Annotated in this window: 53 protein-coding genes (2 of these 53 cut by a window edge); 23 read left to right on the top strand and 30 right to left on the bottom strand. The window is 66.4% G+C overall.

Annotated features, from left to right (window positions below; translation table 11 throughout):
* From VHO04_RS15220 to VHO04_RS15195, 6 genes are all read right to left on the bottom strand, one after another.
* Positions 1-866, bottom strand: the 5' portion of a protein-coding gene (locus VHO04_RS15220) for an aldehyde dehydrogenase family protein (protein WP_329629088.1). It extends 565 nt beyond the left edge of the window; the window shows 866 of its 1,431 coding nt (coding positions 1-866); its start codon is at positions 864-866; the stop codon falls past the left edge of the window.
* Positions 867-892: 26 nt separating this feature from the next.
* Complete coding sequence (locus tag VHO04_RS15215; protein ID WP_329629087.1) at positions 893-2,005, bottom strand: NAD(P)-dependent alcohol dehydrogenase; 1,113 nt, start codon at positions 2,003-2,005, stop codon at positions 893-895.
* Between the two features lie 12 nt (positions 2,006-2,017).
* Positions 2,018-2,902, bottom strand: a complete 885-nt coding sequence (locus VHO04_RS15210; protein ID WP_257548396.1) for a helix-turn-helix domain-containing protein — start codon at positions 2,900-2,902, stop codon at positions 2,018-2,020.
* Positions 2,899-4,116: a cytochrome P450 gene (locus tag VHO04_RS15205; protein ID WP_329629086.1), complete on the bottom strand. Its 1,218-nt coding sequence runs from the start codon at positions 4,114-4,116 to the stop codon at positions 2,899-2,901. The genes VHO04_RS15210 and VHO04_RS15205 overlap by 4 nt, the downstream gene beginning before the upstream one ends.
* 2 nt (positions 4,117-4,118) lie before the next feature.
* On the bottom strand, positions 4,119-6,344 hold the full coding sequence (locus VHO04_RS15200) for a TonB-dependent receptor (protein WP_329629085.1): 2,226 nt from the start codon (positions 6,342-6,344) through the stop codon (positions 4,119-4,121).
* 135 nt (positions 6,345-6,479) lie between these two features.
* Complete coding sequence (locus VHO04_RS15195; RefSeq protein WP_329629084.1) at positions 6,480-6,968, bottom strand: Lrp/AsnC family transcriptional regulator; 489 nt, start codon at positions 6,966-6,968, stop codon at positions 6,480-6,482.
* 98 nt (positions 6,969-7,066) lie between these two features.
* Here VHO04_RS15195 and VHO04_RS15190 point away from each other — a divergent pair, with 98 nt between their 5' ends.
* A complete protein-coding gene (locus VHO04_RS15190; RefSeq protein WP_329629083.1) occupies positions 7,067-8,032 on the top strand; it encodes a DMT family transporter in 966 nt (321 codons plus the stop codon).
* Between the two features lie 23 nt (positions 8,033-8,055).
* Positions 8,056-8,487, top strand: a complete 432-nt coding sequence (locus VHO04_RS15185; RefSeq protein WP_329629082.1) for a heme-binding protein — start codon at positions 8,056-8,058, stop codon at positions 8,485-8,487.
* A 29-nt stretch (positions 8,488-8,516) separates the two neighbouring features.
* On the opposite strand, the gene VHO04_RS15180 is transcribed toward VHO04_RS15185, so the two are convergent.
* The gene (locus VHO04_RS15180; protein ID WP_297662482.1) at positions 8,517-9,200 is read right to left on the bottom strand and encodes a tetratricopeptide repeat protein; all 684 of its coding nucleotides are present in this window, start codon (positions 9,198-9,200) and stop codon (positions 8,517-8,519) included.
* Positions 9,201-9,378: 178 nt separating this feature from the next.
* On the opposite strand from VHO04_RS15180, the gene VHO04_RS15175 reads away from it, so the two are divergent.
* Together VHO04_RS15175 and VHO04_RS15170 are read left to right on the top strand one after the other, a co-directional pair.
* Positions 9,379-10,326 (top strand): alpha/beta hydrolase, encoded by a 948-nt coding sequence (locus VHO04_RS15175; protein ID WP_329629081.1) that lies wholly within the window; start codon positions 9,379-9,381, stop codon positions 10,324-10,326.
* 210 nt (positions 10,327-10,536) lie between these two features.
* Positions 10,537-11,103, top strand: coding sequence for a TetR/AcrR family transcriptional regulator (locus tag VHO04_RS15170; RefSeq protein WP_329629080.1), 567 nt, complete (start codon positions 10,537-10,539; stop codon positions 11,101-11,103).
* A gap of 49 nt (positions 11,104-11,152) precedes the next feature.
* On the opposite strand, the gene VHO04_RS15165 is transcribed toward VHO04_RS15170, so the two are convergent.
* Together VHO04_RS15165 and VHO04_RS15160 are read right to left on the bottom strand one after the other, a co-directional pair.
* Complete coding sequence (locus VHO04_RS15165; RefSeq protein WP_329629079.1) at positions 11,153-12,073, bottom strand: sulfotransferase domain-containing protein; 921 nt, start codon at positions 12,071-12,073, stop codon at positions 11,153-11,155.
* A gap of 120 nt (positions 12,074-12,193) precedes the next feature.
* A complete protein-coding gene (locus VHO04_RS15160; RefSeq protein WP_329629078.1) occupies positions 12,194-16,399 on the bottom strand; it encodes a TonB-dependent receptor domain-containing protein in 4,206 nt (1,401 codons plus the stop codon).
* 403 nt (positions 16,400-16,802) lie between these two features.
* On the opposite strand from VHO04_RS15160, the gene VHO04_RS15155 reads away from it, so the two are divergent.
* From VHO04_RS15155 to VHO04_RS15145, 3 genes are read left to right on the top strand one after another with little or no spacing between them, the layout of a single operon-like run.
* Entirely contained in the window at positions 16,803-17,687 is an 885-nt protein-coding gene (locus VHO04_RS15155) for a metal-dependent hydrolase (RefSeq protein WP_329629077.1), read from the top strand.
* Entirely contained in the window at positions 17,687-18,541 is an 855-nt protein-coding gene (locus VHO04_RS15150) for an SDR family NAD(P)-dependent oxidoreductase (RefSeq protein ID WP_329629076.1), read from the top strand. Before VHO04_RS15155 ends, VHO04_RS15150 begins: the two co-directional genes overlap by 1 nt.
* Positions 18,538-20,046 (top strand): NAD(P)/FAD-dependent oxidoreductase, encoded by a 1,509-nt coding sequence (locus VHO04_RS15145; protein ID WP_329629075.1) that lies wholly within the window; start codon positions 18,538-18,540, stop codon positions 20,044-20,046. The genes VHO04_RS15150 and VHO04_RS15145 overlap by 4 nt, the downstream gene beginning before the upstream one ends.
* 7 nt (positions 20,047-20,053) lie before the next feature.
* Here VHO04_RS15145 and VHO04_RS15140 read toward each other — a convergent pair whose 3' ends face one another.
* Both VHO04_RS15140 and VHO04_RS15135 read right to left on the bottom strand, forming a co-directional pair.
* Positions 20,054-21,811 (bottom strand): chloride channel protein, encoded by a 1,758-nt coding sequence (locus VHO04_RS15140; RefSeq protein WP_329629074.1) that lies wholly within the window; start codon positions 21,809-21,811, stop codon positions 20,054-20,056.
* 54 nt (positions 21,812-21,865) lie between these two features.
* A complete protein-coding gene (locus VHO04_RS15135) occupies positions 21,866-22,918 on the bottom strand; it encodes a serine hydrolase domain-containing protein (protein WP_329629073.1) in 1,053 nt (350 codons plus the stop codon).
* 99 nt (positions 22,919-23,017) lie between these two features.
* Between VHO04_RS15135 and VHO04_RS15130 the strand changes: the two genes are divergently transcribed.
* Positions 23,018-24,322, top strand: a complete 1,305-nt coding sequence (locus VHO04_RS15130; RefSeq protein WP_329629072.1) for a hypothetical protein — start codon at positions 23,018-23,020, stop codon at positions 24,320-24,322.
* A gap of 44 nt (positions 24,323-24,366) precedes the next feature.
* Here the strand turns inward: VHO04_RS15130 and VHO04_RS15125 are convergent, their stop codons facing one another.
* From VHO04_RS15125 to alr, 3 genes are read right to left on the bottom strand one after another with little or no spacing between them, the layout of a single operon-like run.
* A complete protein-coding gene (locus VHO04_RS15125; RefSeq protein ID WP_329629071.1) occupies positions 24,367-24,714 on the bottom strand; it encodes a RidA family protein in 348 nt (115 codons plus the stop codon).
* A gap of 26 nt (positions 24,715-24,740) precedes the next feature.
* On the bottom strand, positions 24,741-26,000 hold the full coding sequence (locus VHO04_RS15120; RefSeq protein ID WP_329629070.1) for a D-amino acid dehydrogenase: 1,260 nt from the start codon (positions 25,998-26,000) through the stop codon (positions 24,741-24,743).
* A complete protein-coding gene (gene alr, locus VHO04_RS15115) occupies positions 25,997-27,124 on the bottom strand; it encodes an alanine racemase (RefSeq protein WP_329629069.1) in 1,128 nt (375 codons plus the stop codon). Before alr ends, VHO04_RS15120 begins: the two co-directional genes overlap by 4 nt.
* 122 nt (positions 27,125-27,246) lie before the next feature.
* On the opposite strand from alr, the gene VHO04_RS15110 reads away from it, so the two are divergent.
* Positions 27,247-27,693 (top strand): Lrp/AsnC family transcriptional regulator, encoded by a 447-nt coding sequence (locus tag VHO04_RS15110; protein WP_329629068.1) that lies wholly within the window; start codon positions 27,247-27,249, stop codon positions 27,691-27,693.
* A gap of 40 nt (positions 27,694-27,733) precedes the next feature.
* Here the strand turns inward: VHO04_RS15110 and VHO04_RS15105 are convergent, their stop codons facing one another.
* From VHO04_RS15105 to VHO04_RS15080, 6 genes are all read right to left on the bottom strand, one after another.
* Positions 27,734-28,417 carry a fumarylacetoacetate hydrolase family protein gene (locus VHO04_RS15105; RefSeq protein ID WP_329629067.1) on the bottom strand — a complete coding sequence of 228 codons (684 nt, stop codon included), beginning with the start codon at positions 28,415-28,417 and terminating at the stop codon, positions 27,734-27,736.
* Positions 28,418-28,548: 131 nt separating this feature from the next.
* Entirely contained in the window at positions 28,549-29,496 is a 948-nt protein-coding gene (locus VHO04_RS15100) for a copper resistance protein B (protein WP_329629066.1), read from the bottom strand.
* Complete coding sequence (locus VHO04_RS15095) at positions 29,493-31,289, bottom strand: copper resistance system multicopper oxidase (protein WP_329629065.1); 1,797 nt, start codon at positions 31,287-31,289, stop codon at positions 29,493-29,495. The genes VHO04_RS15100 and VHO04_RS15095 overlap by 4 nt, the downstream gene beginning before the upstream one ends.
* Positions 31,290-31,368: 79 nt before the next feature.
* Complete coding sequence (locus tag VHO04_RS15090; protein ID WP_329629064.1) at positions 31,369-31,953, bottom strand: RNA polymerase sigma factor; 585 nt, start codon at positions 31,951-31,953, stop codon at positions 31,369-31,371.
* Complete coding sequence (locus VHO04_RS15085) at positions 31,950-32,387, bottom strand: periplasmic heavy metal sensor (RefSeq protein ID WP_329629063.1); 438 nt, start codon at positions 32,385-32,387, stop codon at positions 31,950-31,952. The genes VHO04_RS15090 and VHO04_RS15085 overlap by 4 nt, the downstream gene beginning before the upstream one ends.
* Position 32,388: 1 nt before the next feature.
* Complete coding sequence (locus VHO04_RS15080) at positions 32,389-32,655, bottom strand: hypothetical protein (protein WP_329629062.1); 267 nt, start codon at positions 32,653-32,655, stop codon at positions 32,389-32,391.
* Between the two features lie 129 nt (positions 32,656-32,784).
* On the opposite strand from VHO04_RS15080, the gene VHO04_RS15075 reads away from it, so the two are divergent.
* Both VHO04_RS15075 and copD read left to right on the top strand, forming a co-directional pair.
* On the top strand, positions 32,785-33,168 hold the full coding sequence (locus VHO04_RS15075) for a copper resistance protein CopC (RefSeq protein WP_329629061.1): 384 nt from the start codon (positions 32,785-32,787) through the stop codon (positions 33,166-33,168).
* Positions 33,169-33,172: 4 nt separating this feature from the next.
* Entirely contained in the window at positions 33,173-34,132 is a 960-nt protein-coding gene (copD, locus tag VHO04_RS15070; protein ID WP_329629060.1) for a copper homeostasis membrane protein CopD, read from the top strand.
* 18 nt (positions 34,133-34,150) lie between these two features.
* Here copD and VHO04_RS15065 read toward each other — a convergent pair whose 3' ends face one another.
* Together VHO04_RS15065 and VHO04_RS15060 are read right to left on the bottom strand one after the other, a co-directional pair.
* Complete coding sequence (locus VHO04_RS15065) at positions 34,151-35,677, bottom strand: AMP-binding protein (protein ID WP_329629059.1); 1,527 nt, start codon at positions 35,675-35,677, stop codon at positions 34,151-34,153.
* Between the two features lie 26 nt (positions 35,678-35,703).
* Positions 35,704-37,248 carry an acyl-CoA synthetase gene (locus VHO04_RS15060; protein WP_329629058.1) on the bottom strand — a complete coding sequence of 515 codons (1,545 nt, stop codon included), beginning with the start codon at positions 37,246-37,248 and terminating at the stop codon, positions 35,704-35,706.
* Between the two features lie 174 nt (positions 37,249-37,422).
* On the opposite strand from VHO04_RS15060, the gene VHO04_RS15055 reads away from it, so the two are divergent.
* The 6 genes from VHO04_RS15055 to VHO04_RS15030 all read left to right on the top strand — a co-directional run bounded on the left by VHO04_RS15055 (position 37,423) and on the right by VHO04_RS15030 (position 43,053).
* Entirely contained in the window at positions 37,423-37,737 is a 315-nt protein-coding gene (locus VHO04_RS15055) for a hypothetical protein (protein WP_329629057.1), read from the top strand.
* A gap of 226 nt (positions 37,738-37,963) precedes the next feature.
* Positions 37,964-38,272 (top strand): hypothetical protein, encoded by a 309-nt coding sequence (locus VHO04_RS15050; protein ID WP_329629056.1) that lies wholly within the window; start codon positions 37,964-37,966, stop codon positions 38,270-38,272.
* A gap of 4 nt (positions 38,273-38,276) precedes the next feature.
* Positions 38,277-39,782 (top strand): class I adenylate-forming enzyme family protein, encoded by a 1,506-nt coding sequence (locus tag VHO04_RS15045; protein WP_329629055.1) that lies wholly within the window; start codon positions 38,277-38,279, stop codon positions 39,780-39,782.
* A 9-nt stretch (positions 39,783-39,791) separates the two neighbouring features.
* On the top strand, positions 39,792-40,763 hold the full coding sequence (locus VHO04_RS15040; protein WP_329629054.1) for an enoyl-CoA hydratase/isomerase family protein: 972 nt from the start codon (positions 39,792-39,794) through the stop codon (positions 40,761-40,763).
* Entirely contained in the window at positions 40,760-41,725 is a 966-nt protein-coding gene (locus tag VHO04_RS15035) for a CoA transferase (RefSeq protein WP_329629053.1), read from the top strand. The genes VHO04_RS15040 and VHO04_RS15035 overlap by 4 nt, the downstream gene beginning before the upstream one ends.
* Complete coding sequence (locus VHO04_RS15030; protein WP_329629052.1) at positions 41,722-43,053, top strand: amidohydrolase family protein; 1,332 nt, start codon at positions 41,722-41,724, stop codon at positions 43,051-43,053. The genes VHO04_RS15035 and VHO04_RS15030 overlap by 4 nt, the downstream gene beginning before the upstream one ends.
* Here VHO04_RS15030 and VHO04_RS15025 read toward each other — a convergent pair.
* Both VHO04_RS15025 and VHO04_RS15020 read right to left on the bottom strand, forming a co-directional pair.
* Positions 43,050-44,234: a thiolase family protein gene (locus tag VHO04_RS15025; protein ID WP_329629051.1), complete on the bottom strand. Its 1,185-nt coding sequence runs from the start codon at positions 44,232-44,234 to the stop codon at positions 43,050-43,052. The two genes, VHO04_RS15030 and VHO04_RS15025, sit on opposite strands and share 4 nt — an antisense overlap.
* Positions 44,231-44,638 carry a Zn-ribbon domain-containing OB-fold protein gene (locus VHO04_RS15020; RefSeq protein WP_329629050.1) on the bottom strand — a complete coding sequence of 136 codons (408 nt, stop codon included), beginning with the start codon at positions 44,636-44,638 and terminating at the stop codon, positions 44,231-44,233. The genes VHO04_RS15025 and VHO04_RS15020 overlap by 4 nt, the downstream gene beginning before the upstream one ends.
* A gap of 115 nt (positions 44,639-44,753) precedes the next feature.
* Here VHO04_RS15020 and VHO04_RS15015 point away from each other — a divergent pair, with 115 nt between their 5' ends.
* The 5 genes from VHO04_RS15015 to VHO04_RS14995 are packed head-to-tail and all read left to right on the top strand — an operon-like array spanning position 44,754 to position 51,202.
* The gene (locus VHO04_RS15015; protein WP_329629049.1) at positions 44,754-46,067 is read left to right on the top strand and encodes an amidohydrolase family protein; all 1,314 of its coding nucleotides are present in this window, start codon (positions 44,754-44,756) and stop codon (positions 46,065-46,067) included.
* Positions 46,068-46,070: 3 nt separating this feature from the next.
* Positions 46,071-47,342, top strand: coding sequence for a cytochrome P450 (locus VHO04_RS15010; RefSeq protein WP_329629048.1), 1,272 nt, complete (start codon positions 46,071-46,073; stop codon positions 47,340-47,342).
* Positions 47,343-47,352: 10 nt separating this feature from the next.
* Positions 47,353-48,828, top strand: a complete 1,476-nt coding sequence (locus tag VHO04_RS15005; protein ID WP_329629047.1) for an aldehyde dehydrogenase family protein — start codon at positions 47,353-47,355, stop codon at positions 48,826-48,828.
* 12 nt (positions 48,829-48,840) lie between these two features.
* On the top strand, positions 48,841-50,073 hold the full coding sequence (locus VHO04_RS15000) for a CoA transferase (protein ID WP_329629046.1): 1,233 nt from the start codon (positions 48,841-48,843) through the stop codon (positions 50,071-50,073).
* Between the two features lie 16 nt (positions 50,074-50,089).
* On the top strand, positions 50,090-51,202 hold the full coding sequence (locus tag VHO04_RS14995) for a Gfo/Idh/MocA family oxidoreductase (RefSeq protein ID WP_329629045.1): 1,113 nt from the start codon (positions 50,090-50,092) through the stop codon (positions 51,200-51,202).
* Here VHO04_RS14995 and VHO04_RS14990 read toward each other — a convergent pair.
* The 4 genes from VHO04_RS14990 to VHO04_RS14975 are packed head-to-tail and all read right to left on the bottom strand — an operon-like array spanning position 51,199 to position 54,937.
* Positions 51,199-52,368, bottom strand: a complete 1,170-nt coding sequence (locus VHO04_RS14990; RefSeq protein WP_329629044.1) for a thiolase C-terminal domain-containing protein — start codon at positions 52,366-52,368, stop codon at positions 51,199-51,201. The genes VHO04_RS14995 and VHO04_RS14990 overlap by 4 nt on opposite strands.
* The gene (locus VHO04_RS14985) at positions 52,365-52,760 is read right to left on the bottom strand and encodes a Zn-ribbon domain-containing OB-fold protein (RefSeq protein ID WP_329629043.1); all 396 of its coding nucleotides are present in this window, start codon (positions 52,758-52,760) and stop codon (positions 52,365-52,367) included. Before VHO04_RS14985 ends, VHO04_RS14990 begins: the two co-directional genes overlap by 4 nt.
* Positions 52,757-54,154: an MFS transporter gene (locus VHO04_RS14980; RefSeq protein WP_329629042.1), complete on the bottom strand. Its 1,398-nt coding sequence runs from the start codon at positions 54,152-54,154 to the stop codon at positions 52,757-52,759. Before VHO04_RS14980 ends, VHO04_RS14985 begins: the two co-directional genes overlap by 4 nt.
* Entirely contained in the window at positions 54,155-54,937 is a 783-nt protein-coding gene (locus VHO04_RS14975) for an SDR family oxidoreductase (protein WP_329629041.1), read from the bottom strand.
* 115 nt (positions 54,938-55,052) lie between these two features.
* Here VHO04_RS14975 and VHO04_RS14970 point away from each other — a divergent pair, with 115 nt between their 5' ends.
* The gene (locus tag VHO04_RS14970; RefSeq protein WP_329629040.1) at positions 55,053-55,715 is read left to right on the top strand and encodes a TetR family transcriptional regulator; all 663 of its coding nucleotides are present in this window, start codon (positions 55,053-55,055) and stop codon (positions 55,713-55,715) included.
* Here the strand turns inward: VHO04_RS14970 and VHO04_RS14965 are convergent.
* Both VHO04_RS14965 and VHO04_RS14960 read right to left on the bottom strand, forming a co-directional pair.
* Positions 55,712-56,539, bottom strand: coding sequence for a coniferyl-alcohol dehydrogenase (locus tag VHO04_RS14965; protein ID WP_329629039.1), 828 nt, complete (start codon positions 56,537-56,539; stop codon positions 55,712-55,714). The two genes, VHO04_RS14970 and VHO04_RS14965, sit on opposite strands and share 4 nt — an antisense overlap.
* 19 nt (positions 56,540-56,558) lie before the next feature.
* Positions 56,559-57,259: the 3' portion of a phosphotransferase family protein gene (locus VHO04_RS14960; RefSeq protein ID WP_329629038.1), read on the bottom strand. It continues 679 nt past the right edge of the window; the window shows 701 of its 1,380 coding nt (coding positions 680-1,380); the start codon falls outside the window, past its right edge; its stop codon occupies positions 56,559-56,561.

Here is a 57,259-nt window from a genome sequence, read left to right as displayed (position 1 = left end):
CCCTTGTGGACATACATGCGCTTGGTCGCGATGCAGATCTGGCCATTGTTGCGGAAGGCGGCCCAGAAGAGCTCCTCGGCAACCTTTTCGACATCGACGTCGGGCATGACGATCGCCGCGTCATTACCCCCGAGTTCGAGCGTCACGCGCTTGAGGGTAGGCGCCGCCGATTCCATCACCCGGCGCCCGGTCGCAGTCGAGCCGGTGAAGCTGATCTTGTCGAAGCCCTTATGGCTCGTCATCCAAGGGCCGAGCGCATCGCCGCCAGTGACGATGTTGAGCACGCCCGGCGGCAGCAGATCCTTGACCAGTTCGCCGAACTTGAGCGTCGCCAGCGGCGTGAACGGCGAAGGTTTGAGCACCATCGTATTGCCCGCCAGCAGCGCCGGGCCGACCTTGAACATCGCAAGGATCATCGGGAAATTCCACGGCGCGATGGCGCCGACGACGCCGAGCGGAACGTGGCGCGTCTCGCTATAGCGTTCGGCGCTGTCCTCGTTGACCGTGACCGGCAGATCGAGGCTCGCGGCGCCCATCAGCCAATAGCCCGCTCCCATGATCTCGCCCTCGGCCTCGGCGTGCGGCTTACCCTGCTCGGCGGTCAGCAGGCGCTTGAAAGCGTCGGTATTGGCGAGCACCGCCTGCCCCATCGCGTTCAGCGCGGCCTTGCGTTCGGCGATCGGTGTGGCGGCCCAGCCGGGAAAAGCGGCGCGCGCCGCGGCAATGGCGCGGTCAAGATCGTCCCGGCTCGCATCGGGAACGCTGGCGATCACCGCTTCGGTCGCGGGGTTGAGCACGTCGAAACGCGCGCTGCCGGCCTCCAGCTTGCCGCCGATCAGCATCGCATAGTCGCAGTCGAATTCCATCGTCTCTCTCCAGCCTTGTCGGTTTCTCAGGGTATCAGCACGACCTTGATGCATTCGCCGCGCGCCTGCGCGGCGACGGCTTCATTGATCCGGGCAAGCGGGAAAGTCTGGATCAGCGTATCGAAGGGGAAGCGTCCCGCAGCGTGATGCGCGATCAGCTCGGGGATGAAGCTCTGCGGGTCGCTGTCGCCCTCGATGATCCCGATGATGCGGTGCCCCGGAGTCATCAGCGCCGCGATATTGACGCTGATCGCGGCGTCGCGTTGCGCAGGCACGCCGACGAGCCCGATCGCGCCATGGCTGCCGAGCGCGGCGAGCCCCGCCTCGATGACCGGCACGACGCCGCTGGTGTCGAACGCGAAATCGAGCCCGGCCGGAACGATCGCGCGCAAAGCTTCGGCCAGATCGTCGGCCTCGGCCGGATCGACGACATGCGTCGCGCCGAGTCTCCTGGCGATATCGCGCCGCGCGGCGATCGGTTCGACGAGGATGATCGTCGAACATCCCCGGATCACCGCGCCCATCACCGCCGCCAGCCCGACCGGGCCGCCGCCGAAGATCGCGATGCTCGATCCCGCGGGGCAAGCGAGCGAGTTCATCACCCCGCCCGCGCCGGTCTGGAACCCGCAGCCAAGCGGCCCGAGCAGTTCGAGCGCGACCTTTGACGTATCGACCTTCACCACATTGCGTGCGCGCGTGACGGTGAGTGCCGAGAAAGAGGACTGACCGAAGAAATGTGACGTGATCCGCTCATCGCCCTTCGCATAGGCGGTCGACCCGTCGTCGAGCCGCATCCCGGCATAGTTCAGCGGCACGAAAGTCTGGCAATAGCTCGGCAGATGCTCGTCGCAGCGCGGGCAGGCGCCGCAGCTCGAAAAGCCGACGACGACCGCGTCGCCGACGGCGAGGCCTTCGACTCCCTCGCCCACCGCCTCGATCACCCCGGCGCCTTCGTGGCCGAGCACGCCGGGCAGCGCGAAGGGCGCGAACTGATCGCGAAAGATCAGGTCGGTGTGGCAGAGCCCGACCCCCGCGATCCGCACCCGCACCTCGCCCGCGCGCGGCGCCTCGACCGCAATCGTCTCGATCGTGAAATCGCCGCCGGGCTGTCGCACCACGGCGGCCGTCGCTTCGGTCATATCCTTCTCCGTTCAATGAAGCCCGCGCCGCTCCTGCTGGCGATAGTCGCTCGGTGCCATGCCGAACCAGGCGCGAAAGGCGCGGCTGAAATGGCTCTGGCTGGTGAAACCCGTCGCCTCGGACAGCGCCGCGAGGCTGAGGTCGGTCTGGACGAGCATCTGCTGCGCGCGGTCGAGCCGTGCCTTCATCACATATTGGTGCGGCGAGATTCCCGTCGCCTTCTTGAACAGGCGGCAGAAATGCGACGGCGTCACCCCCGCGACCGCCGCCATCGCCTCAAGGCTATGCTCTTCCGCCGGATTGGCGAGCACCGCATTCATGATCTTGTGGAGGCGGTAGGCCGAAAAATCCGACACCGGGATCTCGGTGGGATTGCCGTGCGCGGGCGGCCCCGAGAGAATATGCGCTTTCAACGCATTGACCATCGCCGAGACATAGGCGGTGCGCTCCTCGGCCTGCGGCGCGTAAAGCTCGGCGAGAATCTGGCGGGTCAGCGCAACCCCCAGCGGATCGGCGAAGGCGAAGCGCATCCGGCTGAACTGATCGGCGTGCGGCTGCCCCGCGAGCACATCCGACGACATCGACAGCGTCACGACGTCGAGCTCGCCATCGACGAGCCAGCCGGTCGGCATCCCCGCGGGGACGATCGTCGCGCAGCCGGGGATCGAGCTCGTTTCGGTCCAGCCGTCCCTGTCCCACGTCTTCACCTGCGGCTTGCCCGCGACATGGACGGTGAAGATCGGCTGCGGCAGCGCGGGCAAGGTATAGCTGCCGACGAACTGGCGCCAGCGGCAGAGCGACCAGCCGTCGCCGAACGATCCCATCTCGACATCGGGCGCGCGGCCGAGGACGTCGCAGATGATCTCCTTATTATCCCAGACGCTGTCCTGTTTCACGCCACCAGCCTGACCTCGAGCCGCTTGAAGCCGTTGATGAAGTTCGACCGCACGCGGCGCGGCTCTCCCACGACCTCGAAGCGCCGAACATGCCGCGCCATCCAGGCAAAGGCGAGTCGCAATTGCATCTCGGCCAGCCGCGATCCAACGCAGACATGCACGCCCGCGCCAAAGGCGAGATGCTGGCGGATCGGGCGCGTCACGTCGAAGCGGTCGGGGTCGGCGAACATGGCGGGATCGCGATTGCCGGCGGGATAGAAGACGACGACCTTGTCGCCCTTGCGGATCGCCTGTCCACCAAGCTCTGTGTCGCGCGTCGCGGTGCGGCGCATGTGGATCACCGGGCTGGCATAGCGGACCATTTCCTTGACCGCATTCGGGAGCAGGCCGGGATCGGCGCGGATCGCATCCCACTGGTCGGGATTGGCCGCGAAGGCGATCAGGCTGTGATTGATCGAGTTGCGCGTCGTCTCGTTGCCGCCGACGAGCGCGAGGATCAGATTGCCGATGAAATCGCCGAGCGGCACCGGTGCCCCCTGGATTTCGGTGTTCGCAAGGAGCGAGGCGATGTCGGGGCCGGGCCGCGCGCGGCGTTCGTCGAACAGCCCGGCGGCAAAGCCCATGAATTCCTGCATGATCGCCGCCATCGCCTCGGGCGACTGGCGGAAATCGGGATCATCCTCGCCGACGAAGGCATCGGTCCAACGGTGAAGATCGTGCCACATCTCGGCGGACACGCCGAGCAGTTCGGCGAGCGTCAGAAGCGGCAGCGGGACGGTGAGCAGCGGCAAGATATCGACCGTCTCGTTCAAGGGCACGTCGGCGAACAGCCGCTCGACCCGTTCGGCGATCCGCGCCTCGATCCCGTCCAGCCGCGCGGGCGACAGCGCGGGCATGACGAAGCGGCGATATTGCGTGTGCGTCGGCGGATCGCGCGAGATGAACGGGATGCCGATCGCCGCTTCGCCCGCTCCGGTCAGCCCGACCTCATTCTCGTTGAAGATACGGTGCCCGCCGTTCTCGTGTGCCGAGGAGAAAAGATCGGCCTGCCGCGACACCGCGATGATGTCGTCGAACCCCAGCACCGCCCAGAAGCCAGCGCCATCGGCCTCGGGGTTCCAGTGCACCGAGCCCGCGGCGCGCATCGCCGCAAGCTCGGCATAGGGCATGGCGCCGACGTAGAGATCGGGGTCCTTGAGGTCGACCGCGACCATGGTCAGAAGCCGTAACGCAGGCTGACGCCATAGGTGCGCGGCGCGGCGGGGACGAGGAAATTGAACGGGAAGCCCGCACCGCGCAGGTCGAGGCCGTAGCCGTATGTTTTGCGATCGAAGAGGTTGTTGGCGAACAGCCGGACGGTCAGCGCGTCGTTCGACCAGCTCAGCGATGCGTTGACCTTGGCGTTCGCCCCCTGCTGCAACTCGCTGTTCACCTGCGGCGTGCCGGGCGCATCGACCGCGTTGAACGGCGAAAAATACTGCCGGCTCGAATAGGCCATGTTCGGCGCGAAGGTCAGCTTGCCGCCCGCGACATCGACCATGTCCCATTCGAAGCCGAGCTGCGCGGTGAGCTTGGGTGCGAAGGGGAGCGAATTGCCCGAAAGGTCGGCGCCTTGCAGCGTCAGCTCCTTATATTTGGAATGCAGCCAGCCGAGCGACGCATCGATGCGGAAGCCATCGACAGGGCGCAGCGTCGTTTCGACTTCGAGGCCATAGACCTCCGACGCCGGGGCGTTGACGAGGAAGGAGACCGGCCCTGCACGCGTGTCCTGAAGCTGCTGGTTCGCATAGTCGTAATAGAAGGCCGATGCGGCATAGGTCAGCAAGCGCCCGCCCGCGCGGCCCTTGATTCCGACCTCATAGGCGTTGACCCGCTCGGGCTCGATGTAGGAAATGCCGCTCGACGAGGTATAGCCGCCGCCGTTGACCGCCCCGGCGCGATAGCCGCGGTTGTAGCTGGCATAGAGCAGCATCCCGCTGTCGAACGTATAGCTCAGGGCCACGCGGCCGGTGAGCGCGTGATTGGTGTCGGCGAGCGCAAAGCGCGCATCGGGATCATAGGGACAGGTGCCCGCGACGCCCGCGCAGGGCACCGTCGTCGCGATCGGCGTGTCGGGATCGTCGACCCCGCCGACGAACAGATAGGCGAAAGCGTTGTCGTAGCGCGATTTGTCGGTGGTATAGCGCGCGCCCAGCGTCAGCACGAGCCGGTCGGCGAGGTCGATGTCGGCCTGGCCGAACACCGCATAGCTTTTACGCACCTGCCGGTAATGCTGGAAGAAGCCGCCCGCCGGGGGCAGCGGCAGGTTGAACCGGTTGTCGGTGATATTCCGGTCCCAGCCATAGAAGAGTCCGCCAACGAAGGTGATGCCGTCGCCGTCGTAATTGGCGCGCAATTCCTGGCTGAACTGGCGGTAGCGCGAGCGCCAGTTGATATCGAGCAGGTCGAGCGGCGACCCGTCGGCCGCCTGCTGCAGGTCCTGCTTGCCGCCGTCGTAGCTGGTGATCGAGGTCAGGCTGAGCCGGTCGTTCAGTTCCAGCGCGATATTGGCCGAGAAGCCCCAGGCGTCGGTACGGTTCTCGCCAATGCGATTCTCGTCGGTCTCGAAGAAGCCGAGCCCGGTGCGAAAGGCGCCGAGGCCGTGGACCGCCGCCTGCGTCCCGCGATCGCGCCCGCCATAGGCGCGCAGCACGATGTCGAGCGTTTCGGTCGGCTTGACGCGCAGCGACGCGCGGCCCTGCAGCGTATCGACCGACGCCGCGTCACGCCCGCCGGGGAAGATATTTTTGATCTGTCCGTCGCCCTTGGCATAGTTGACCGCGAGGCGAAGCCCCGCGACATCCTCGGCAAGCGTCGCCTCGGCGGCGCCCTGCGCGGTGATCGTGTCGAAATTGGCGTAGCCGAGCTGGACGTAGCCGTTCGTGCCCGACAGGCCCGGCTTCTTCGTGATGAAGTTGATCGCGCCGCCGGTGGTGTTGCGCCCGAAAAGCGTCCCCTGCGGCCCGCGCAGCACCTCGATGCGGTCGAGGTCGAACAGCCCCATGCCGTGGCTGGTGCGCGGCGCCAGATAGACGTCGTCGAGATAGACCCCGACGGGCGACGCCTGATTGCTGTTATATTCGTTCGCGACCCCGATGCCGCGCAGCGAGAAATTGGGCTGCGTATCGCCATAGGGGCTGTTGATCTGAAGATTGGGGACCGCATCGCCAAGCTGCGCCGAATTGGTGATGCCGCGTTCGGCGAGCGTGTCGCCGCCGAGCGCGGTGACCGCGAGCGGCACGTCGAGCAGCGACTGTTCGCGGCGCTGCGCGGTGACGACGATGTCGCCGTCGGCGGCGTCGGTCCCGGCGGACGCGCCGCCCGTCTCCTGCGCCAGCGCGGCGGTCGATGTCGAAATTGCGAGCGCGGCAAGAAGCGCGCGCGAAAAGGCCATGCTTGCCATATCATCTCTCCCGATCGAGGCCTCTGCGAACCTCATGGGACAGAATTAGATCGGCGTCTCCCGCGTGGCTTTAGCCTCGCTTGCAACGAGATTTGACATTTCTTGCGCGCCGAGCGCCCGGCCTGTCGCCCCCGATCAGGGGATGATGACGCCCGTTTCGGCCTTCACGCGGTCGAGGGCGATCAGTGAGCGGAAGCTTTCGATAGCAGGATTTTCGACGAACAGGCGCCGCGTCAGCGCCTCATAGGCGGGCATGTCGATCGTGACGATCACCAGCGCAAAGCTGATCCCGCCGGTGACATAATAGCATTGCTGGATTTCGGGCGTGGCCCGGAACAGCGCCTTCGCGGCTGCGACCGTCGCCGCATGTTCGTCGATCAGCCGCACCTCGACGATCGAGGTGATGGTCAGCGCCGCCGCCGCCGGGTCGATGAGCGCGACATTCGCCCGGATGATCCCCGCCGCCTCCATCGCCGCGATCCGTCGCTGCACCGCCGCCGCGGAGAGATTGACCGCTTCGCCGATCGCGCGCTGCGGCATCTTGTTGTCGCGCTGGACGAGGCGAAGGATCGCCTTGTCGAACGAATCGAGCGCGCGCGGGGAACGGTGGACGGGGCGGGACATGGACGCACTTTTGTTGCATTTGCCGGTGCGATCAAGAGCGCTTCGCTCGCCGCGTCGATGCTATCGCCGCGCCGTTCGACAGCAAAGGAATCGGGGCCATGGCGCAAGGCGGAAAGGCGACCCTCGCCGGGGTGGCATATGGCATGGGAGCCGGCGCGCTCTGGGGTCTCGTCTTTCTGGCGCCGCAACTTGCCGCGGTCTTCGGGCCGCTGCAACTGACGATCGGGCGCTATCTGGCCTATGGCCTGTTGTCGCTCGTCCTGATCGCGCCGCGCCGCCGGATGCTCGCATCGCATCTCACTCGGCGCGACGGACGCGAACTCGCCCTACTCGCACTGCTCGGCAACACACTCTACTATGTACTCTTGTCGGCGGCGGTGCAGGCGGGCGGCATTGCGATGACCTCGCTCGTCATCGGCTTCCTGCCGGTCGCGGTGACGATCATCGGCCGACGCGACGCCGATGCCGTGCCGCTCCGACGACTGCTTCCTTCCCTCCTCCTCTGCGGCGCCGGAGCGATCTGCGTCGGATGGCAGGCGTTCGCGCTGCTCGGCAGCGCATCGATCGAGCCGTTGATCGGCCTTGCCTGCGCGATCGGCGCACTGGCATCATGGACCGCCTATGCGGTCCGCAACAGCCGCGCCCTCGCCCGCCTCGACGCGATTTCCGCCCACGACTGGAGCCTGCTCATCGGAATCGCCACCGGCACTCAGTGCCTGCTGCTGCTTCCGCTCGCACTCTTCCTCGAAAATTGGCACCATGGCGCGCCCGACTGGCTGCTCTTCGCGGGCGTGTCGGTCGGCGTCGCCCTGCTGGCGTCGATCGCCGGCAACGCCCTCTGGAACCGGATGAGCCGGCTGTTGCCGCTCGCGCTCACCGGCCAGATGATCCTGTTCGAGACCTTGTTCGCGCTCCTCTACGCCTTCTGGTGGGAACAGCGCGGACCGACCGCGCTCGAAGCGGCGGCGTTCGGCTTCGTCGTCGCGAGCGTTCTCGCCTGCATCGCGGCGCACGGCGGGGCTGGCGCACGGCGGACGAAGCTGGCAATGGAGGCTCCTGAGTAATTAGTTTACTAAGGAGTTTCCGCATGACGCACAGCCGCCCGATCGCCACCATCTCCGCCGCCGCCGCACGCGAACTGACCGACGCGGCCGCGGCGGCCGCCGCGGAAATCGGCGTGCCGATGTGCATCGCGGTCACCTGCGCCGCGGGCCATCTCATCCATTTCCTGCGCATGGACGGCGCGCCACTGCTCAGCACTGACATCGCGATCAACAAGGCCTATACCGCCGCCGGATTCGGCATGGCGACGCACGCGTGGCACGAGTTCATCAAGAACGACCCGCCGCTTCTCCACGGCATCGTCCACACCAACCGCCTCGTCACCTTCGGCGGCGGCTATCCGGTCAAAGAGGAGGGCGCAATGATCGGCGGCTTCGGCATCAGCGGCGGCCATTATCATCAGGACATGGAGGTCGCGACGAAAGCGCTCGCCGCGGTCGGCCTCGCCGCCGAATAACGCCGCAACCTCCCTGCCCTGCCGCCGCGTCAGGATATCCGGCCGAACGGCAATAATTGCTCGGCGAGGCGGGAGGCCCCCTTGTTGTCGCCAGCGCGGATCAGTGCCACGACGCGCTTCGCGGCCGCCTGCGTGATCCGGTCGACTTCGGCCGGCGCCGGCGCGCGCACCGCCTTGTCGAGCAGCAGCTTTGCCGCCGACGCGTCCTTCGCGTCGAGCGCGATGCGCGCCAGCCCGGCATAAGCGGGGAAGAAGGCGCGGTTGCCGCCAAGGCTCACTGCCTTGTTTAGCGCCGCCAGCCCCTTGCTCTTGCTGGCGCCGAGCGCCGAGCCGCCGACGAACCCGCCAACCTCGTTGATCACCGTGAGATGCCATCCGCCGAGCGCGATCTGCGCCTCGGGATCGCTCGGATGGCGGTTTGCAAAGGTCGTCAGCAAATCGCGCCCGCGCCGGGCATCGCCCAGCGACCGCGTCAGCTTGCCGCGATAGCCATAAGCGATCCCCTGCTGAAGCTGGGCGTCGCGATTCCCGGGCTCTTTCGCCAGCGTGGCGTCGAGCGACCGGATCGCCTGGTTCACCAGCGCCAGCGCCTGCGTCTTGCCGCCGGTCTGAAATGCGGCGGTGACGAGCGTGGCGCGCGGGCTCGCGGCCGAGGCTGCAGGCGCGGCGAGAACGATCGCGGCGGCGCCCAGAAAGGCAGTCGATTTATGCATATGTCGAAAACTCCCGTCGGTTGCCCTGTTCGAGATTGGATTGCCTGTATTTGACATTGATGTCAATTATAAATAGTGATCGCGCCGCCATTCCGTTGAATGGAGCGTAATTTTTGGCGATCTGCTCCGTTCTGATGGGCATTAATATAATCCAATGTCAAATTCATGGAGTGCACCGATGGTGAGCGAAGAGGATATCCGGGTGCAGCGACGACGGAATCACCTGCTCCGCTGGGCACCGCGGCTGAAGGTGACCGGCGGCGTGCGACTGTGGCTCACGCGAGGCTTTCTGCGCGCCGCGACGATCGGCTCGGCCGCGCGAGTCCGCCGCCGCGGCATCGCCCTGACCCTGTCGCGCCTGCCGACGCCCGATCGCACCCGCGTTCGTATCCTGCGACCCAAGAGTCCGCCCAGGGGCGTGCTGATCGATTTCCACGGCGGCGCCTGGGCGGTCGGCCTCGCCGCGATGGACGACAAGCTCAACGCCGGCTTTGCCGCGGCGTGCGGCCTGTTGGTCTTTTCGGTCGACTATCGGCTCGCAATGCCGCGCGCGATCGCCGCGATCCAGGCCGAGTGCGCGGCGGCGGCGCTGGCGATCGCCGAACGGCCGGACGCCGCGCACTTGCCGATCTTCCTCACCGGCGAATCCGCCGGCGGCCACCTCGCGCTGTCGGTCGTGCTGAGGCTCAAGGACCGGCCGGAATGGAGCAGCCGCTTTCGCGGCATGGTCCTGCATTATGGCGTCTACGACCTCGGCGGCACGCCCAGCGCCATGACCGCGGGCAAGGACAGCCTCGTCCTCCACGGCCCGACGCTCGAACCCCAGATCGCGCGGCTGTGTCCCGGCTTGACCCGCGAGGAAAGGCGCTGGCCCGACCTCTCACCGCTTTACGGCGACCTGACCGGCTTGCCGCCCGCGCTGATCGTCGTCGGCGACATCGATCCGCTGCGCGACGACAGCGTCCAGCTTGCCGAGCGGCTGCAAGCCGCCGGGGTCGAGGCCGAGCTGGCGCTGCTGCCCGAGGCGCCGCACGGGATCATCCACTTTCCCGGCGCCTATGCCGCGAAGGTCCGCGCGCGCGGCCATCGCTGGCTCCGGCAGAGGCTGGCCGCCATCCCCGCCTGACCCTCCCTCTTCCGGCCCGGCGCCGCCTTCGTGCGCGCTGTCATATTGACGAACGCGCGGCGGCGGTTCAGGAGTCACGGCATTGTGCCGTCGGCGGCCACCCCGCCGCGCCGACGCGCCGCCGTCCCACGCACCGGGGGAATAGAGGGACCATCATTGACCGAAGTGGCGAAAGTTCCGAAGGAACCCCGGGTCCGGCGGCGCAAGTGGATGGGGGACAAGGCGCGCGAGGAAGGGCTGATCGCCGCGCGCAAGCTGCTGCTCGAAGGCGGTCCGGGCGCGGTGACGCTCGCCAATGTCGGCGAGGCGATCGGCATGTCGCACGCCAACGTCCTCTATCATTTCGGCTCGGCCGCCGATCTTCAATCGGCGCTGATGGGATCGATGATCCGCGACCTGACCGACGCGCTCGACAGCGCGGTCGAGCGCATCAAGACCGACGGCGCCGCGCCGCGGGTGATCGTCGATCAGGTGTTCGACGCCTTCGGCGAGGGCGGCGCCGGCCAGCTAGCCGCCTGGATCGCTTTGTCGCGCGACTTTTCGCATCTGGAGCCGGTGCGCGAGGCGGTGAACAGCCTGGTCGTCGCCTTTCGCGACAAATTCCTCGACGAGGACGCCGACCCGCGCGTCCGCTCCGCCGTGCTGATGGTCGCGACCTGTGCGTTTGGCGATGCAGTGATCGGCCCGCACCTGCGCGACATGCTGGGCCAGGACGAGGACGCGATGCGTAGCCTGGCGGCAAAACTGCTGCCGATGTTCGTCATCGGGCCGCTTTAGCGCCTGCCTCGCCCGCCAAAAATCGGGTGGGCACCCCCGACGGACAAGGCTATGGCATCGCGGCGGTGGGCGGAGCCGAAAGCAACGCCTTCAACTCCTGGGTGAGGTAACCGAAGCGGGCCATCTGGACGTGATGCCGCCGGACGATGCGTTCGATCTGCTCGGGCATCAGTATGTCGCGCCACTGCCCCGCCGTCCCCGACCGGAAGAAGCGTTCAGCTGCCTTGGGCTTCTCGCGATAGCCCTCCGCCTCTTCCTGCCGGCGCAGTTCGTCGAAGGACGAGCGTTCGATCGCAAGGTCGAGCTGCTCCGGGGTCGGGTCGAGTAGCAGGTGATCGGCCAGCGCAGCGAACACCCGGCGCGGATCGGCGAGCATGTCCTCGTACCGCATGACGAAGATCGTCCGGTGCGGCTTGCGCGTCCAGCTTTCGACATGCTGGCTCCACGAGCCATAGACTTCATAGACGCTCTTGTCGCTGGTGGCGGTCTCGAGGTCGGTCGCGCCCATCACCGCGATCGCCTCGTCAACGCTGCCGCCTCGGTGCGCGGCGAAAGAGACGGCGACATCGAGCGGATTGCGGACGATATAGATAGCGCCCGAGGTGATCTCGAAATTGATCGCAGGTACGCCGCGATCGAGCACCAGCGCGTGGTGTGTCTTGACGATCGCCAGCCCGTCGGTCGCCTCGGCGATCTCGCGCTGCACCTGCGGGCGCGTCGCGGCGATTTCGTCGAGGCTGACTTCGGTCATCGGCTTGCCGAGGATGCGCTCGTAGCGCTTGGCCGAAATGTCCCAGACGGTGAACTCGCTCATCTTGTTGATGTCGTGCGCGCGTCCCTCGTCCTCGCCTTCCAGGATGCGCAACAGGTTGTTGAGCAGCGCGCGCGTCCAGGTGTTCCCTGATTTCGGATAGGAGGCGATCCACAATATACCTTGCGGGACTTGCGGGCCGGATGATGCGGTCGTCATGCCGGGCAGTCTATCTCATTGCGGAGCGTGACGCGACGGCAGGACGAAAAAGCGGGGCGGGTCTGTCGACCCGCCCCCCAGTGGACGCTTCCCGGAGTGCGGGTGGGAGAGCGCGTTGGATCATTTGCCGAAGCCGATGCTCAGCTTGATGAAGGGGCCGTGGATCGTGCGGTCGTAGCTTTTGGGGCCACTGGCGTCGCCGCCGTCGATGGCGTTCCAGTAGCGTTCCCAGCGATAGCCCGTCTTCACCGCGACGCGACCCAGGCTGTAGGACAGGCCGAGACTCCCGCTCAGCGTCGGCACCGTCGCGCGGTGCTTGCGCTCGGTCCGCAGTGTCGCCTTGTCGACGCTGCTCGGCAGCAGTTGATTGCCGTTGCTGGTGCTGACCGCAATCCGCTCATACAGATATTCGGTCGTGTCGGTGAAATTATAGACCGTCTCGTCGTCGCTGATCTGCGCCTTGCGACGACCGAACAACACCCCGCCGGTCGCCGACCAGTCGAGCGCGACCTTGCCGGTCTCGTCCGACCCGAACAGGTCATAGGACCCTTCCCACTGCGCGATCGGCCCCGCGCCGCTGAACGAGCGGTTGACGGCGGAGAAGGCCTGATATTTGTGGAAGGGAATGATGCCGCCGCTGATCATGTCGTCATTCACGACAAAATCGGGCCGACCACTGACGTCGATCACCGTGTCCGAATCGAGGCGGGCGAGGCGCGCGCCCAGCCCGATGGACGAGCGGCCCCGGCTGCCGATGCCGACATCGTGGCTGGCGATGAAATCGACCATCAGATGCTTTTCGCTGTCCTGCACCGATGCATCGCCGAAGTTGGTGAAGGTCTGAGTGTAAAAATCGAGATATTCGCTACCCGGGTCGCAGCCTCCATATCCCGTGAGCCACTCCAGGCACTTGGTTTCACTCGTCTCCTTGCGCCCGTAACGGGTCGCCCCCTCCACCTTGCCATAGCGCAGGTTGGCGGTCAGCTTCCACGGCGTGCCGGCCGGCTGGACGATCAGCGAGACGTCGGTTCCGTCCTTGGTCCGGAAGCCCCGATCCTGCTGCATCGGCCCTGCCGCGTCGAGGGTGCCGCCGGCATAGGCGTCGCCGAACGCGAAGGCCGGGCGATGCGGCGCGGCGTGCGCCTTGCGGCGCAGCAACTCGACTCCGCCCTCGATGGTGATCGGCCAGGGCGTGCCGGGCGTGTGATTGGCACCGGCATTATAACCGAGGCCGAACGGCAGGCCGTTGAATTCCTTGGTCACGCGCAACCCATAGCGGCGCGGCTCGGTCAGGAAGATGTTGGTGGTCAGGCCGGTGTCGTCGCTGTTGAGGAAAGTGCCAGTGATCGCGGTCTTGTCGAAGACATTCTTGACATAGGCCATGATCGACCAGCCGCCCGGCTGGTTGTTGAGCAACAGCGCGAGATTGACGTTGGAATAGCCGCGGATGCGGTCATAGCCGGGGGTGTTGTAGATGCGCGCCCACGAGGAAGACTGGTAATAATAGTCGCCGTGCAGCGTGCCGATCCAGTCGCCGCCCAGCGGCAAGCTGAAATCGGCGGTGACGCTGGCGGTGATGTGCGGCGTGTTGGGCAGTTCGTTGCCCGACAGATCCTTGAAGATGCCCTCGCCATTGTTCGGAGCGGTCGAGGGATCCCACCCGATATAGCCGGGACGATAGGCCAACCCCGCCGCCCCGGGCTTGTCGACCGTCGGGTTCGGCACATAGGGAAGCCCGGTGACGGGATCGACGCCCAGGACATAGGCCAGTTCGCATCCGCCAGGATTGCCGCCGCCCACGCCGCCCAGGCCGATCGGGATCGGCGTTCCCGGCGGAGCCCCGTCCAACTGGTCATGCGATATTCCCTGGAATAGCCAGGTCGGCAGGATGCAGCTCGACGGAAAGCTCGGGAAGGGACGGACGAGCGTCCAGTTGGGGTCGCCCGCGGTGCGGTCCATCAGGTCGATCGCCTGCGATCCCTTGGCCAAACGGCTGCCCTGCCAGCCCAGCTTGAAACCGAGCTGCAGATTCTGCGTCGGGCTGTAGCTGGTTTCCAGTTCGGCACCCCAGATTTTCGCGTCGAAGTTGAGGTTGGATGCCGAACGGTCGACGATCTGCGAAATCTGGTAGTTCTTGTAGTCGTAGAAGAAGCCGGCGAGGTTGATCGTCAGCTGGCCGCCCGCCAGCGTGTTCTTGGATCCGATCTCGAAGGCGTTGACATATTCGGCCGCGAAGGTCTTGGGATGCGTCGCCGAGTTCGCGGCGAGCCCGTCCGCCACATCTTCACTGGCATAAAAGGTATAGGCGGGGCCTGGCGGATTGGCGCCGCCGGCCTTGTAACCACGCGATACGGAGGCGTAGAGCAGGCTGCTGTCGGTGAAGCCGAGGTCGGGTTTCCAGTCGAGGCTGATCTTGCCTGTCGGCTTGGTCCAGCTTTGCCGGATCACCTCGGCGGTCGGATAGCCGAAGGAATCGGATGCGAGCAGTTCGCTCAAAATGCGCGGCGCCACCTTCCTGTCGCGGGTCAACCGGCCACCCGCCGTCAGCCGCAGATTGTCGGTGAGGTCGTAATAGGCCTCTCCGAAGATCGAATAGCTGTTGAGCGTATAAGGGTTATTGCTGAGGAAATAATTATGCCCCTGGCCGTTCAGGCTGTCGATCGGATTGGGATCGACATAGCTGCATCGCGACACCTGATAGGATTTCGTGGCGTCGGCGGGATCGAGGCCGTTGGTCATGCAAAAGCGATTGTCGGTGACGCCCCCCACATAGGGTATGTAATCGACGGGGTTGCCGCCTTGCGGCGCGAGCACCGAGAGCATCGTGAGGGTGTTGAAGAACACATAATATTTCGTGTCGGTCGTATAGCGAAGATAATTGGCGCCGACGCTGAAATTGAACGGGCCGTCGTTGCTGGAGGTCAGGCGAAGCTCCTGACTGAACTGGGTCGAGTTCGCCCTCGCAAGATCGGCCCCGGCAAGGCGACCCGAGCAGCCGATCTGCGGATCACAGAAAATGCCGTTCGGTGAGTCTACTCCCTGCGGAACAAAACTGGGCAAGATCAGCGAACCGGGAGTCAGAACACCTTCGCGGTAGGTACCGCCCAAAATGCCCAACGTGCGAAACGCCCCGTCCGCGGTGTTGAAGCGGTTGAAGTCCTGGGTCGAGAAGGTGAAATCGGTGTTGTAGGCGGTTTCCGAGGTCAGTTTCAGATTGTCGCTGGCCTGCCACCCCAATTGCAGCTCGAAGATATTGGCGCGCGCGCGATAGCTCGGTTCGATCGACGATTCGATTTCCCTGAGGTTGGTCGATTGCGAGCGGCTGGCATAAGGATCGCGGAGTCCCACCGGCAAGCCGAGCACGCCGAGCGGAACATAATAGGGCAGCATCAGCCCGTTGGGCGTCCCGAAGGATTCGGGCGCATAAAGCGACGCCGCCTTGCAACCCTGGCTGAAGGTCGCCTGCGCGCCGGAGAAAAGGTTGCCGTTTTCGCCGATGTAAGCGCCCTGACCATTGCTGGTCGTGAAATGCGTAAGGAGGAAACCCGCAATCTCGGTCTTTTCGTCCGTCGCACAAAGCTGCTTTCCCGAGCGCAGGCGGTCGTCATCCTCGTTGAAATGTTCCCAGACGACATTCGCCTCGAAATTATCGGTCGGCCGGAACAGCAGGCTGGCGCGGGTGGACCACAGGTTGCGGCCGTCGGTCTGGCTGTCGGTGATCGTGTTCTTCACATAGCCGTCGCGCTTCGTCCACGCCCCCGCGATGCGCAGCGCCAGCTTGTCGTCGAGCAGCGGGATGTTGATCATCCCTTCGGCGCGGATCTGGTGATAGGTGCCGCCATCGACCGACAGCTTGGCCTGGGGCTCGAACTTCGGTTTCGCTGAAATCAGGTTGACGACGCCCGCCGTCGCGTTGCGGCCATAAAGCGTCCCCTGCGGCCCGCGCAGGATTTCGACCCGTTCGAGGTCGTAAAATTCCTGCTCGAAGAAGCGATTGCTGATGAAGGGAGTGTTGTTGAGCGCGACGCTGACCGCCGGGTCGGTGGTCGCCGAGATCGCCTGCGTGCCGATCCCGCGAATCTGGATCGAATAGCCGGTGAAATTGGTCTTGGTGAAGGTCATGTTCGGAACCTGGGTGATCAGGTCCGGGCCACCCGTTACCTGCCGCGTCGTCAGTTCTTCCATCGACACCGCAGTGATTGCCTGCGGAATGCTCTGGATCGACTCGGCCTTCTTGCGCGCGGTGACGATGATGTCGTTGCCACTGCTCTGCTGTTCCGCCTCCTCGGCCTGAGCAGGCACCGCAAGCGCGACGGAAACCGCCATCAGACTGACGGCCGCACCGGCCCGCGAGACGCTTCTCGACCCCATATCATCCTCCCCTGAAGACGGCGGAATCTGGTCCGCCTGTTCTTGTTGCCCGATCATGGTTTCGTAAATTTACTTTGATGTCAATATCAAAATATTGGAGGTGGTGTGGTTTGTGGGAATCCATCGATTTCCCCTCCTTCGTCATGCCGAACTCGTTTCAGCATCCATGGCCCGTCCTCTTAATTTACGCTTCCTTTTCCGCATGATTCGGCCGTGGACGCTGAAACGAGTTCGGCATGACGGAAAGGGCGAGGCAGGTGATTCCCACACGCCCCTTGGGCATCCCTGACATTTTTATATTGACATCGATGTATAATTATTCCTATTTTGACATCATTGTCAAAACGGAGTCGAACCCATGATCCTCGAAAAACGCCTTTCCTCCAAGAGCCCCGACGATCTGTCGATCACCATCCGCAACCTCCGCTTCCGGTTCGATGGGGACGCCGCCGCCAGGGACGGCAACGCACGCGGGCGGCGCTGGTGGCACGGCGGCGATCCGGTCGCGACCGCCTTTTTCAACGCGCTGTCGGCAACCTTCCCCGATGGCGAGAAATTCTTCATGGATAGCGTGCGCGAATATCGCCACCTGACCAGCGAACCGCTGCGCTCGCAGATCAAGGATTTCGTCGGCCAGGAAGCGGTGCACAGCCGCGAGCATCGCGAATTCAACGCGCTCGCCACCGATGCCGGTTACGACATCGCCCGGCTGGAAGCGCGAACGCAGCGCGTCATCGCGCTCGGCAAGCGCAACGCGAAGATACGGCAGCTCGCGGCGACCTGCGCGCTCGAACATTTCACCGCGATCCTCGCCCACGCGCTGCTTGAGGCGGACAGCACCGACCTCGTCGGCGCGCCCGACGAGGCGAAGCGCATGTGGAGCTGGCACGCGATGGAGGAGCTTGAGCATAAGGCGGTCGCCTTCGACACGATGATGGTCGCGACGCGAAACTGGTCGTCGCTGCGCCGCTATTTTCTTCGCACCGTCACGATGGTCGCGAGCACCCTGCTCTTTTTCTGGACGATCGGGGCCAATATGGCCTCGCTCTATCGCGAGGACCGCATCAACACGCCCGCGACCTGGTGGAAGACCGCCAAATATCTGTTGGGCAAGCCCGGCGTGCTCCGCCGCTGCTTCTTTCCCTATCTGCAATATTACCGGCCGGGCTTCCATCCCTGGGACCATGACGACCGCGACCTGCTGGCGCTGACCGAGGCGAAATACGGGCTGGCCGCGGCCTGATGCGCTACGATCTTGCGGGGCGCACTGTCATCCTGACCGGCGCCGCGAGCGGCATCGGCGCCGCGCTGGCGAGCCATCTCGCCGCACGCGGTTGCCGGCTGGTGCTGGTGGACCGCGACCGGACGATGCTCGAACTGGCTGCGGCACCGCTGGGGCCGGCAGTGTCGAGCCTCCACGGAGTCGACGTGACCGACCGCGCGGCGGTCGCGGGGCTACCCGCCAAGATATTGGGCAGCGACGGCATCGCGCATGTCGATATCCTCATCAACAACGCCGGCATCGCCGCGATGGGCCGTTTCGACCAGCTCGGCCTCGACGAGTTCGATCGGGTGATGGCGGTCAATTTCGGCGGCGTGCTGGCGACGACCAAGGCCTTTTTGCCGCACTTCGGCCCCGATGCCCGGATCGCCAATATCTCCAGCCTGTTCGGCCTGATCGCGCCGCCCGGCCAGCTTCCCTATGTGACCAGCAAGTTCGCGGTGCGCGGTTTCACCGAAGCGCTGCGGCACGAACTGGCCGGGACCGGGATCAAGGTCACGGCGATCCATCCGGGCGGTGTCCGCACCGCGATCGCGCGCAATGCGGAGATCGCCGGCGCGATCGACCCCAACCGTGCCCAGGCGGCGACGGCGGCGTTCGGAAAGCTGCTGCGGATGGAGCCCGATCGCGCCGCCGCCCTGATCGTCCGCGCCGTCGAAAAAGGAAAGCCGCGGCTGCTGATCGGCGGCGACGCCGTTTTCGGCGACCTGCTCGCGCGCCTCGCCCCCGCGCGATACGGGCATGTGCTGCGCGCGCTGATGGGCGGTATGCGCGAGCATGTCGGGTCGATGGTGCGCGGGGGGCAAGCGTCGTGACTCCCATCGAACCCGAAGACCGCGTCGAGGTGCTGATCGTCGGTGCGGGGTTCAGCGGGCTTTGCCTCGGCGCGCGGCTCGTTCGCGAGGGGCAGCGGGATTTCGTCATCCTCGAAAAGGGAGGCAGCGTCGGCGGCACCTGGCGTGACAATCGCTATCCGGGGTGCGCCTGCGACATCCCCTCGCATCTCTATTCGCTCTCGTTCGGGCCGCGGCCCGACTGGTCGCGCTATTATCCGACCCAGCCCGAACTGTTCGCCTATCTGGAGGAGGTGGCGCGCCATTTCGATCTCGGCCCGCACCTGCGGCTGAATACCGCCTTCGCCGACGCCGAATGGGACGCGAACGAAGCCTTGTGGCGGGTGCGGACGCGCGACGGACGGCTGTTCAAGGCCGCAGTCCTCGTCTCGGCGATCGGGGCGCTCCATGTGCCCGAAAAGCCCGCCATCGCGGGGATCGAGACCTTCCCCGGGGCGGTCTTTCACTCCGCCGAATGGCCGACCGATTTCGATGCGACCGGCCGGCGCATCGCGGTCGTCGGAACCGGCGCCAGCGCGATCCAGTTCGTGCCCGAGCTGACGAAAGCGGCGGCCTCGCTCACCCTGTTCCAGCGCACCGCGCCGTGGGTGCTGCCGAAATTCGACTGGCCGATCGGGGCGCTGCAACGCGCGGCACTCCGGCATGTGCCGGGTTATCGGCGCCTGCTGCGGGCCAGCCTCTATTGGCTGCACGAAGCGCGGCTGCTGGTCTTTACCGGCGGGACACGACTGCGCCGTCTGGCGCGCCGTCACGGCGAACGGATCATCGCCCGCGCGATCCCCGACACGGCGCTTCGCGCCGCCGTGACCCCGGCCTACGATCTCGGCTGCAAGCGCACCTTGCTGTCCAACGATTATTACCCGGCGCTCGCTGCCCCGAACGTGGCGGTGCGCACCGGCGGCATCGCGCGGGTCGAGCATAATCAGGTCGTGACCGCGAGCGGCGAGCGCGTCACGGCCGATACGATAATCTTCGGAACCGGCTTTCAGGTCGTCGAGTCGCTGAAACGGCTCGATATTCGGGGCGTGGAGGGCGCACGGCTCGCCGAGGCTTGGCGGGACGGCCCCGCCGCCTATCTGGGCCTGTCGGTTCCGGCTTTTCCGAATTTCTTCCTGATGCTCGGTCCCAACACCGGGCTCGGGCATAATTCGCAGATCCTGATGATCGAGGCGCAGGCCGAGCATATCGTCCGGGCGCTGCGCTGGATGCGGCGCTCGGGCGCAGCCGCGATCGAGGTTTCGGCCGCGCGCGCCGCCGCCTTCGATCGCGACACCCAGCGCCGGCTGCGCACCAGCGTCTGGGCGCGGGGCGGCTGCCAAAGCTGGTATCAGGATCTCACCGGCCGCGTCGTCGCCCTGTGGCCGCGTTCGACGTTTCTTTACATCCTGCTCTGCCGGCGGCGCAAAGCCGGGGAATATGGGATCATCGCCCGCGCCCCGTCGCAAGCGCGGGTGATCGGACCGTGAGCCGGCCCTAGCCGCTCTCGCCGAACAGCTCGCGCTGCGACGCTTCGAGTTCCTCGAAGTAGCGGCGGCGGGCATGTCGCTCGGTCACCACGCCAATCACCTGCTCGTCGTCGTCGATCACGACGAGTTCGTCCGCCGACGCCTCGTCGAACAGCTTCAGCACCGACCGGATGTCCATCGTCCGGCGCAGGACGATGCCCGACTGCATCGCCAGCCCCGCGACCGCCGATGCGCCGTCAAGGTCGGGATGGAAGGCCGCGGCCGTCGGCACGATTCCGCGATAATGACCCTCGGCGTCGATCAGGATGACCTTGGCGGTCTTGCCCAAGGGTACGCGGTCCCGGAATTCGGCGACGGTCATATCCTTGCTCACCGCGGTCCAGTCGGTCCGCATGATGCGTCCGGCGGTCAGCGTCATCAGCCGTCCGATGTCGCGCGGGCTGCGGATGGTCGAACCGCGCAGGTGCAGCCGCCAGGTCGAGAAGGAATAGCCGAACATCTCGCGCGTGACGGCGCTGGACACCAATGTCGCGGTGAGCACGACGCCCATCAGGGCAAAGTCGTGCGTCGTCTCGAGCATCAGTACCGCCAGCGTCATCGGCCCGCCGACGATCGAGACCGAAAGCGCCGCCATGCCGACGAGCGCGGCGTCGTTCGGATCGATGATCGCGCCGAGCGGACCCAGATTGACGAGGCCCGCGAAAATCTGCCCGATCAGCGACCCCAGGAAAAGCGAGGCGAAGAACAGCCCGCCGCGAAAGCCGAAGCTGAGCGAGATCACCGACGCCGCGATCTTGAGCAGCAGGACGATCGCGAGAAAGCTCAGCGCCGGGCGCAGCACCAGATCGAGATGGAGCGCGCCATGCCCCGCCGACAGCGTCTGCGGCGACAGCATCGCCAGCGGAATGAGGAGGAGCCCGCCGACGACCGGCTTCCATCCGGCGATGCGCCGCCAGCCATGGACGCGCAGTTCGGTGAAGGCGACGAGGCGCATGATGAGCATACCGAACAGCGCGCAGAGCAGGCCGAGCAGCGCGTAAAGCAGATAGTCGGACACCGAAAAAGCCCGCCCCGCCGTCGTCGCGATCAGATAGGGATCGGCGCCCAGCGCGCGGGTCACGAATACGGCGGAGAGGGCGGCCGCCATCACCGGTGCGATCGCGGCCGGGGTGTAATTGCCGATGACGATCTCGAAGGCATAGAAGGCGCCGGTCAGCGGCGCGCCGAAGGCCGCGCCGATCGCCCCGCCCGCCCCCGCGCCGACCAATGTGCGCAGATCGCCCCGGCGCAGCGTGAACCATTGCCCGAGCTGCGATGCGACGCCCCCACCCATCTGGGCATAGGCCGCCTCCAGCCCCACCGACGCGCCCGCGCCGTTCGAGATGATCGTCTGCGACGCGATGACCAGATTGTCGGCGAAGGGAATCCGCCCGCCATGCAGCGCATTAGCCTCCACCACGTCGACGGGAATGCGCTGGCGGTTACGCAGTCCGCGCGCGAAGAGCATCAGCATCAGGCCGCCGATCGGCAAGGCCAGCAGCTTCCACGGATGATGGATCACGCCGAGCGCGCTCAGCCGGTTGATCGTCACGCCATAGAGCAGGCTCTGGATTCCGTGCGCGATGAGCTGCTGGACATTGGTCAGCAGGCCCGCCGCCAGTCCCGCGACCGCCGCGAGCAGGATGAAGGCAGCCTCGCTCTCGCGCAGCCGCCGCCGCTGCCGGGCCGCGGCGATCACGAAAGCGGATTTGCGCAGGCGGACCATTGCGAGCGCTCCAACCGCGTCCGTCGCGGCGGGTCAAGCGCTTTCGGAAACAGTTCAGCCGATCACGCGCATCAGGCGCAGCCAGAGCTGCTGATCGAAATCATCGTCGGGCGCGTCGGCGCCGGTGCGGACGACGACCAGATCGAGGCTCGGCACCACATAGAGCCGCCGGTCGAGAAAGCCGAAGGCGCCGACCAGATCGGCGGGCGCCGCGGGGATCAGCGGCCCGGCCCGGCGTCCTTCGGTCGCGCGAACCGCATAGGCGCCGCCGTTGAGCCACCAGAGCCGCCCATAAGCGGGATTGGTCGGCGAGCGCTCGAACATCGCGTTCAGCTCGGTCTTCGACACGATGCGCGTGCCGTCTTCGGCGACGCCGCCGTTCAGGATCATTTGCCCGAAGCGCGCGGTATCGCGCGGCGAGGTGACGAGCCCGGTGGCATTGCCGACGTCGGCGAGCGCCGCCGGCCGCTCCCGCCACGCCGTTTCGGCCATGCCGGCGGGCACGGTCAGCCAGTCGCGCGTCAACTGGTCGAGCGGCAGCTTGCTCGCCGCGGTCAGGATGCGCTTGGAGACCGCATACACCGCGGTGTTGTAGAAGAATTGCGTCCCGGGCGGCGCGACATAGCCGAATTTCTCGTCGAGCCCCGAATTCATCTGCAGAATGTTGATGACGCGGATCTGCCGTTCCTGCGCGGGCGAAGCTTTCGACCAGCCGGCGCCGAGATAGTCGCCGACAGGCCGATCGACGTCGATCAGGCCCTTGTCGACCGCGACGGCGACGAGCACCGCGATGAAGCTTTTCTGCTGCGACGCGACATCCTCGAGCAGCGCGCCGCTCGCGGTCTTGCCGTAAAGGAAGATCGAAAAGGTCCGGTCGTCGGGCGCCGGCCAATTCTCCTCGACCAGCGTCCGCCCGCCGCGCACGACGAGGAAGCCAGTGCTGCGCTGCCCCCGCACATAATCGAGCAAGTCCCGCATCGCAGCGCTCCGATCAGGCGCCGCGTCTGGTCCGGGTGCGGGCGGCGAAGACGCCTCGGTCGCGACGGGCGCGCAGCCCGCGAGCAGCCCCGCCATGATCCCCGTCGCCAGTCGCGCAATCCGCCGCACTTTCTTCTCCCCTGTTTCGCTGGTGTCGTTACCGTCGCATGGCGGGTTGACCAATGCAAATCGATCACGCCATGCTTGCCCGAACCGGCGAGAGGCAAGATGATGATCGACAGCAGCAGGCGAAGCTTTCTGGGCGCGGGCGCGTTGCTGCCGCTGGCAGGCGCCGGGGTTCGGGCCGCCGCCTCCCCCGCGAGCGGTGCGATCGAGGCGGACCTGCTGCGCTATGTCGGTTTCGGCAACAAGCGCGCCGGCGGCCCCGGCGACATGGCGTGCGGCGCGTGGCTGGCGGATGAACTCAAACGCGCGGGCTATGCCGTCGAGCGACAGAATTTCGCGGCTCCCTGGTTCGACGCGGCCGTCGCCGAACTGATGTGCGGGGACCGGACGGCCCCCGTCTATCCCCAACCGGTCGTCATCCCGACCGGCCCCGGCGGCGTTTCGGGACCGCTGGTCCGCGTCGATCCGCGCGGCCGCGCCGCAGCCGCGCTGCACGGCGCGATCGCGCTCGTCGATCTGCCGCACGCGCGCTGGTCATCGATGCTCGCCAAGGCAGCGCGCGGACCGATTGAGGCAGCCTTCGCCGGTGGCGCGAAAGCCGCGGTGGCGATCACCAATGGCCCGACGGGCAAGCTGATCGCGCTCAACGCCGACGGCCGCAAGCCGATGTTCGCGGGGCCGGTGGCGCTGATCGCTCCCGAAGACGCCGACCCCTTCCTCGCGGCCGCGATGCAGGGCGGCGAGGCACGCCTGACGATCGACGGCCAGGGCGGCACGCGCCCGGCCTTCAATTTCGTCGGCCGGATCGATCGCGGCAAGGGGCGCTGGCTGGCGATCTCGACGCCGCGGTCGGGCTGGTTCGGCTGCGCCGCCGAGCGCGGACCGGGCGTCGCCGCGTGGCTCGACCTCGCGCGCTGGGCGCCGAAAGCACTGCCCGATCACGACCTCGCTCTCATTTGCAACACCGGCCATGAATATGAATATCTCGGCGCCGCCGAGGCCATGAAGCAAATCGCGCCGCCGCCCGCCGTCACCCGTTTCTGGCTGCATATCGGCGCCAATGTCGCGGCACGCGACTGGCACGATCTCCCGGGCTATCTGACCCCGCTGCCCAGTGTCGACAGCCAGCGCTTCCTGTCGATATCGCCGGCGCTGCTCCCGCTGGCGCGCGCCGTATTCGCGGGCCAGATCGGCTATGAAGCCCCGGTTTCGAGCGAAATCCTGTCAGCGGGCGAGCTCGATGAGGTCATCAAGGCCGGCTATGCCCCGGCGGCCGGAGTCTTCGGGATTCACCGCTATCACCATGTCGCCGACGACGACGAGCGCTGCCTCGACGTTCCCGCCACCATCGCCGCGGCGCAGGGTTTTCGCCGGCTGGTCGAAGCGGTCGCCGGCACGCCGGGCTAAGACGAGACGCGCCGTCGCGCGCCTCGCCCGCCGGACTTGACCGATCAGGGCATCGCGGCGGTCACGATGATCTCGACCTTATAGGCATCGGTCGCGAGGCGCACTTCGCCCGTTGCACGGGTCGGCGCATTGGCGCCGCCGAGCCAGTCTTCCCAGACGGCGTTCATCGCCGCGAAATCGCCCATGTCGGCGAGCCAGATGGTCGCGGTGAGCAGGCGGTCGCGGCTGGTTCCCGCTTCGGCGAGCAGCGTGTCGATCGACGCGAGCACCGCGCGCGTCTGCGCGGTCGCATCCTCGCCGGGGGCGCCGATCTGGCCCGCGAGATGAACGATGCCGTTATGGATCACGGCCTGGCTCATGCGCGGGCCGCTATGCAGGCGTTCGATGGTCACTCTTCATTCTCCTTCGATTGAAATCGTCAGCGCGCATAGCGCGAAAGCGCCATGTCCGCATGGTCGATCGGCGGCGGCGTTCCACCGATCAGGCTGGCGATCAGTCGCCCGGAACCGCATGCCATCGTCCAGCCCAAAGTGCCATGGCCGGCATTCAGGAAAAGATTGGGCAGTCGCGTCGCGCCGATGATCGGCGTGCTGTCGGGGGTCATCGGCCGCAGCCCGCTCCAGAAATTCGTCTCCGCGCCCTGAACGGCGGCGCCCGGGAACAGGTCGTTCAGCGAATGCAACAACGTCTCTTCGCGGCGCGGCGAGAGCGCGCGGTTGAACCCGGAGAGTTCGGCCATACCGCCGACGCGGATGCGGTCGCCCAGCCGGGTGATCGCGATCTTGTAGCTTTCGTCGAGCAGCGTCGACACCGGCGCGCGGCTGTCCTCGGCGATCGGGACGGTGACCGAATAACCCTTGACCGGATAGATCGGCACGTCGAGCCCGAGCGGACGGAGCAACCCCGGCGAAAAGCTCGCCAGCGCCGCCAGATAGGCGTCGCCCCGGATCGTCCCGCGATCGGTTCGCACCCCGGCGATCCGCCCGCCTTCGGTTTCGAGCGCTTCGATCGCGGTATCGTAGAGGATTTCGACGCCCATCGCTGGCAGGCGATCCGCGAGCGCGCGGGTGAAGAGGTGGCAGTCGCCCGTCTCGTCGCCGGGCAGCCGCAGGCCGCCGACAAAGCGATCACGCGTCGCCGCGAGCCCCGGTTCCGCGCGGACGCAGCCGTCCCGCTCCAGCAGCTCATAGGCGACCCCATAATCCTTCAGGACCGCGATATCGCTCGCGCTGTCGTCGAACTGCTTTTGGGTGCGGAAAAGCTGGAGCGTGCCCTGCGAGCGATGGTCATAGTCGATCCCCAGCACCGTCCGCAGCGCGACAAGCTCGTCGCGGCTATACTCTGCAAGGCGGACCATGCGGCTCTTGTTGAGGGCATAGCGCCCGGCCGTGCAGTTGCGCAGCATCGCGAAGATCCAGCGCAGCATCGCGGGGTCGAAGCGCAGTTTCAGGATCAGCGGCGCATGATGCATGAACAGCCAGCGCAGCGCCTTGACCGGAATGCCCGGCGCCGCCCAAGGCGAGGCATAGCCCGGCGAAATCTCGCCCGCGTTGGCAAAGCTGGTTTCGAGCCCCGGCCCCGGCTGGCGGTCGATCAGCACGACCTCGTGCCCGGCCTCGGCGAGATAATAGGCCGACGTGACGCCGATGACTCCGGCGCCGAGAACCACGATCTTCATGCCCTGTCTCCCACATCGAGCGACGGACCGGCCTCGACGAAAATCCGCGCATGACGCGATCCGAGGCGGGTCAAGATTTCATAGGGGATCGTCCCCGCGTCGCGGGCGACGTCGGCGAGCGACTGCGACGGCCCGATCAGTTCGACCAGATCGCCTTCGGCAAGCGCCGCGGCGCGCGGGTCGCCGATGTCGATCGTCAGGCTGTCCATCGACACGCGCCCGATGATGGGGAGCGGAACATCGTTCCACCAGGCACGGCCGACGCCGCCGAGATGGCGCGGCCAGCCGTCGGCATAGCCGATGCCGATCGTGGCGAGCCGCTGCCGGTCGCTCGCGACATGGTCGAGCCCATAGCCGACGCCGGTGCCCGCCGCGATCTCTCGAATCTGGAGAATGCGCGCGTGTAGCGTCGCAACCGACTGCAGGCCCGTCGCGGCCGGTCCGGGATCGACGCCGAACAGCGTCACGCCGGGACGGACGATATCGCCATGAAAATCTTCGGGCAGGAACGATCCGCCGCTGTTGGCGAGCGAGGCGGGCACGCCCGGAAACAGCGCGCGGCCCGCGGCGAAGGTCGCAAGCTGCGCCGCATTGGCGGGGTGATCGGGCTCGTCGCCGCACGCGAGATGGCTCATCACGAGGCGCAGGTCGACTTCGCGCGCGAAGACGGAATCGCGCGCAAGAAGCTCGGCCTCGGCGAGCGGAAGGCCAAGGCGCGACATGCCGCTGTCGAGTTGCAGCGCCGCCGGAAGCGCCGCCCCGCGCGCCGCCGCGAGCCCGCGCCACGCCGCCACCTGCGAAGACGAATTGAGAACCGGGATATGCCCCGCGTCGGCGCAGCGCGGCTCGGCGCCGGGGTCGAGGCCGTTGAGCACGAAGATGTCGGCATCGGCGCCGAGCACCGTGCGCAAGGCGTCGGCCTCGACGAGCCGCGCGACGAAGAAGGTCCGGCATCCCTCGCGATAGAGCGCCGCCGCCACCCGCTCGGCGCCGAGGCCATAGCCGTTGGCCTTGACCACCGCGCCCGCGCGCGCCGGCGCGACGCGGTCCGCGATCGTTCGATAATTGGCGCGGATTGCGTCGAGATCGACCCGAAGGATGCTCGACGACAGGATTTGCGGCATGATCCCTCACTCTCCCCGAAACGGGAGATAGGCAAAGACTCTTCCAATTTGTCGCCCATCCGAAGTAGGAACCTGCAGGATCGACGCTTCGATTCGAATAATATGCGGAGATTTCGCAGAACATGCAGTCCCTTGACGCCATCGACCGGCGCATCCTCAACCGCCTGCGGCTCGATGCCCGGATCACCAATCAGGCGCTCGCGAGCGAGGTCGGACTGTCGCCTTCGGCCTGCCTGCGTCGCGTGCGCCTGCTCGAACAATCGGGGGTGATCCGCGGCTATGCCGCGATCGTCTCGCACGCCGCGCCGCACGAAGGGACGACCGCGATCGTCCAGATCGAGCTCGAACGGCAGACCGAGGAATATCTCGTCCGCTTCGAAAAAGCCGTGCGCGATCACGCCGAGATTCAGGAATGGTATCTGATGTCGGGAAGCGGCGATTATGTCCTGCGGGTGCAGATCGACGGGATCGACGCCTATGGCGCCTTTCACCGCGACGTGCTCTCGCGACTGCCCGGCGTCTCGCGGATCATGTCGAGCTTCGCGATGCGCAGCAACCGGCGGATGTAGGCAACGGCCGACATCCCTTCGGCCGCCCGGATATCCCGCATTACAGGAAATGGTTCGCGATCGTTCCAACGCCGTCGATGCCGCCCTCGACGACATCGCCCGCGACGATGCGGCCGACGCCGGCCGGGGTGCCAGTGTAGATCAGGTCGCCGGGCCTGAGTTCGACATAGGTCGACAGTTCGGCGATGATATCGGCGACCGGCCAGATCATGTCGGCGATGTCGCCATCCTGCCGCACGTCACCATTGACCGACAGCCAGATGCGCGCACGCTGCGGATGGCCGATATCGGCGGCGGGGCGGATCGGCGAAAGGACGGCGCTATGGTCGAACCCCTTTGCCATGTCCCACGGCCGCCCGCCGGCCTTCGCGTCGGCCTGCAAATCGCGGCGCGTCAGGTCATTGCCGACGGCATAGCCGAAGATGTGAGCCTCCGCGTCGTCCGACGCGATATTGTTGCCGCCCTTTGCGAGCGCCACGACCAGTTCGACCTCGTGATGCAGATTGGCGGTGCGCGGCGGCATCGCAATGTCTCCCGCGCCCGCCACGAGGGCATCGGCGGGCTTCGAGAAGAAGAAGGGCGGCTCGCGGGCCGGGTCTCCGCCCATCTCGCGCGCATGGTCGGCGTAATTCTTGCCGACGCAAAAGATGCGGCGGACCGGAAAGCGGTCGTCGCTTCCGGCGATGGCGGTGGTCGGAGCGGAAACGGAAAACGGCAGACTCATGCGGGCATCCTCGATTATCAGGCTGGCCAAGGGGAGGCGCGGGTTTCACCCCGCTTTCGCGGCGATAGCGGCGCCATAGAGCTTGCCACCCGCCGCGACCAGAGGAGCTTTCAAGCTGACACAGGAAAGACCTAGAACCAGGCGCGCACTCCCAGAACGAAACTGACGCCGTCCGCATCCTCGCCGCCCGCGCGCGCGAAGCGCGCGGTGTCGCCGAGCTTGCGCGCCCATTCAACCCCGACATAGGGCGCAAATTCCCTGACGATCTCGTAGCGCAGCCGAACCCCCAGTTCGACATCGGAAAGCCCCGATCCGGTGCCCGTTTCGGGAACGTCCTGAAGCGCGAAATTGACCTCTGCCCGCGGTTGCAGAACCAGCCGCTGGGTGATGCGCTGGTCGTAATAGCCCTCGACACGCGCGAGCAGATCGCCCTTGTTCGACAGGAACAGCGCGCTCTCGACCTCGAACCAATAAGGAGCGAGTCCTTCGAACCCGACGACGGCATAGCTGCGGTCCGGCCCTTCGCCCAGATCCTGCCGCACACCGGCCTGGAGGTTGAAATAGGGGCCGACTGCCCGGCTGTAGAGCAGCTGGAGTTCCGCCTCCTCGATCCCCTCGCCCCACCGGCCTTCGCCTTCGCTCTTGAGCGTGACGCGGTCGATGTCGCCGCCATACCAGCCCTCGGCGCCCCAGCGATATCCGTCGCGCCCCTTGCGCGCCTGATATTCGGCGCGGTCGAGGCTGAGGAAGGCGATCGTCTGTCCGCCATTCTCCATCATCATCTCGTGACGCGCGCGATCCATCTCCGCCTTCGGATAGATATGGTCGGCATACCAGTCGCCGGGCGGCGCGGGCGCGGGGGCATCGCCCGGCGGCAGGTCGGTGCCGACCGCGGCCGTTTCCGGAACCGGCGGCATCGCGCCGGGCGTGCAATGGCCCATCGCGGCATGGTCCGGCGGGCATAGGGGATCGGACACGGGCGCCGCAGACTGCATATCGTGCATCGCATGGCCCTGCGCGCCGGCCGGAACGGCGAAGGCCAGCGCCGGGACGGCGACGATCAGGGCGAACCGGGTCATGCCGTCTCTCCCCGCGGCCGGACGCTGACGACACGCATCATGCCCGCATACATGTGATAGAGAAGGTGACAGTGGAACGCCCAGTCGCCGACCGCGTCGGCGGTAAAATCAAAGGTCGCGATCCCTCCCGGCTGGACAAGCACCGTATGCTTGCGCGGCGCCCGGTCGCCCTTCCCCGTGACCAGCTCAAAGAAATGGCCGTGGAGATGGATCGGGTGGCTCATCATCGAATCGTTGATCAGGTTCACGCGCACCCGCTCGCCCTCGATGAAGGGGATCGGTTCGTGATGGTCCGACATCTTCATGCCGTCGAACGACCACATGAAGCGCTCCATATTGCCGGTCAGATGGATGTCGAGCGAGCGTTCGGGGGCGCGAACGTCGGGATTGCGGTCGAGCGCGACGAGATCCTTGTAGGTCAGCACCGCGTGCCCGACATCCTCGAGCCCCTGGCCGGGCTCGCCCATCCGGTCGACCGGCATCGGCGAGATCGTCTGCACGCCCGGGTCGCGCGTGACCTGCGGCGCGGCGTCGAAGTCGCGCATGGCATGATCCATGGCGCCGCCCGATCCGTGATCCATGCCCGCCATTGCCCCGCCGCCGGTCGCCGGCGTGCAATGCCCCATCGCGGCATGTTCGGCGGGACACGCGGCGTCACCGCTCGCCATCGCCCCCATGTCGCCCATCCCCATATCCTTCATGGTCGCGAGCGGCCGCGGTCGCAGCGGCGGAACCTCCGCCGCCATGCCGGGGCGCGGTGCGAGCGTCGCTCGCCCCATCCCCGACCGGTCATTGGCTTCGGCGACGAGCGTATAGGCGCGATCCTCGACCGGGGTCACGATGACGTCATAGGTCTCCGCGACCGCGATCTGGAATTCGTCGGTCTCGACCGGAACGATGTTGAGGCCGTCGGCCTGCACGACCGTCATCCGCAGCCCCGGGATACGGACATTGAAGATCGACATCGCGGAGGCGTTGATGATGCGCAGCCGGACGCGCTCGCCCGGATGAAAGAGCGCGGTCCAATTGTCGCGCGGGCCGTGTCCGTTGACGAGGAAGCTGTATGTCGAACCATTGACGTCGGCGACGTCGGTCGGGTCCATCCGCATCCGGCCCCAGTCGATCCGCTCCCCCAGCGGCTGATCCCTGCCGCCGAGCAGACCGGACAGCGTCTGGCGCTGCCTGTTAAAATGGCCGGGATTGACCTTGAGCTTGTGAAAGATCGCCTCGGGCGAAATCCGGCTGTGATCGGACAGCACGACGACATGCTCGCGGTCATAGGCGATCGGATCGGCGCCTTCGGGGTCGATGACGATCGGCCCATAATGACCGATCTGTTCCTGCAGGCCCGAATGGCTGTGATACCAATAGGTGCCCGACTGGATTACCGGAAATTCGTAGACGAAGGTCGAGCGCGGCCTGATCCCCGGAAAACTGACCCCCGGAACACCGTCCATCTGAAACGGAAGCAGAAGCCCGTGCCAGTGGATCGAACTGTCCTCATCGAGGTCGTTGACGACGGTGAACCTTGCCGTCTGCCCTTCCTTCAGGCGCACCAGCGGCGCCGGCACCGTCCCGTTGATCCCGATCGCGCGGCTCGGCTTGCCGTCGACCCGCAGCGTCTGGCGCGCGATGCGCAGGGTGATGTCGCTGCCCGACACCGTCGGGATGGGGGCGGTGATGCCGGACGACACCGGCTGCGCCCAGGCGGGGAACCACGCCGCCGCCGTCGCGGCGGCCCCGCCCCCCAAAACCCCGCTGACGAACCGACGCCTGTTGATCTGCATGTTCATTCCGACCGTTTATGTTTGTTCTTCATTTTCATACGCAGGCGCCACCACCACCCCTCACGCCAATCGGTCGCTCACCGCATCAATAGCGTCTGTCGTCGCCCTTACCGGCAAGCAATTGCCGCAGTTTCGCGCGTGCGCGATAGAGCCGCGTTTCGACCGTCTTCTCGCTGACGTCGAGCAGAACCGCCGTTTCCGCCTGGCTCATCTCTTCCACCCCGCGCAGCAGCAGAACCTCCCGCAAATTCCGGGGCAGATCGGCCATCGCGGCGCGGACGCGGGCGAGTTCGGACCGGTCGCCCGCCTCGCTATCGGGCAGCGGCGTGGCGCTGGCGACGTCATGCGCGGCTTCGATCGGGAGCGCGCGCGCGAAAAAGGCGCGAACCTTGCGCCGCCGCGCCCAGTCGCGGCACTTGTTGATCGCGATCCGGCTGATCCAGATGCGAAAGGGCCGCTCGCCATCATAGCGATCGATCGCCGCGAAACCCGCGACAAAGGCCTCCTGCGTCAAATCCATCGCCTCCTCGGCATCGCCGGTCTGCCGGACGATCAGCCGGTAGACCCCGGCCTTGTAGCGATTCAGCAGTTCACGGCAGGCGTCTTCGCGCCCCGCGCACGCAAGCGCGGCAAGGTCCGCGTCCGACCATTGCGACGGGCCGGCACTCACCGCGCATCGGCGGTCAGCGCCTTGACCACGCTCTTGTCGAACATGCGCGCCTGATCGCGGTCGAGGACGGCGCGCATCGCAAAGAGATGTTCCAGCGTTTCCTTTTGCAGCGTTCCCATGACCCGATGGCTATGGTCGATCGCCTCGGTGACGCGCGGGCCATAGCCATGCTCGGCCTCGATCGCCTGGGCGAGCGCGACATTGGCGGCGCGCATCTCCTGCTCCAGCGCGCCCCGGCGGCCCGCGAAATCGGCCTCGATCGTGTCGATCCGGACCTTCTGCGCGGCCGTCAGGTCGAGCTGGCTGTGCAGGAGCGCATGAAGCTCGGTTTCATTGGCCCTCGGCACGTCGGTCGCCAGACGGCCGACGAACACCCCGGCGATGGCGGCGGCAAAGGCGATGAGGCCGACCAGAAGCACCCGGCGAGAGGGCATGTTATTGCGCGTCCAGCAGCGACGAGGGCGCCAGCACGCTGGCCGGGGCGAGCGGGCTGAGCGGGCTCGCCGCCTCCGCCGGACGCGGCACCACGCTCCCGGCGAGTATGCCGCCGCCGAGCGACAGGACGGCGGCGAGCGTCATCACCCGGCGCATGACCACCGCCTCGCGGCGCCGGACGCCGAGCGCGCGGATGACCCGGTCGTCGAGCGCGTCGAACGCCGCCGGCAGATCGACCCGGCCCAAGATGCGAAGTTCGTCGTCCATGAAACCTCTTTGCCGAACAGCCTTCCTATATAGAGCATACGCGCCCGCGGCGATCATCCCTCAAACCGATCGATGAGGGAAATCCGCCCGCCCGCGTATTAGCAGGACAGACCCGATATTGGAGGTTTTATGCTCAAGTCCCTTCTTCCATCCGCAGCCGCTGCCCTCGCCCTGCTGGTGGCGCCAGTCGCGGCAAGCGCGCACACCCGACTCATTGCTTCGACCCCTGCCGCCGGCTCGACAGCCTCGAAAGTGACGTCGGTGAGCCTGCACTTCAGCGAAAAGCTGATCCCCACGACGATCAAGACCAGCCTTGTCATGACCGCCATGCCCGGAATGACCGACCATCCGCCGATGAAAATTCCCTATTCGTCGGCGATGGGCAAGGATGGAAAGTCGATGACGCTCCTGCTCAAGCGTCCGCTCGCGGCGGGCAGCTATACGTTGAGTTGGTCGGCGGCGGGCGCGGATACCCATCGCATGGGCAGCGAATTCAGCTTCACGGTGAAATAGGGCGGTGAGCGACCCCGTCCTGATCGGCATCCGGTTCGCGCTCTATGCCGACCTGATGCTGATCGCCGGTCTCGCCGCTTTCCCGCTCCACGCCCTGACGCGGCAAGACCGCGCAAGCCCCGAACTGACGGACGGCATCTGGCGCGCCGAACGGTGGCTCTGCGCGACCGGCCTTCTCCTGTCGGCGCTCGGCATGGGGGTGCTCGCGGCATCGATGCAGGGCGTCGGGCTCCTCGCGCTCGACGCGCAGTCGTTCCGGGACATCGTCGGGCAAAGCGACGTCGGCACCGCCTGGCTCTATCGCAGCGCCGCGCTCGCCGCCGCGCTGGCGGCGGCAATCTGGATGAGGCGGTGGCCGACCGCCGTCGCCGCGCTGTTCGCGGTGGCGGGCCTGGTGGCGGTCGGGACGCTCGCCTGGTCAGGCCACGCCGGCGCGACCGAAGGGGTCGCCGGGACCATCCACCGGATCAGCGACATCGTGCATATGACGGCGGCGGCGGTGTGGATCGGCGCGATCGCCGCCTTTCTGCTACTTCTGTCCCCCCGGCGCGGCGGCCCGTCGCCGACGACGGTCGTGATCGCCTTGCGCAGCCTCGATCGCTTTTCGGTCGTGGGGACGATCTGCGTCCTGACCATCGCAGGAACCGGGCTCCTTAACGGTCAGATGATCATCGGCGCGGAGAATCTCGGCCGGTCGCTCGCCGCGCCCTATGGACAGGGACTTCTCGCCAAGCTCGCGCTGTTCGCGCTCATGCTCGCCCTCGCCGCCGCCAATCGCTGGCGGCTTACCCCGGCGCTCGGCGCCGCGGTCGCGCGGATGGACGCGGGCGACGATCCATATCCGTCCGAAGCCATCGCCGCCCTGCGCAGGAGCCTGATCGTCGAAGCGGTGGCCGCCTTCGCGATCCTGGCCCTGGTCGCCTGGTTCGGGACGCTCGATCCTTTCGGCGGCGAAGCGATGTGATGCGAAGCACGGGTCGAATTACGGCGCCGCCGAAGCGGCGATCGCCCGCAGCTCGTGCTTCAGCACCTTGCCCGACGCATTGCGGGGCAGTTCGGCCAAGATGCTGAGGCGTTCGGGCGTCTTCTGTTTCGCGATGCCGGAAGCGAAGAAATGCGCGCGGAGATCGTCGAGCGTCAGCGCGGCGCCGGATTTCAGGACCACGCAAGCGCGGACGACCTCGCCCATCCGGTCGTCGGGGGCCGCGACCGCCGCCGCGTCGGCGACGGCTGGATGCGCAAGCAGCAGCGCCTCGACCTCTTTCGAGGAGATATTCTCCCCGCCCCGGATGATGATGTCCTTCTTGCGGTCGGTAATCAGCAAATAGCCCTCATCGTCGAGCCGTCCGATGTCGCCGGTCCGATACCAGCCGCCGGGCAGAAAGGCATCGGCATTGAGCGCTTCATCGAGATAACCGCCGAACAATTCGGGTCCGCGCGTGCATATTTCCCCGTCCATTCCCGGCGGCACGTCGCCCCCGTCGTCGCCGATAAAGCGAAGCTCGACACCCGCGATCGGCCGTCCTTCGGTATGGAGCTGCTTGTCGAGCGGATCGTCGACCACGCCCGAGGTGACGGTCGGATGCTCGCTCGATCCATAGCAATGATAGACCGACAGGCCCTGCGCCTGGCAGCGCGCGATCAGTGTGGGCGGGACCGGCGCCGCCCCGACGAGATATTGCCGGAGCGAGGTCAGGTCGCGACCATGCGCATCGGCGGACGCCATCAGACCCGAGAGATGGAAGGGCGTGCCCGAGGAGGTCGTGACCCGGTGCCGATCGATGAGTTCGGCCCCGACATCGGGCGACCATTGGTCCATCAGGACGAGCGGCGTTCCGTCGCACAGGAAGCGGTACATCGAAAGCGCGCCCGCGACATGCCCCGGAGGCCAGGGCGAAAGGACCACCTCCGCACCAGCCCGCCCCCGCGATTCGCGGAGCGACGCCAGTTCGGCGAGCATGCCCGCAGCCGAATGCTTGACGCCTTTCGGCGCCGCCGTCGTGCCGGAGGTGTAGACGAGCAGTGCCAGGTCTTCCGCCGCGCGCTTCGCAGGCTCCGTCACGAATCCCTCTTCCTCGAGCCGGGAAAATTCCGCACCGATCGTTACATGGCGCTCTAGCGCGGGAAGCGGTCCGCAGGCCGCGACGATCGCGGGAAAATCCTGCCCCCGAAAATGCTCGGGGGTGAACAGCCATTTGGCGCCCGATTGCCGCAGGATGAAGCTGAGTTCGTTCGGTCCATAAATGGTCACGATCGGCAGCATGACCGCTCCCGCCTGCGCCGCAGCGACGGCAACGACGAGCCACTCGCGCCAGCCCGGCACCATGCAGGCTATGACGTCGCCCGGACCGATGCCCTCTCCGGCAAGGCGCGTGCCCATCCGGCGGCCGGCGGTCACGACTCCGGCAAGCGTCGTCACGCACGGACGGGTTTCCGAGGCAACGACGAGGCTCGCTCCAGGGACGCGTTCGGCCGCCGCGATCATCGCCTCGATGAAATTTTCGTTCATGCCTGTCCTTCTTTCCCCTTCGCCCCTCAGGCGACGCGCTTCTCATGGCCAGCCCAATAGCGGTCGCGTATCTCGCGCTTGTAGAGCTTGCCCGTTTCGTGGCGCGGCAGTTCGGCCACAAAATCGATGCTGCGCGGGCATTTGACAGCGCTCAGATGCGCCCGGCAATAGGCGATGAGTTCGGCTTCGAATTCCAGCCCGGCGGCAGCGGCGTCGCGCGGCTGCACGACGGCCTTGACCTCTTCGCCCATCTCGGCGCTCGGCACGCCGATGACCGCCGCATCGGCCACCTTGGGATGGACGATCAGCAGATTCTCGACCTCCTGCGGATAGATGTTCACCCCGCCCGAGATGATCATGAAGCTCTTGCGGTCGGTGAGGAAGAGATAGCCGTCCGCGTCGAGATAGCCGATGTCGCCGAGCGCCGACCAGCCAGAGTGGTGCGGATGGCGCGACTCCTTCGTCTTTTCGACGTCGTTGAGATATTGGAAATCCCAGCCGCCCTCGAAATAGATCAGCCCCTGCTCGCCGGGCGGAAGTTCGCGGCCGTCCTCGTCGCAGATATGGATCGCGCCCCAGTCGGCGCAGCCCACCGAGCCCTTCTTGCGCAGCCATTCCTGAGGCGTGATGAAGGTCGATCCATTGCCTTCCGACCCGCCATAATATTCATAGATGATCGGCCCGAACCATTCGATCATCCGCTCCTTGACCTCGACCGGACAGGGCGCGGCCGCGTGGATGACATGGGTGAGCGACGAAATATCATAGGCCGCGCGCTGCGTGTCGGGGAGCCGCAGCATCCGCACGAACATCGTCGGCACCATCTGGGTGATCGTGACGCGATATTTTTCGATCGCCGCAAGCGCGTCTTCGGGCGTAAATCTCGGCATCAGGATCACCGTGCCGCCGAGCCGCTGGATCGAGGTGGTGAAGGCGAGCGGCGCCGTATGGTAAAGCGGCGCGGGCGACAGATAGACCGAGTGCGGGCCGGCGCCGTAGCGGCTTTGCTGCCGCTCGGCGAGCATATGCGGCTCCGTTGCCGGTCCGCCCGACAGCGGCAGACGGATACCCTTGGGCCGCCCGGTCGTTCCGGACGAATAGACCATGTGAAAGCCGGCGCTTTCGTCCGCGATCGGCGTCGCAGGGAAATCGGCGATCGTGCCCCAATCCGGAAGGTCCGCGACTCGCGCACCGACGGTGTAGATATGGCGCAGAGCGGAGGGCGCCTTTTCCAGCAGCGCGCCAAGCTGGTCGATCTCCCCGCTGGTCACGAGCAGCCGCGAACTGGAATCGGTCAGGATATAGGCGGCTTCCTCGGCCGTCAGCTTGGTCGAAAGCGGCGTGATATAGAGGCCGGCGCGCTGAGCCGCCCAATAGACTTCATAATATTCGAGCCGATTCGGAAGCCATATGGCGATCGTGTCCCCCGCCGCGATGCCAAGGCTGCGAAACAGATGCGCACCGCGATTCGCCCGCGCCTCCAATGCGCCATAGGTCAGGGCTTCGCCGGTGTCGGAACGAATCACCGCAGCCTTGTCGGGAAAGGTTTCGGCATGAAATCGCGGGTGCATGACAGTTCCTTGCAATCAATCGGGATCAAACATCGGCGGGAGATTTGGAGCTAAGCCCGTATCGCGCGGGGCCGAATTTCGCCCCGGCGGCGGCTATCCGATTGCGGCGCGCCCTTTTGCTGCTGTAAGCTGCTGCGCAGAATGCCCTCCCCGGAAGAGACGAGGAACGGAAGAATGACGACGGCGAATTCGTTCGACGAACAGCTTGCACGCCTATCGACGGAGGCCGTGCAGCACCCCGATCGGTTCGGGCCGGGGGTCCGCCTCCTCTTTTCATGCGGCGCGCGCGACATGGTCGCCTCTCTCGCGGCGGCGGAAGCGCAGGGGATCGATGCGCGCGGCGTCGGCCGTATGCATATATTGGTCGAGTTCGACGATGTGGTTCCGGATACGCGATGGGCCGAATCGACAGGCGCAGCGGTCGGGCGCTATTTCGAGGCGATCGGCGGCAAGCGCCCGCAGATCGGCATCGACCGCGCCGCCGGATAGAGCCGGCCGCCGTCCTGATGCCGAAGGCGCGATTCTCGCAGCAGAAGGCGGCGGAGACACAGGCGGCATGGGACAGCAAACTCCTATGTTGCGAGAGCGCGACGGTCATCGTCCCCGCTCCCTCGATCAGTTATATAACTACGTTTACTTTCTTTGTCGATTATCTTATAGCGCTTTCAAAGTCGGCCGCCAGCGGCGGGACCGCTGAAGGGAAAGGATCGATCGAATGGAATTGAAGCCGGGGTCGCGCTGGAAAAGTGCGGTGTGCGATGCGCAGATGGTGGTGGTCCGGCCGCCGAGCGGCGCAGGCGAACTGCAGTGCGGCGGTGCGGCGGTCCTGCCGATCGACGATGCGGCCGCGCCCACCGGCGCCGTCAGCCCCGATTTCGCCGAGGGTGTCGCGATCGGCAAACGCTATATCGACGAGGAAAGCGGGCTGGAGGTGCTTGGCGCCAAGGCGGGCAAGGGGTCGCTGGCGTTCGACGGCAGGCCTCTGACGCTGAAAGGCGCAAAGCCGCTGCCCGCATCGGACTGATTCCATGCGCACGCCCCTGCTGCTCGACATCGCCGCCGACGCGGCTTTCGACCGCATCGCGCTCGGCACGCGCGAAGACGGCTTCGATTTCGACGCCTATCGCGCGCGCGCCAGCCAGGTCGCAGCCTGGCTCCGGAGCCGAGGCAAGGCGAACACTGCTTTTCTGGGCATGAACGGAGAGGCGTTGCCGCTGCTGCTGTTCGCAAGCGGGATGGCCGGAACGCCCTTCGTGCCGCTCAACTATCGTCTCGCCGACAGCGATCTCAACAAGCTCGTCGCACGCAGCGCACCCGCGGTGCTGATTGCCGACGACGACATGCTGCCGCGCATCGCGCCGGCCGAAGGCATCGAACTGATCGCTCGCAGCGATTTCGAGGCCGAATTCCTGGCGGGCGCGACGCCCGAGCGCGCCGACCTGCCCGAAGCCGAGACCGACATAGCGGTACTGCTGTTCACCAGCGGCACGACCGGCGACCCGAAGGCGGCGGTGCTGCGCCACGCCAACCTGACTTCTTATGTGATGCAGACGGTCGAGTTCCTTGGCGCCGACGAAGGCGAAGCCGCGCTGGTCAGCGTGCCGCCCTATCATATCGCCGGAATCTCGGCGATCCTGACCGCTGCCTATGGCGGGCGGCGCATCGTCTATCTGCCCGCCTTCACCGCCGAGGATTGGGTGACGACCGCCGCGCGCGAGGCGATCACCCACGCAATGGTCGTGCCGACGATGCTCGACCGCATTCTCGACGTGATGGCGGAAACCGGCGAGACGCTGCCCGCCTTGCGCGCGCTCTCCTATGGCGGCGGCAAGATGCCCGAACCGGTGATCGCGCGCGCGCTGGCGATGCTGCCGCATGTCGATTTCGTCAACGCCTATGGCCTGACCGAGACAAGTTCGACGATCGCGCTGCTCGGGGCCGAGGATCATCGCGCCGCTTTCGCGTCCGACGACCCGCTGATCCGCCGCCGCATCGCGTCGGTCGGTCAGCCGTTGCCGAGCGTCGAACTCGAAATCCGCCGCGAGGACGGCTCGTGCTGCGCGCCGGGCGAGCATGGCGAAATCCATGTGCGCGGCGAGCAGGTATCCGGGGAATATCTGCACAAGAAGGCGATCGCCGACGACGGCTGGTTCGCCACCAATGATGCGGGCTGGCTAGACGAGGGCGGCTATCTGTTCGTCGAGGGACGCCTTGACGATGTGATCGTGCGCGGCGGCGAGAATATCTCGCCCGGCGAGATCGAGGATATGCTGCGGACCTTCGACGATATCGCCGACTGCGCGGTGCTTGGCATTCCTTGCGAAAAATGGGGCGAGAAGGTCGTCGCGGTCATCGTGTCGCGGTCGGGCCACCCCGATATCGAGGCGATGGGGCAGACGATCCGCGCGCAGCTTCGTTCGACCAAGACGCCCGAGCAATGGTTCGTGCGGGGCGCCCTCCCCTATAATGAGACGGGCAAGCTGCTACGCCGGGTGCTGAAAGCCGAACTGGCGGAAGCCGTCTGCGCCGATTAACAGGGCAGGATGACCGGCCCCGACCATCTCGACGCGGACCGCCTGTCCGCGCCGGGCGGGCAGCCGGTGCTGGTCGTCGATGCCGCGGGCTGGCGGCGGCCGAAGGTGCCGATCCAGGCGGTCGTGATCGGCGTCGACCGCGAGGGCCTGTTGCCCGCGGTAGCCGCCGACGATTTCGATCTGTTGCTGACCATCGCCCCCGATGCGCCGCACCCGTGGGTGTCCGACCCGCAGCCCGAACGGCTGGCGGACGCAGCGCGCGCGAATCCGCTTGCGGCGACGATCGCCGCCGAGGTGCTGAGGTTGACGGCGGAACGGCCGCTCGCCGAAGCGCTACGGATCGAATCGCTCGCTTATTCCGCCTTGCTCGGCGGCGGCGAGTTTGCGCGGTGGCGCGACGGCGCTCGAGCCGAAGCATCGCCCTTCCCGCCCGAGCCGCTGGCGATCGCACGGGACGGCGACCGGATCAGCCTGACGTTGAACGATCCCGCGAACCGCAACGCCATATCAGCGCCGATGCGCGACGCACTCTATGAAGCGCTCGCCAATGCGCTCGACGATCCGAGCGCCCCCGACGTGCTGCTGCAAGGCGCGGGCAAATGCTTCTCGACCGGCGGCCTCATCGCCGAGTTCGGAAGCGCGCGCGATCTTGCCGAAGCGCATGCCGTGCGCACGCTGCATAGCTGCGCGCGCGCGCTCGACGCGCTCGGCGGACGCGGGACGGTACAGTTGCACGGCGCCTGCGTCGGCTCGGGCATCGAGATCGCGGCGGCGGCGCACCGACGGACCGCCGCGGCCGACGCCTGGTTCCAGCTTCCCGAGATCAGAATGGGACTGATCCCCGGCGCGGGCGGCACGGCGACGATCGCGCGCGCGATCGGGCGCCACCGCACGCTCTGGATGTTGCTGTCGGCGAAACGCATCGGCGCGCGGCGGGCACTCGAATGGGGGCTGATCCACGCGATCGAGGATAGGCCGTGACCGCGCTGCTCGACGCCGTCGCCGAGGCGGGCGCGCGGCTCGTGACGGCGGCGCGCGGGCGGATCGCCTTCGATCCGCGGCGAGCGCTGTCGCGCCACGACGATCTGGTGCTCGGCGAGCCCGGAATCTGGTCTCCGAACCGCCATTGCCGGCTGATCGCCTGTCGCGACGACTGGATCGCCGTCTCGCTGGCGCGCGCGGAGGATCGGGATATGATCCCGGCATGGACGGGCGCGGGCTTCGACGACGACCCATGGGAAGCTGTCATCACGAACGCAGCCGGGCGCGATGCCGCGGAGATGGTCGCTAACAGCACAATGCTTCACCTGCCAGTTGCCCGCGTCGGTGAGGCCGAGCCGTCGCCGCTCCAGCAGTTGCGTGGTGGAGGGAAGCGCGATGGCCCGGTCATCGACCTGTCGGCGCTCTGGGCAGGCCCCTATTGCGGCGGGCTGCTTGCCGAGGCGGGGTTCGACGTGGTGAAGATCGACAATCCCGAGCGCCCCGACCCCACGTCGGTTCACACGCCGCATCTCGACGCGCGCCTCAACGGCCGCAAGCGGCGACTGACAATAGACCTTGAATCGGAGAAGCTGTCCGAACGGATTGCGGCGGCACGCATCCTCATCACCGCCGCACGGCCGCACGCGCTCTCCCGGCTCGGGCTGGACGAGGAGCGGCTGTTCGCGATCAACCCCGGCCTGCTTTGGATCGCGATCACCGCGCACGGTTGGCGCGGAGAAGCGGCGATGCGCGTCGGTTTCGGCGACGATTGCGCGGCGGCGGGCGGGTTGATCGGCCTGGAAGGCGAAGAACCGCGATTCATGGGCGACGCGCTCGCCGATCCGCTGACCGGACTGACCGCCGCGACGCTGGCGCTGGAAGCCATCGAGGCGGGCCAGTGCGGTTTGCTGGACGTCCCGCTGGCGGGGACGGCGGCCGGGTTTGCCGGAGCGCTGCGGTGATCTTCGATCTGCTGATCCGCAATGCGCGCGACGCGCGCGGGGCGGCGTTGAGCCTTGGCGTCCGCGGCGGCCGCATTGCCGCAATCGGATCCGAAGTGGATGGCAGCGGCCCCGAATATGACGCGCGCGGCCTGACGGCAGGGGCCGGGCTGCACGATCACCACCTGCACCTGCTGGCAACGGCCGCGCGGATGGAGTCGGTGGACCTCGCCGGTTGCCGGACCGAAAGCGAAGCCATCGCCCGCTTGCGCGCGCGCGCGGGCACGCCCGGGGACTGGGTGCGCGCGACGGGCTATGACGAGCGGATCGCCGGGCTGCCGGACCGTCTGCAGCTCGATGGATGGTTGCCCGACCATCCGCTGCGGATGCAGGATCGCACCGGCGGCTATTGGCTGCTCAACAGCGCGGGAATCGCAAAACTCGGCGGGCCGCCCTTTCCGCCTTGTGTCGAGGAGGACGCAGCCGGCCAACCGAGCGGCCGCATCTGGCGCGGCGACGCATGGCTGCGCGAGCGGATCGGTGGTACGCCGCCCTCGCTAGCGGCGCTCGGGACGCGGCTGGCGCGGTGGGGCGTGACCGGCGTAACCGACGCGGGGGCGTCGAACGGTCCGGCCGAAGCCGCGCTTCTGGCAGACGCCATGCCGCAGCGCCTGGTGCTGATGGGGACCGAAAGCCTGCTTGCCGGTGAAGACTATGCCTTGGGGCCCGTAAAGCTGCTGCTCGACGAAAACGACCTGCCGCCGGTCGAAGCCGTCGTGGCGCGCATCGCAGCAGCGCGATCGCTCGGCCGCAATATCGCGGCGCATTGCGTGACGCTGGGCGAACTTCTCTTCATTCTGGAGGCGCTCACCCAAGCGGGCGGCCCACGGCCGGGCGACCGGATCGAGCATGGCGGGATGATAGCCGAAAGCCTGATCGGCGACATCGCGGCCGCCGGACTGACCGTCGTGACGCAGCCCAATTTCATCCACGACCGCGGCGACCGTTATCGCGCGCAGATGGCACCGGAGGAACTGGACGATCTGTATCGGCTCGGCTCGCTGCTACGAGCGGATGTGCCGATGCTCGGCGGATCGGACGCACCCTATGGCGATGCCGACCCATGGATCGCCCTTCGCGCCGCGACCGATCGACGGACACGCGAGGGCGCGGTGATCGGCGGCAGCGAGGCGATCAGCCGGACCAAAGCGCTGGCGCTCTATCAGACCGGGCCGCTGCGGGTCGGCGGACCGGCCGATCTGATCCTTTACGACTGGCCGGGCGATCCCGGCGCACTCGCGACGGTGGCCCTCACCCTGATCGGCGGTGAAATCGCCTGGCAGGCCTAATCACGCACCAGCAGCATCGCGCCCGCCAAAGGCCCGCCCGAGGTCGATGTCGCGCAAACCCGCGGCTCGCCTTTGACCTGCCGGTCGCCCGCCCTTCCCCAAAGCTGCGTGCAGGCTTCGTGGACTGCGCCATAGGCGTGCAGCCGCCCCGCCGACAGCGCGCCGCCGCCGGTGTTGACCGGAAGCGCGCCGTCCAGCGCGATGCGCGTGCCGCCCTCGATGAAATGCTTGGCTTCATAGCGTTCGCAAAAGCCGAAGTTTTCAAGCCAGTTGATCGTGTGAAAGCTGAAGCCGTCGTAGAGCTGCGCGATGTCGACGTCCGCAGGCTTCAGGTCGGTTCGGTCCCACAGCATCTCCGCGACCTTTGGCTGCGCCTGCGTGTCGAGCGCGTCGAGTTGAGTCCAGCTGTTGCGGTAGCGCATCGACGAGCCGATCGCCTCGATGCGGATCGGTGGGTTTCTGAGCGTGCGCGCGACGTCCATCCGCGAAACGATGATCGCGGCCGCGCCATCGATGGGCACGTCGCAATCGTACAGGCGGAGCGGGGTCGCGATCAGAGGAGCTTCGAGATAATCCTCGATCGTGATCGGCGTCCGGTAGATCGCTTTCGGATTGAGCGCGGCGTTGCGGCGCTGGTTCACTGCGATCTGCCCCACCTGTTCGGGCGTGATTCCGCTCTTGTGGGCATAGAGGTTGAAGAAAAGCGCCTGCTGGAGCGCCGCGGCATAGGTGTAATAGGGTGCATACCAGGCGAACGGCCCTGCCTGCCTCTGTCCCTCGCGCAGCAGTGAATTGGCGTAGGCGGTCTTGCGCGCGGTCGCTTCGTACATGGTGCGAAAGATCAGGACATTGCGGCAAAGTCCCGCCGCGATCGCCCCGATCGCGTTGAACACCGCGCCATATTGCCCCGGCGCTTCGCCGCCGCCGGCGTACCAGCCGACCTCCAGCCGCAGCGCGTCCTGCACCGCAGCACAACCGACCGGCGAGAAACCCGATCCGTCGGCGCGCTCACCGGGCCAGGTCGCGATGCCGTCGATCTCGGCGCGGGTCAGCCCCGCGTCGGCAATGGCCTCGAGACACGCGTCGACCGTCAACGCGAGCGCCGATTTCGTCGCGCCGCGCGAGACGTCGGACATGCCGATACCGGTGATCGCGGTGTCTTTTTCGGCGAAGCGGGTCATGCGCGCACCGGACGGAAAAGCGGCACCCAAAGATCTTCGCACGCCTCGAAACACGCCTCGACCGGCATGTCGAACGTGACGTCCTCGGGCGCGCAATCGACGATGTTGCAGGCGATCCGCACATCATCCTGCTCGTCGATCGCAACCAGCGCGAGCACATAGGGGACGGCGAGATCCGGCACCCATGCCTTGTGGTTGACGGTGAAGGTGGCGACACGACCGCCGCCCGACACCGCGTGCGGCCCGACGTTTCGGCCCTCGCATCGCGGACAGAAAGGGACCGGCGGATGCACATAGCCGGCGCAGTCGGCGCAACGATGGATCGCGAGCTTTCCGTCGCGTCCCCAGGTCCAGAACGCTTCATTATCCTTGTCGATCACCGGTAATATGCGCGCCGTCATCATCCTCTCCCCGATTTTCCGGTCAACTTATATAACCAGGTCATAATCCAATAGTTGACACATCGTCAATTTTTGCGATGATGCGCGTAACGAGAAGCAGCGAGAGAGGAGAGTCGCCATGCAGATGGACGACATGATCATCATCAGCGTCGACGATCATGCGGTCGAGCCGCCCGAAGCCTTCATCCGTCATTATCCCGAAGGAAAGAAGGATCGCGCGCCGCGCATCGTGCAGGATAATGGCAAGGATATCTGGCTGTGGAACGGCCAGCGCTTCCCGACGATCGGGCTCAACGCCGTCGTGGGCCGTCCGCGCAGCGAATATGGCATGGAGCCGAGCGCGTTCGACCAGCTTCGCCCCGGCACGTACGACCCGAAATTGCGCGTCGATGACATGAACGCGAACGGCGTGCTCGCCTCGCTGAACTTTCCGACGATGCCGAGCTTCGCCGGCGGCACCTTCGTCGGCATGGCGCAGAAAGCGCCCGAGGAAGCGCTGCTCGCCTGCCGCGCATGGAACGACTGGCATGTGCAGGAATGGTGCGCCGCGGCGCCCGGCCGCCTCATTCCCATGTGCCTGATTCCGATGTGGAACATGGAGGAAACGCTGAGGGAAATGAAACGGATGAGCGACCTCGGCGTCCACGCCGTCAGCTTCTCCGACAACCCGTCGAACATCGGCCTGCCGAGCATCCACAACGAATATTGGGAGCCCTTCTGGAAAGCCTGCTCCGATTACAAGATGGTGATCAACTGCCACATCGGCACCGGTGCCCGCGCGCTCCATCCGTCGCCCGAAAGCCCGATCGACGCATGGATCACCGCGATGCCGATCTCGATCGCCAATTCGGCGGCCGACTGGACCTTCGCCAAATTCTGGCAGCGCTACCCCGACCTGCGCATGGCGCTGTCGGAGGGCGGCATCGGCTGGATTCCCTATTTCCTCGAGCGCGCCGATTTCACGCACGAGCATCATCACGAATGGACTTTCACCGATTTCCATGGCGAGCGGCCCTCCGACCTGTTCAAGCGGCACATCATCTGCTGTTTCATCGACGACCAGTTCGGGGTGAAGAACCTCGAATATATGAATGAGGACATGGTCGCCTATGAATGCGATTATCCGCATTCGGACACGGTGTGGCCCAATGTTCCCGAATATCTGTGGGCCTCGGTCAACGCGCTGAAAAAGGAGACGATCGACAAGATCACGCACCTCAACGTCATGCGCGAATATAGCTTCGATGCCTTCGCACTGAACGGCGGGCGCGAGAATTGCACGGTCGCCCACCTGCGCGAACTCGGCAAGGATGTCGACGTCAGCCCGCGCCACAACCTCGGCGGGCTCAAGACCGACAGCATGGATGCGATCGGCAAGGCGCGGCGCCCCGTGACGTCGGGCGACATCGAACGCATGTTCGCCTCGGCCTGATCGATGACGACCGTCACCGAACATCGTCCGGTCGCGCGGGCCGGGGCCGATGCCCCGCCCGTCCCGGCGCATGTGCCGCCCGAGCTGGTGCTCGACACGCGCTTCGCCGCCGGTATCGTCCCCAACGATCTGGTCGAACCCTATCGGCCGATGGACGTGGTGCGCGACGCGGATTTCCCTCGCATCCATTATTATCCCTGGCCGGTCAGCGGCAATCGCCACGGCGCCTGGGTCGTGACGCGCTATGAGGACATCCGCCGCGTCTATGAGGACAACGGCCTTTTCTCGTCCGAAGGCGTCGCGCAGTTTCAGGCGCTGGCCGGCGAGAGCTTTCCGTCGATTCCGCTCGGCATCGATCCGCCCGATCACGGCAAATACCGGAAGTTCCTGAATCCCTGGTTCACTCCCGTCGCGATGAACGCGCGCGAGCCGCGCATCCGCGAGATCATCGGCGGAATGATCGACCAGTTCGCCGCCAAGGGCGAGGTCGATATCGCCTATGATTTCGGCCGCGTCTTTCCGGTGCGCGTCTTCCTCGACCTGATGGGTTTCCCCTTCACCATGTTCGAGCAGTTCCTCGACTGGGAATGGAACATCCTGCACGAAGAGGAGATTGCGAAGAAGGCGGAGGCGGTGCGCGGCGTGCTCGCCTATCTGCGCGGCTTCATCGCCGACAAGCACGCGGCGGCCGACGACACGCTCGGCAGCTATATCGCCAACGGCACGATCGACGGGCAGCCGCTGACCGACGACGAGATCATCGGCATGACCTGGTTCCTGTGGCTCGGCGGGCTCGACACGGTCGCCTCGACGGTCAGCCAGATGTTCCGCCGCCTCGCCATGCACCCCGAGTTGCAGGCGCAGATTCGCGCGGACAAGGGGCTGATCAACTCGGCGGTCGAGGAATTTCTGCGCACCCAGCCGCTCGTCAATTCGGGACGCAAGGTGAAGCGCGATTTCGAGTGGCACGGCGTGCAGATCAAGGCCGGCGACTGGGTCACGGTGTTCAACACCTCGGGCAATTTCGACCCTGAACAGTTCGAATGCCCACACCGGTTCGACCCCGCGCGCAAGAACAACCGCCATTTCACCCTCGCGGGCGGGGTCCATATCTGCCTTGGCGCGCACCTCGCGCGGCGCGAGCTTCGCGTGCTGCTCGACGAATGGTTCGACCGCATCCCGCAGCCTTTCCGCGTCAAGGAAGGCGCCGACACGACCGTGGTCCCCAGCCTGCTCTCGATCCGCAACCTGCCAATCGTCTGGGACGCTGAATAAGGACTGACACATGGCCTTTCTGAAGTATGACGACGCCATCTACATCGGCGGCGAATGGGAGAAGACCGACCAGCGCGAGGCGGTGATCAACCCCGCCGACGAAAGCCTGCTGATCGAGGCGCCGGTGGGCAGCGCCGCGCAGATCGACGCTGCGATCGGTGCCGCACGCCATGCATTCGATCGCGGCGACTGGCCGCACCTTCCCGTCGTCGAGCGGCAAAGGATATTGACCCGCTTTCTCGATGCGCTCGACGCCCGCAAGAGCGCAATCGTCGACATGATCATCGCCGAAGCAGGCGCGACGCGGATGCTCGCCGAATTTCTGCAATATGGCATCCCGATGAAACATGCGCGGCGGACGGTCGAGGTCGCCTCGCGTCCCGCCGTCACTCCCCTGCCGGTCGAGCTGACCCCGAATGCGCAAGGCCGCACGACGCTCGGCACCGGTGTCGTCAGCCGCGAACCGGTCGGCGTCGTCGCCGCCATCTCGCCCTATAATTTTCCTTTCTTCCTCAACATCGGCAAGGTCGTTCCCGCGCTCGCGGTCGGCTGCACCGTGGTGCTGAAGCCCTCGCCCTATACGCCGCTCGAGGCGCTGGTGCTTGGCGAGATCGCCGACGAGGTCGGGCTGCCCAAGGGGGTGCTCAGCATCGTCACCGGCGACGTCGAGGCGGGCAAGCTGCTGACCGCCGACCCGCGCGTCGATCTCGTCCATTTCACCGGGTCGGACAAGGTGGGCGCAATGATCCAGGCGCAGGCGGCGCCGACGCTCAAGCGCATCGTGATGGAACTCGGCGGGAAGTCGGCGCTGATCGTCCGCGCCGACGCCGACATCCAGAAGGCGGCCGCGGCGGGCCTGATGGGCTTTACCACCCATTGCGGCCAGGGCTGCGCGCTGACGACGCGCCACCTCGTCCACAACAGCATCCGCCCGCAATTCGTCGAGGCAATGAAGGCGATGCTCGGCCATATCAAGATCGGCAACCCGGTCGATCCGAGCGTCAGCTATGGTCCGCTGATCCGCGAAGTCGCGCGCAAGCGGACCGAGGATTATGTCGCGATCGCACAGGACGAGGGCGCGACGCTGGTCGCGGGCGGCAAGCGCCCCGAAGGCTTCGACAAGGGCTTCTTCTACGAACCCACCCTGTTCGACAATGTGCGGAACGACAGCCGTCTTGCGCAGGAGGAAGTGTTCGGACCGATCGGCGCGGTGATCGGCTTCGACGATGACGAGGAGGCCGTCGCCCTGGCGAACGCCAGCGACTTCGGCCTGTCGGGCGCCATTTACTCGGCGGATGCGGGCCAGGCCTATCGCATGGCGCTGAAGGTCCGCACCGGCGGCGTGTCGATCAACGGCGGCGCCGGAACGATGCAGTCCGACGCGCCCTTCGGCGGCATCAAGCGATCGGGCTACGGCCGCGAATATGGCGAGGATGGGCTCAACGAATTCACCTATCAGAAGGTGATCGGCTTCCACGCCGAATAAGGGAGACGGCAAGTGACAAAAGTCATGGAGGGCATCCGCGTTCTCGAGGTCGCACAATTCACTTTCGTGCCTGCCGCGGGCGGCGTGATGACCGACTGGGGCGCCGACGTGATCAAGATTGAGCATCCGGTGCGCGGCGATGCACAGCGCGGCATCCAGATGCTCCAGCGGCTCGCGGTAAACCCGCAGCGCTCGTCGCTGATGCAGCATCCCAATCGCGGCAAGCGCAGCGTCGGCATCGACATCTCGACCGAGGAGGGGCGCGAGCTTCTCTATGAGATCGCGAAGACCGCCGACGTCTTCCTGACCAACTATCTCCCCTCGGCGCGGCAGAAGCTGGAGATCGACATCGAGCATATCCGCGCCGCCAACCCGAACATCATCTATGTCCGCGGCAGCGCCTTCGGCGACAAGGGGCCCGAGCGCGACAAGGGCGGGTTCGACAGCACCGCCTATTGGGCGCGCGGCGGATCGGCGGTGCTGGTGACGCCCAAGGCGCTCGACGGCCCGCTGACGCAGCCCGGCCCCGCCTATGGCGACACGATCGGCGGCATGAATATCGCCGGCGGGATCGCCGCGGCACTGTTCCATCGCGAACGGACCGGCGAAGCGACAGAGGTCGACGTGTCGCTGCTGTCGTCGGGTATCTGGGCCACCGCCTGTTCGGTCGACGTCGCGATGGAACTGGACAAGGACCCGTTCGAAAATCTGATGCCGGGCGGCGGCCAGGCGGTCGGCACCAACCCGTTCATGGGGGTGTTCAAGACGTCCGACGGCAAGTTCATCAACCTGACCGTGCTATCGCCCGGACCCTATATCGACGATGTGTTCGGCCACCTCGGCATCCCCGAAGCCGCGAAGGATCCGCGCTTCTCGACCGCCAAAGCAATCATGGCGAACGCAGCGGAGGCCTATCCGCTGGTCAGGGAAGCGATCGCGGCCCGGTCGTTCGACTATTGGACCCGGCATCTCAAGACAATGAAGGGGCAATGGGCGGCCTATCAGTCGGTCCACGACGTCGCGAGCGACGAGCAGGTGCTCGCGAACGACCTGATCTTCGAGGTCGAGAGCGCCGACGGCGGCGCGCCGATCCGGCTCGTCGCCAATCCGGTGCAGTTCAATCATGCGGGCGTCGAAAACACGCGCGCGCCCGAGGCCTCGGAGCATACCGAGCTGTTCCTGATGGAGCTGGGGCTCGACTGGGACCGCATCGAGGAACTCAAGACCAGGAAGGCGATCGCCTGACGGCGGCCGCGCGGACATGGCCCGCTCTCCGCTTCGCGTCGGCATCATCAGCGCCGCTTGGGGTGCGAAAGCGCATTTGCCCGCGTGGCGCAGTCTCGAGGGGATAGAGGTCACCGCGATCTGCACGTCGCGCGCCGAGACGGCGACGAAGGCGGCGGACGAGTTCAAAATCTCGCGCGCCTTTCATGATTTCCGCACGATGGCGGCCGATCCCGATATCGACATCGTCGATTGCGGCACGCGCCCGCCGTTGCGCTACGCGATGGTGATGGCGGCGCTCGGTGCGGGCAAGCATGTCTATAACGGGATTCCCTTCGCCAAGGATCTTGCCGATGCGCGGTCGATGGCAGAGGCATCGCGCGCGACGGGAACGGTCGCGATCGTCGATGCCTTCATGCAGGCCGTGCCCGCGATGGTGCAGATGAAGGCGATGGTCGAGGCGGACTGGATCGGCGAGGTCTTCGGCGCCGATATTGCGTTTGAGGTGCCGCTGTTCAGCGCGGCGCAGACCAATGTGCCCGGCTATGTCTGGTTCGCCGACCCGGCCAACGGCGCCAGCGCGGGGCGCAATCTCGGCAGCCATATGCTGCACCTGCTCGTGCACTTCTTCGGTCCGGTCGCATCGGTAGCGGCCGATCAGTCGCTGGCGCTGAAAATGTGGCCGCTGGACGGCAAGATGATCCAGCCGCAGGTGCCCGACCGTGCGTCGCTGCTGTTGCGCCATGGATCGGGACTGCCGACGCGGGTCGAGGCGAACTGGAGCAAGATCGGCGGCGAAGGCTTTCGCTTCTCCATATGGGGATCGAAAGGCCGGCTTGAAGCTCGCGCGCCGGTGTTTCCCATGGCGCACGACACGCGGCTGTTCGGAACGCGGAACGCGATGCTGGGCACGGCGCGGATGGATGAGATTTCGGTCGAGCCCGAATATCTGACGGTTCCTGGCTGCCGCGCGGTCGCCGACCGGCCCGAGACGGGGCTGCTCGCGCTGGCGTCGATCTTTGCGGCGATGCGCGACGCGATCAACGACAAGGGCGTCGCCGCGCCGGATTTCGCGCAGGCGCTGCATGTGCACGAGGTGGTCGAAGCTGCGGCGCGCGCCGCCGACGAGCGGCGCTGGATCGACCTCTAGTCCCGCCGGAGCATCATCGCGCCGGCGATGAAGCCACCACCCATCCCGCATACCGCCGTCTTCGCACCTTCGACCTGACGCCCACCGCCCTGTCCCCAGAGCTGGATACAGGCCTCGTGCAGCAGGCCGAAGCCGTGCAGTCGCCCGCCCGAGAGCTGGCCGCCGCCGGTGTTCACGGGAAAGCGTCCGCCAGGGCCGATATTGCCTTCGGCGATGAAGTCCTTGGCCTCGCCATGCCCGCAGAAGCCGAAAGCCTCGAGCCAATAAGGCACGAAAATGCTGAATCCGTCGTAGAGCGCGAGCACATCGACGTCGGCGGGCTTCATGTCGGTGCGCGACCACAGGTCGGCGCAGGCGTCGTGGGCGCCCATCGTCGTCAGGTCGGCACGCTGGTCCCACGTCTCCTGCGAGCCGAGTGCCGAGCCCAGCGCCTCGATCGTCAGCGGCGCGCGCGCGCAATCCCTCGCGGCATCGACAGCCGAGACGATGATCACGCCGGCACCGTCGATCGGTACGTCGCAGTCGAACAGGCCGAGTGGAGAGGAGATCATCCGCGCGCCGAGATAATCCTCCATCGTCAACGGCGCCTGCATCACCGCGGACGGATTGTGCTGCGCGAAGGCGCGCTGGCCGGTCGCGACCATGCCGAGATGCTCGCGCGTCATGCCGAATTCGTGAAAATAACGCGTCGCCATCCAGCCCGCCCAGTTCGACGCCGACATGGCGTTGGCGGGAACCAGATAGGAGTACCATCCGCCGAGCCGCGCGCGACCCGCACCGGGGATGCTCGCGCGCTGCGCCGCGGTCTGCGAGCTGCTTTCGGTCAGCGCGCGAAAGCAGAGGACATGGCGCGCCTGCCCGGTCGCGACCGCCATCGCCGCGACCATGATCGGCGCCATCTGCGCCGGGCCGTCGGGCACCGCGCTGTGCCAACGCGTCTTGAGGCCCAGCGCATTGCGGACCTCTCCCGTCCCGAGCGGCGACATGCCGGGCGAATTGTCCGCCTTGCCCGGATAGGTGCAGATGCCGTCGATGTCGTCCTTCGTCAGTCCCGCGCAGTCGAGCGCGCGGCGCGCCGCTTCGAGAAGATGCGCCATAGCGGGACGCCCGGTCTTGCGGCCGATGTCGGACATGCCGACGCCGGTAATGGCGGCGTTCATCGTCATTGCGCGGGCTCCCACTGCGGAAACCAGACATCATCGATGTTGAGGAAGGTCACGCGCATCGTCTGGTCGATGGCGACGCTTTCGGGGTCGGCGCCCACGACCTCGGCCGTAACGCGGACGCCGGGGGCGCCATCGACATCGACCACCGCGAGCGCGAAGGGCACCTGCATCTCCGGCGCCCAGGGCTGGTGATTAATCGTGTAGCTGTAGACGCGGCCCGTTCCCGCGACCGCGCGGGTCTCGACATTTTCGTGCCAGCATCGCGGGCAGACGATCTGCGGCGGATGAATGGCCTGGTCGCAATCCTTGCAGAAGGCGATCATCAGCTTGCCCTCCGCGCCGCCGGTCCAGAAGGCGGCGTTTTCGGGCGTGAGTTCGGGAAGAGGTCTCATGGCATGTCCGGTTCGATGTTGCGAGGAAGCAGGAAGGAAACGAGGATCGCCCCGACGCAGAGCGCGACGATCGCGATCACCGCAAGGTCGTAGGCGAAGGGCGAAGGGTAGGATTCGCCGCCGCGGCTGACGACGTCGACCGCGAGCAAGGTCGTCACCATCTGCGCCCCGATACCGAGGAAAAGCTGGCGGATGACCGTAAGCATTCCCGAAATCTCGCTGATCCGTTCGGGCGGCGAGACCTGCGCAATGATCGTCGGCGCGACCGAGAAGAGCATCGTCGCGCCGAAGCTGATGAGGATGAGCTGCACGACGATGAGCGGGAAACTGTTCACATCGACGAGAAACCAGAGCAGCCAGCCCGCAGTCGTCACCAGACCCCCGACGACGAGCGCGAACCGGCCGCCACCCCGTCCCGCGAGCCAACCGCCGAGCGGCCCGGCAAAGGTCGAGCTGAGGTTCGAGGGCAGCTTCGCGACCCCCGCGAGCGTCGCCGAGAAGCCCAGCCCCGCTGCGGTCCAGACCGGCGCCTGCATCAGCAGAGAAAAGAAGACGGTGATTTGAAGCGTTCCCATCGAAACGAGCGCGGTGACCGCGCAGCCGACGGCGATCGTGCGATCCGAGAAGCTGCGCACCGCGATCAGCGGGTTCGGGCTCGTCAGGCTCGCGCGCCACCACCAGCCTACAAGCAGCAGGCCCGAGGCGAGCGCCCCTAGCGCCCAGGGGTTTGCCCACCCCCATCCCTTGCCCATGCTGAAATAGACAAGGACGAGCGCGACGCCCGGCGCGAAGGCAAGGCCCGACAGCCAGTCGATCGGAGCGCCGCCCGCGCGCCGGGGGGAGGCAGGCACGAACGCACGGGTTGCGAACGCGGCAGTCAGGCAGAGCCCCGCACTGGCGACGAAGATGCCGTGCCAGCTGAAACTGTCGACGATCATGCCGCCGACGACGAGCCCCGCGGCGGTGCCGATCGACGCACCCGAGATCATCAGTCCGATGCCCATGGGCGCGCGTTCCTTGCCCATATTCTCATGCACCAGCCCGATGCAGAGGGGCAAAATCGCGCCGGTGACGCCCTGCATCAGTCGCCCGGCAAGCAGCACCGCAAAATTGCCCGACAGCGCGCTGGCCAGCGAGCCGGCGGCGCCGATCGCAAGCACGGCGATCAGCGTCTGCCGCCGCCCGAACAGGTCGCCGAGCCGTCCGACGATCGCCGCAATCGCGGCGCCGACGATCAGATAGCCGGTGATCAGCCAGCCGACCAACGCGGGATCGCCGAAATCCTGGATCAGCCGCTTGAGCGCAGCGAGGATCATCGCGGTCTCGAACGATCCCGTGACCTCGGCGACCCAGAGCGCGCCGATCAGCAGCGGCAGATTGCGGCGAGCGCTCACTCAGTCGGCGACCTGCTTCGCCCCTTCGGGCGCGCCGGTCTGCGCAGCGCGCACTTCGATCAGGTCGACCCCGATGTCGGCGGGAAGACCGATCACCGCGAGCAGCGAGGCCGCCATCGATTCAGGCGTCGCGGACTCACCGCTCATCGCCGCATGGCCGGTGGCGACAATCTTCTTGTAGAACGCTTCGATCGTTTCCTGCGACCAGGCCTTGCCGCCCGAGCCGCCCTTGACCGATCCCGAGCGAAGCACGGTAACGCGAATATCGTCGGAGCGCAGCTCATCGCGCAGACCATTGCACAAGGTTTCGACCGCCGCCTTGGTCGCCGCATAGAGCGCCAGCATCGGAAAAGGCATGCGGACGGATTCGCTGCTGATCGCGACGATCTGTCCCTTGGTGGCGCGCAGATGCGGGATACTGGCGCGGATCAGCCAGGAGACGCCGAGGATGTTGATATCGACATGGCTGCGGATGATGGCGTCGCTGCCGCTTTCGAAAGCGAAAGGATGGTATACCGCAGCGTTGGCGACAACAACGTCGATGCGGCCGAAGCGTTCGACGGTCCGCGCAACCGCGGCATCGACCGCGACGGGATCTGTCACATCGCAAGGGAGCGCAAGCACCGCGTCGCCGAATTCGTCGGCAAGGCTCGAAAGCTCCTCCGACGGCCGCGCGAGGCAGGCGACGCGCATCCCCGCCCCTATCAGCGACGCGACGAAATGCCGTCCCATGCCCTTGGACGCGCCGGTTACGACCGCGACTTTGCCAACAAGCTTTTCCATCCCGAATCCCCGATTTCCCCTCATTCTGTCGTTATTTTTGACGATACGTCAATTTTTTGCCAAACCGCAAGTCCGCGGTTAGGATCGCGGATGCAATCGAAACAGGGATGGCGATTTGACAGGTGAACCGGCAGTACAGGCCACGATCACGGAAGCGGACATCAACGGCCGCAAGCTCGGCGCCAAGGGCCGCCGAACGCGCCAGCAACTTATCGACGCGACGGTTGCGCTGCTCGAAACGCACGGACTGCGCGACGTGTCGGTGGTCGATGTCGCCAAGGCGGCGCAGACCTCGCCCGCGACCTTCTATGTCTATTTCAAGGGCGTGCCCGAAGTCGTTCTGGCGGCGCTCGAGACGGCGACGCAGACCTCGCCCGAACTCGAAGCGCTTGTCGCGCGCGATTGGCTCGCCCCTGGCGCCGCCAAGGCCGCCGAAGCATTCGTCGACGGCTATACGACGATCTGGAACCGCCACCGCACCATCTTCGTCGTCCGCAACCTCGCCGCCGAGGAAGGCGATGTGCGTTTCTATGAGACGCGCATGAGGCAGGCGGTGCCGATGATGAACGCGATCAGCGGGCAGGTCGCGCGCGCCCAGGCGGCGGGCCGGACGCCCGCGCACCTGTCGCCGCGATCCTGTGCCGGCACCATATTGATGATGCTCGAACGCCTGTCCGCCATCGGTCCGATCAGCCGTGATGATGACGGGGTCAGCTATGGCGAGCTCAAGGCCGCGGCGGCACACAGCATCGCGATGATGCTCGGCGCGCACGCCTAGGCCGCCGCAGCTTCGGCGATCATCTTCTGGATATCGAGCACGCCGGTCGCGAGCCCCCCCGCGAGCCCGGCGTCGACCGGCAGACAGACGCCGCTGATGAAGCTCGCGGCATCGCTGTTGAGCAAGATCAGCGGCAACGCCTGTTCCTCGGCGGTCGAATAGCGGCCCTTCGCTTTCGCGAAGGCGCCGAGCACCGCGTCGCCCGCCACCTTGCGAAATTCGCCGAGCATCGGCGTGTCGATCGGACTAGGCATGGTGCAGTTGATGCGAATGTCGCGCGCGATCAGATCGGGCGCGCGGACCTGCGTCCAGGTGTTGATCGCTTCCTTCGCGAGGCTGTAGGGGTCGCCCACTTCCTCGGCGCGGTCGCGATACCATTGCCGCGCTTTATCGAAATCCTCGATGGCGATGAATTCGCGCAGCAGCGGCTGGCGCGTCAGCCATTTCATGCCGCCGAGCGACGACACCGACACGATCGCCGCGCCGGGATTGAGGTGCGGTACCCAGCCTTCGGTCCAGGCGCGGATACCAAGAAAATTGACGGTGATCACATCCTCACCGGGAAAGGTCTGCGGCAGGCCCGAGACGTTGAACAGCGCATCGACCTTGCCGCCGATCTTCGCAATGCCCGCGGCGATGGCGTCGGGGTCTTTCAGATCGACCTCGGTGAAGGAAGCAAGGTTCACCGGCGACGGCTTGATGTCGGCGCCATGCACCTCGGCGCCGAGATCGACGAGCGCCCGGGCGCAGGCTTCGCCCGTCCCCGAGAAACAGCCCATGACGACGACGCGCTTGCCCTTGTAGCCCAATATATCTTTCGACATGTCCCTCACCTTTCCGATTTCATTGTTCCAATGGCGCGAATTTCGTCGCCGCGAGGCCGCCCATCGCGTCGGCCATCAGCGCCGCCTCGCGCGTTTCGTGCGCGTTGCAGAGGATGATCGCGGACGTCATGGCAATGCGGTCGCCCGCCACTTCGTCGCAGAAGGCTTTCCATGCAGCGGCATGATCCTCGAATTCGAAGCCGAGCGCCGCCTCGATCTCGCGCTGCTCGGCGGCGTGGAAGCCGGGTTCGAAGCGTTCGATCGCCCGCCACCATTTGATCAGCCGGGCGAGACCCTTTGCCTTCACCGCAGCCTGCTGGTCGGCGACGCGGGGGACGATGACCTCCTTGAGATCGTCGAGCGCGAGGGCGAAGCTGCGGTCGTGGGCGCCGGACGGCGCGTCGGGCAGCGCAACCGGTGGCAGCGTGACGCCCGCCGCCTCGGCGAGCGCTTCCGACAGCACGCGGCGGTGGATGGTCGAATAGACGAGGTTCATTCCCAGATTGGGCGGTGGCGGCGCGTCGGGATCATCGTAGCGCGCGCGGCGCGCGAAGCCGGTCTGGAACAGCAGCCGCCAGTAACGGACACGCGCAAGATCGACCCTGTGGCCGCCCGCTGCCCGATAGGCGGCAAAGGCGCGCGGCAGCGGGACGAAGTCCTGAAACAACATCCGCAAGCACAGCATCGCAAGATCGGCCATCGGATCGCCGTAATGGACGA

The sequence above is a fragment of the Sphingopyxis sp. genome (assembly GCF_036261875.1).
In the GTDB taxonomy this organism is placed as follows: domain Bacteria; phylum Pseudomonadota; class Alphaproteobacteria; order Sphingomonadales; family Sphingomonadaceae; genus Sphingopyxis.
Note: the sequence above shows the minus strand (reverse complement) of the source record. Positions and strands in the feature narration are given on the sequence as shown.

Coding starts and splice junctions, on each gene's coding strand:
- VHO04_RS15215 (WP_329629087.1), bottom strand. CDS start 2,005: ATGACCGAAGCGACGGCCGCCGTGGTGCGACAGCCCGGCGGCGATTTC.
- VHO04_RS15205 (WP_329629086.1), bottom strand. CDS start 4,116: ATGGTCGCGGTCGACCTCAAGGACCCCGATCTCTACGTCGGCGCCATG.
- VHO04_RS15200 (WP_329629085.1), bottom strand. CDS start 6,344: ATGGCAAGCATGGCCTTTTCGCGCGCGCTTCTTGCCGCGCTCGCAATT.
- VHO04_RS15195 (WP_329629084.1), bottom strand. CDS start 6,968: ATGTCCCGCCCCGTCCACCGTTCCCCGCGCGCGCTCGATTCGTTCGAC.
- VHO04_RS15190 (WP_329629083.1), top strand. CDS start 7,067: ATGGCGCAAGGCGGAAAGGCGACCCTCGCCGGGGTGGCATATGGCATG.
- VHO04_RS15185 (WP_329629082.1), top strand. CDS start 8,056: ATGACGCACAGCCGCCCGATCGCCACCATCTCCGCCGCCGCCGCACGC.
- VHO04_RS15180 (WP_297662482.1), bottom strand. CDS start 9,200: ATGCATAAATCGACTGCCTTTCTGGGCGCCGCCGCGATCGTTCTCGCC.
- VHO04_RS15175 (WP_329629081.1), top strand. CDS start 9,379: ATGGTGAGCGAAGAGGATATCCGGGTGCAGCGACGACGGAATCACCTG.
- VHO04_RS15170 (WP_329629080.1), top strand. CDS start 10,537: ATGGGGGACAAGGCGCGCGAGGAAGGGCTGATCGCCGCGCGCAAGCTG.
- VHO04_RS15165 (WP_329629079.1), bottom strand. CDS start 12,073: ATGACGACCGCATCATCCGGCCCGCAAGTCCCGCAAGGTATATTGTGG.
- VHO04_RS15160 (WP_329629078.1), bottom strand. CDS start 16,399: ATGGCGGTTTCCGTCGCGCTTGCGGTGCCTGCTCAGGCCGAGGAGGCG.
- VHO04_RS15155 (WP_329629077.1), top strand. CDS start 16,803: ATGATCCTCGAAAAACGCCTTTCCTCCAAGAGCCCCGACGATCTGTCG.
- VHO04_RS15150 (WP_329629076.1), top strand. CDS start 17,687: ATGCGCTACGATCTTGCGGGGCGCACTGTCATCCTGACCGGCGCCGCG.
- VHO04_RS15140 (WP_329629074.1), bottom strand. CDS start 21,811: ATGGTCCGCCTGCGCAAATCCGCTTTCGTGATCGCCGCGGCCCGGCAG.
- VHO04_RS15130 (WP_329629072.1), top strand. CDS start 23,018: ATGATGATCGACAGCAGCAGGCGAAGCTTTCTGGGCGCGGGCGCGTTG.
- VHO04_RS15120 (WP_329629070.1), bottom strand. CDS start 26,000: ATGAAGATCGTGGTTCTCGGCGCCGGAGTCATCGGCGTCACGTCGGCC.
- alr (WP_329629069.1), bottom strand. CDS start 27,124: ATGCCGCAAATCCTGTCGTCGAGCATCCTTCGGGTCGATCTCGACGCA.
- VHO04_RS15110 (WP_329629068.1), top strand. CDS start 27,247: ATGCAGTCCCTTGACGCCATCGACCGGCGCATCCTCAACCGCCTGCGG.
- VHO04_RS15105 (WP_329629067.1), bottom strand. CDS start 28,417: ATGAGTCTGCCGTTTTCCGTTTCCGCTCCGACCACCGCCATCGCCGGA.
- VHO04_RS15100 (WP_329629066.1), bottom strand. CDS start 29,496: ATGACCCGGTTCGCCCTGATCGTCGCCGTCCCGGCGCTGGCCTTCGCC.
- VHO04_RS15095 (WP_329629065.1), bottom strand. CDS start 31,289: ATGAACATGCAGATCAACAGGCGTCGGTTCGTCAGCGGGGTTTTGGGG.
- VHO04_RS15085 (WP_329629063.1), bottom strand. CDS start 32,387: ATGCCCTCTCGCCGGGTGCTTCTGGTCGGCCTCATCGCCTTTGCCGCC.
- VHO04_RS15080 (WP_329629062.1), bottom strand. CDS start 32,655: ATGGACGACGAACTTCGCATCTTGGGCCGGGTCGATCTGCCGGCGGCG.
- VHO04_RS15075 (WP_329629061.1), top strand. CDS start 32,785: ATGCTCAAGTCCCTTCTTCCATCCGCAGCCGCTGCCCTCGCCCTGCTG.
- VHO04_RS15065 (WP_329629059.1), bottom strand. CDS start 35,677: ATGAACGAAAATTTCATCGAGGCGATGATCGCGGCGGCCGAACGCGTC.
- VHO04_RS15060 (WP_329629058.1), bottom strand. CDS start 37,248: ATGCACCCGCGATTTCATGCCGAAACCTTTCCCGACAAGGCTGCGGTG.
- VHO04_RS15055 (WP_329629057.1), top strand. CDS start 37,423: ATGACGACGGCGAATTCGTTCGACGAACAGCTTGCACGCCTATCGACG.
- VHO04_RS15050 (WP_329629056.1), top strand. CDS start 37,964: ATGGAATTGAAGCCGGGGTCGCGCTGGAAAAGTGCGGTGTGCGATGCG.
- VHO04_RS15045 (WP_329629055.1), top strand. CDS start 38,277: ATGCGCACGCCCCTGCTGCTCGACATCGCCGCCGACGCGGCTTTCGAC.
- VHO04_RS15040 (WP_329629054.1), top strand. CDS start 39,792: ATGACCGGCCCCGACCATCTCGACGCGGACCGCCTGTCCGCGCCGGGC.
- VHO04_RS15025 (WP_329629051.1), bottom strand. CDS start 44,234: ATGACCCGCTTCGCCGAAAAAGACACCGCGATCACCGGTATCGGCATG.
- VHO04_RS15020 (WP_329629050.1), bottom strand. CDS start 44,638: ATGATGACGGCGCGCATATTACCGGTGATCGACAAGGATAATGAAGCG.
- VHO04_RS15015 (WP_329629049.1), top strand. CDS start 44,754: ATGCAGATGGACGACATGATCATCATCAGCGTCGACGATCATGCGGTC.
- VHO04_RS15010 (WP_329629048.1), top strand. CDS start 46,071: ATGACGACCGTCACCGAACATCGTCCGGTCGCGCGGGCCGGGGCCGAT.
- VHO04_RS15005 (WP_329629047.1), top strand. CDS start 47,353: ATGGCCTTTCTGAAGTATGACGACGCCATCTACATCGGCGGCGAATGG.
- VHO04_RS14995 (WP_329629045.1), top strand. CDS start 50,090: ATGGCCCGCTCTCCGCTTCGCGTCGGCATCATCAGCGCCGCTTGGGGT.
- VHO04_RS14990 (WP_329629044.1), bottom strand. CDS start 52,368: ATGACGATGAACGCCGCCATTACCGGCGTCGGCATGTCCGACATCGGC.
- VHO04_RS14985 (WP_329629043.1), bottom strand. CDS start 52,760: ATGAGACCTCTTCCCGAACTCACGCCCGAAAACGCCGCCTTCTGGACC.
- VHO04_RS14975 (WP_329629041.1), bottom strand. CDS start 54,937: ATGGAAAAGCTTGTTGGCAAAGTCGCGGTCGTAACCGGCGCGTCCAAG.
- VHO04_RS14965 (WP_329629039.1), bottom strand. CDS start 56,539: ATGTCGAAAGATATATTGGGCTACAAGGGCAAGCGCGTCGTCGTCATG.